General features: G+C 48.5%; 52 protein-coding genes and 2 tRNA genes (2 of these 54 running past the window's edge). 30 read left to right on the forward strand and 24 right to left on the reverse strand.

Annotation, left to right across the window (positions count from 1 at the left end; genetic code table 11):
- Window positions 1–1484: the 5' portion of a hypothetical protein gene (locus EP073_RS00810; RefSeq protein ID WP_128465278.1), read on the reverse strand. It extends 319 nt beyond the left edge of the window; the window shows 1484 of its 1803 coding nt (coding positions 1–1484); the start codon lies at window positions 1482–1484; its stop codon lies off the left edge, out of view.
- 106 nt (window positions 1485–1590) lie between these two features.
- Here EP073_RS00810 and EP073_RS00815 point away from each other — a divergent pair, with 106 nt between their 5' ends.
- Both EP073_RS00815 and EP073_RS00820 read left to right on the forward strand, forming a co-directional pair.
- Window positions 1591–2133: a flavodoxin family protein gene (locus EP073_RS00815; RefSeq protein WP_164885229.1), complete on the forward strand. Its 543-nt coding sequence runs from the start codon at window positions 1591–1593 to the stop codon at window positions 2131–2133.
- A gap of 86 nt (window positions 2134–2219) precedes the next feature.
- Complete coding sequence (locus EP073_RS00820) at window positions 2220–3194, forward strand: class II fructose-bisphosphate aldolase (RefSeq protein WP_128465280.1); 975 nt, start codon at window positions 2220–2222, stop codon at window positions 3192–3194.
- A 44-nt stretch (window positions 3195–3238) separates the two neighbouring features.
- Here the strand turns inward: EP073_RS00820 and EP073_RS00825 are convergent, their stop codons facing one another.
- From EP073_RS00825 to lgt, 4 genes are all read right to left on the reverse strand, one after another.
- Window positions 3239–3826, reverse strand: coding sequence for a hypothetical protein (locus EP073_RS00825; RefSeq protein ID WP_128465281.1), 588 nt, complete (start codon window positions 3824–3826; stop codon window positions 3239–3241).
- Between the two features lie 262 nt (window positions 3827–4088).
- Window positions 4089–4874, reverse strand: a complete 786-nt coding sequence (locus EP073_RS00830; protein ID WP_128465282.1) for a FecR family protein — start codon at window positions 4872–4874, stop codon at window positions 4089–4091.
- A gap of 10 nt (window positions 4875–4884) precedes the next feature.
- Complete coding sequence (locus tag EP073_RS00835; protein WP_128465283.1) at window positions 4885–6480, reverse strand: hypothetical protein; 1596 nt, start codon at window positions 6478–6480, stop codon at window positions 4885–4887.
- Between the two features lie 102 nt (window positions 6481–6582).
- Window positions 6583–7542, reverse strand: coding sequence for a prolipoprotein diacylglyceryl transferase (gene lgt, locus EP073_RS00840; protein WP_128465284.1), 960 nt, complete (start codon window positions 7540–7542; stop codon window positions 6583–6585).
- Between the two features lie 272 nt (window positions 7543–7814).
- On the opposite strand from lgt, the gene rpsB reads away from it, so the two are divergent.
- Entirely contained in the window at window positions 7815–8627 is an 813-nt protein-coding gene (gene rpsB / locus EP073_RS00845; protein WP_128465285.1) for a 30S ribosomal protein S2, read from the forward strand.
- A gap of 5 nt (window positions 8628–8632) precedes the next feature.
- Window positions 8633–9502, forward strand: a complete 870-nt coding sequence (gene tsf / locus EP073_RS00850; protein WP_128465286.1) for a translation elongation factor Ts — start codon at window positions 8633–8635, stop codon at window positions 9500–9502.
- A gap of 226 nt (window positions 9503–9728) precedes the next feature.
- On the opposite strand, the gene EP073_RS00855 is transcribed toward tsf, so the two are convergent.
- The 7 genes from EP073_RS00855 to EP073_RS00885 all read right to left on the reverse strand — a co-directional run bounded on the left by EP073_RS00855 (window position 9729) and on the right by EP073_RS00885 (window position 18186).
- Complete coding sequence (locus EP073_RS00855; protein ID WP_164885230.1) at window positions 9729–10787, reverse strand: AI-2E family transporter; 1059 nt, start codon at window positions 10785–10787, stop codon at window positions 9729–9731.
- 61 nt (window positions 10788–10848) lie between these two features.
- On the reverse strand, window positions 10849–11676 hold the full coding sequence (locus tag EP073_RS00860; RefSeq protein ID WP_128465288.1) for a bifunctional transcriptional activator/DNA repair enzyme AdaA: 828 nt from the start codon (window positions 11674–11676) through the stop codon (window positions 10849–10851).
- Between the two features lie 167 nt (window positions 11677–11843).
- Window positions 11844–12035: a YgaP family membrane protein gene (locus EP073_RS00865; RefSeq protein ID WP_128465289.1), complete on the reverse strand. Its 192-nt coding sequence runs from the start codon at window positions 12033–12035 to the stop codon at window positions 11844–11846.
- A 138-nt stretch (window positions 12036–12173) separates the two neighbouring features.
- Window positions 12174–15386: an efflux RND transporter permease subunit gene (locus tag EP073_RS00870; RefSeq protein ID WP_128465290.1), complete on the reverse strand. Its 3213-nt coding sequence runs from the start codon at window positions 15384–15386 to the stop codon at window positions 12174–12176.
- Window positions 15386–16477 (reverse strand): efflux RND transporter periplasmic adaptor subunit, encoded by a 1092-nt coding sequence (locus EP073_RS00875; protein WP_128465291.1) that lies wholly within the window; start codon window positions 16475–16477, stop codon window positions 15386–15388. Before EP073_RS00875 ends, EP073_RS00870 begins: the two co-directional genes overlap by 1 nt.
- A gap of 105 nt (window positions 16478–16582) precedes the next feature.
- Entirely contained in the window at window positions 16583–17911 is a 1329-nt protein-coding gene (locus EP073_RS00880; RefSeq protein WP_128465292.1) for a TolC family protein, read from the reverse strand.
- Window positions 17878–18186 carry an ArsR/SmtB family transcription factor gene (locus EP073_RS00885; protein ID WP_128465293.1) on the reverse strand — a complete coding sequence of 103 codons (309 nt, stop codon included), beginning with the start codon at window positions 18184–18186 and terminating at the stop codon, window positions 17878–17880. Before EP073_RS00885 ends, EP073_RS00880 begins: the two co-directional genes overlap by 34 nt.
- A 200-nt stretch (window positions 18187–18386) precedes the next feature.
- Here EP073_RS00885 and EP073_RS00890 point away from each other — a divergent pair, with 200 nt between their 5' ends.
- From EP073_RS00890 to EP073_RS00925, 8 genes are all read left to right on the forward strand, one after another.
- Window positions 18387–18680 (forward strand): hypothetical protein, encoded by a 294-nt coding sequence (locus EP073_RS00890; protein ID WP_128465294.1) that lies wholly within the window; start codon window positions 18387–18389, stop codon window positions 18678–18680.
- Window positions 18680–20047 carry a TIGR01777 family oxidoreductase gene (locus EP073_RS00895; RefSeq protein ID WP_128465295.1) on the forward strand — a complete coding sequence of 456 codons (1368 nt, stop codon included), beginning with the start codon at window positions 18680–18682 and terminating at the stop codon, window positions 20045–20047. Before EP073_RS00890 ends, EP073_RS00895 begins: the two co-directional genes overlap by 1 nt.
- On the forward strand, window positions 20044–21156 hold the full coding sequence (locus EP073_RS00900) for a hypothetical protein (protein WP_128465296.1): 1113 nt from the start codon (window positions 20044–20046) through the stop codon (window positions 21154–21156). Before EP073_RS00895 ends, EP073_RS00900 begins: the two co-directional genes overlap by 4 nt.
- Window positions 21153–22025: a DMT family transporter gene (locus EP073_RS00905; protein WP_128465297.1), complete on the forward strand. Its 873-nt coding sequence runs from the start codon at window positions 21153–21155 to the stop codon at window positions 22023–22025. Before EP073_RS00900 ends, EP073_RS00905 begins: the two co-directional genes overlap by 4 nt.
- A 77-nt stretch (window positions 22026–22102) precedes the next feature.
- Window positions 22103–23482 (forward strand): response regulator, encoded by a 1380-nt coding sequence (locus tag EP073_RS00910; RefSeq protein ID WP_128465298.1) that lies wholly within the window; start codon window positions 22103–22105, stop codon window positions 23480–23482.
- Window positions 23479–23973 (forward strand): Hpt domain-containing protein, encoded by a 495-nt coding sequence (locus EP073_RS00915; RefSeq protein ID WP_128465299.1) that lies wholly within the window; start codon window positions 23479–23481, stop codon window positions 23971–23973. Before EP073_RS00910 ends, EP073_RS00915 begins: the two co-directional genes overlap by 4 nt.
- A gap of 39 nt (window positions 23974–24012) precedes the next feature.
- A complete protein-coding gene (locus tag EP073_RS00920; protein WP_128465300.1) occupies window positions 24013–25047 on the forward strand; it encodes an efflux RND transporter periplasmic adaptor subunit in 1035 nt (344 codons plus the stop codon).
- 6 nt (window positions 25048–25053) lie between these two features.
- The gene (locus EP073_RS00925) at window positions 25054–28143 is read left to right on the forward strand and encodes an efflux RND transporter permease subunit (protein WP_128465301.1); all 3090 of its coding nucleotides are present in this window, start codon (window positions 25054–25056) and stop codon (window positions 28141–28143) included.
- Window position 28144: 1 nt separating this feature from the next.
- On the opposite strand, the gene EP073_RS00930 is transcribed toward EP073_RS00925, so the two are convergent.
- A complete protein-coding gene (locus EP073_RS00930) occupies window positions 28145–29578 on the reverse strand; it encodes an aminotransferase-like domain-containing protein (protein WP_128465302.1) in 1434 nt (477 codons plus the stop codon).
- 130 nt (window positions 29579–29708) lie between these two features.
- On the opposite strand from EP073_RS00930, the gene EP073_RS00935 reads away from it, so the two are divergent.
- Window positions 29709–29927: a DUF2917 domain-containing protein gene (locus EP073_RS00935; RefSeq protein ID WP_164885231.1), complete on the forward strand. Its 219-nt coding sequence runs from the start codon at window positions 29709–29711 to the stop codon at window positions 29925–29927.
- 3 nt (window positions 29928–29930) lie between these two features.
- Here the strand turns inward: EP073_RS00935 and EP073_RS00940 are convergent, their stop codons facing one another.
- Both EP073_RS00940 and EP073_RS00945 read right to left on the reverse strand, forming a co-directional pair.
- On the reverse strand, window positions 29931–30101 hold the full coding sequence (locus EP073_RS00940; protein ID WP_128465304.1) for a FeoB-associated Cys-rich membrane protein: 171 nt from the start codon (window positions 30099–30101) through the stop codon (window positions 29931–29933).
- A 10-nt stretch (window positions 30102–30111) separates the two neighbouring features.
- Complete coding sequence (locus EP073_RS00945) at window positions 30112–30396, reverse strand: FeoA family protein (protein ID WP_128465305.1); 285 nt, start codon at window positions 30394–30396, stop codon at window positions 30112–30114.
- A gap of 227 nt (window positions 30397–30623) precedes the next feature.
- Between EP073_RS00945 and EP073_RS00950 the strand changes: the two genes are divergently transcribed.
- The 8 genes from EP073_RS00950 (at window position 30624) to EP073_RS00985 (ending at window position 40586) form a co-directional block, all read left to right on the forward strand.
- On the forward strand, window positions 30624–31067 hold the full coding sequence (locus EP073_RS00950) for a Fur family transcriptional regulator (protein ID WP_241654022.1): 444 nt from the start codon (window positions 30624–30626) through the stop codon (window positions 31065–31067).
- A gap of 133 nt (window positions 31068–31200) precedes the next feature.
- A complete protein-coding gene (locus EP073_RS00955; protein WP_128465307.1) occupies window positions 31201–31767 on the forward strand; it encodes a manganese efflux pump MntP in 567 nt (188 codons plus the stop codon).
- Between the two features lie 124 nt (window positions 31768–31891).
- Window positions 31892–33904 (forward strand): TonB-dependent receptor plug domain-containing protein, encoded by a 2013-nt coding sequence (locus EP073_RS00960; protein ID WP_128465308.1) that lies wholly within the window; start codon window positions 31892–31894, stop codon window positions 33902–33904.
- Between the two features lies 1 nt (window position 33905).
- Window positions 33906–34766, forward strand: coding sequence for an energy transducer TonB (locus EP073_RS00965; protein ID WP_128465309.1), 861 nt, complete (start codon window positions 33906–33908; stop codon window positions 34764–34766).
- Window positions 34767–34831: 65 nt separating this feature from the next.
- The gene (locus EP073_RS00970; RefSeq protein WP_128465310.1) at window positions 34832–36661 is read left to right on the forward strand and encodes a sensor histidine kinase; all 1830 of its coding nucleotides are present in this window, start codon (window positions 34832–34834) and stop codon (window positions 36659–36661) included.
- Window positions 36642–37925, forward strand: a complete 1284-nt coding sequence (locus EP073_RS00975) for a sigma-54-dependent transcriptional regulator (protein ID WP_128465311.1) — start codon at window positions 36642–36644, stop codon at window positions 37923–37925. Before EP073_RS00970 ends, EP073_RS00975 begins: the two co-directional genes overlap by 20 nt.
- A 32-nt stretch (window positions 37926–37957) precedes the next feature.
- Complete coding sequence (locus EP073_RS00980) at window positions 37958–38491, forward strand: hypothetical protein (RefSeq protein ID WP_128465312.1); 534 nt, start codon at window positions 37958–37960, stop codon at window positions 38489–38491.
- 187 nt (window positions 38492–38678) lie between these two features.
- Window positions 38679–40586 (forward strand): cytochrome c3 family protein, encoded by a 1908-nt coding sequence (locus EP073_RS00985; protein WP_128465313.1) that lies wholly within the window; start codon window positions 38679–38681, stop codon window positions 40584–40586.
- A gap of 117 nt (window positions 40587–40703) precedes the next feature.
- On the opposite strand, the gene EP073_RS00990 is transcribed toward EP073_RS00985, so the two are convergent.
- Together EP073_RS00990 and EP073_RS00995 are read right to left on the reverse strand one after the other, a co-directional pair.
- Window positions 40704–40776: transfer RNA gene (locus tag EP073_RS00990), tRNA-Asn, on the reverse strand.
- A 97-nt stretch (window positions 40777–40873) separates the two neighbouring features.
- Window positions 40874–41383 carry a ferritin family protein gene (locus EP073_RS00995; protein ID WP_128465314.1) on the reverse strand — a complete coding sequence of 170 codons (510 nt, stop codon included), beginning with the start codon at window positions 41381–41383 and terminating at the stop codon, window positions 40874–40876.
- Window positions 41384–41513: 130 nt separating this feature from the next.
- Here EP073_RS00995 and EP073_RS01000 point away from each other — a divergent pair, with 130 nt between their 5' ends.
- Together EP073_RS01000 and EP073_RS01005 are read left to right on the forward strand one after the other, a co-directional pair.
- Entirely contained in the window at window positions 41514–42824 is a 1311-nt protein-coding gene (locus tag EP073_RS01000; protein WP_128465315.1) for an aminotransferase class I/II-fold pyridoxal phosphate-dependent enzyme, read from the forward strand.
- Between the two features lie 217 nt (window positions 42825–43041).
- A tRNA-Leu gene (locus EP073_RS01005) sits at window positions 43042–43126 on the forward strand.
- A gap of 84 nt (window positions 43127–43210) precedes the next feature.
- Here EP073_RS01005 and EP073_RS01010 read toward each other — a convergent pair.
- From EP073_RS01010 to EP073_RS01040, 7 genes are all read right to left on the reverse strand, one after another.
- Window positions 43211–43438: a hypothetical protein gene (locus EP073_RS01010; RefSeq protein ID WP_128465316.1), complete on the reverse strand. Its 228-nt coding sequence runs from the start codon at window positions 43436–43438 to the stop codon at window positions 43211–43213.
- Complete coding sequence (locus EP073_RS01015; protein ID WP_128465317.1) at window positions 43435–43677, reverse strand: hypothetical protein; 243 nt, start codon at window positions 43675–43677, stop codon at window positions 43435–43437. The genes EP073_RS01010 and EP073_RS01015 overlap by 4 nt, the downstream gene beginning before the upstream one ends.
- A complete protein-coding gene (locus tag EP073_RS01020; RefSeq protein WP_128465318.1) occupies window positions 43664–44893 on the reverse strand; it encodes a hypothetical protein in 1230 nt (409 codons plus the stop codon). The genes EP073_RS01015 and EP073_RS01020 overlap by 14 nt, the downstream gene beginning before the upstream one ends.
- The gene (locus EP073_RS01025; RefSeq protein ID WP_128465319.1) at window positions 44890–45096 is read right to left on the reverse strand and encodes a helix-turn-helix domain-containing protein; all 207 of its coding nucleotides are present in this window, start codon (window positions 45094–45096) and stop codon (window positions 44890–44892) included. The genes EP073_RS01020 and EP073_RS01025 overlap by 4 nt, the downstream gene beginning before the upstream one ends.
- A gap of 204 nt (window positions 45097–45300) precedes the next feature.
- Window positions 45301–46092 carry a hypothetical protein gene (locus EP073_RS01030; RefSeq protein ID WP_128465320.1) on the reverse strand — a complete coding sequence of 264 codons (792 nt, stop codon included), beginning with the start codon at window positions 46090–46092 and terminating at the stop codon, window positions 45301–45303.
- Window positions 46076–47155: a tyrosine-type recombinase/integrase gene (locus EP073_RS01035; RefSeq protein WP_128465321.1), complete on the reverse strand. Its 1080-nt coding sequence runs from the start codon at window positions 47153–47155 to the stop codon at window positions 46076–46078. The genes EP073_RS01030 and EP073_RS01035 overlap by 17 nt, the downstream gene beginning before the upstream one ends.
- 254 nt (window positions 47156–47409) lie before the next feature.
- A complete protein-coding gene (locus EP073_RS01040; RefSeq protein WP_128465322.1) occupies window positions 47410–47829 on the reverse strand; it encodes a hypothetical protein in 420 nt (139 codons plus the stop codon).
- A gap of 117 nt (window positions 47830–47946) precedes the next feature.
- Here EP073_RS01040 and EP073_RS01045 point away from each other — a divergent pair, with 117 nt between their 5' ends.
- The 7 genes from EP073_RS01045 to EP073_RS01075 all read left to right on the forward strand — a co-directional run.
- Window positions 47947–48231 carry a type II toxin-antitoxin system Phd/YefM family antitoxin gene (locus tag EP073_RS01045; RefSeq protein WP_164885232.1) on the forward strand — a complete coding sequence of 95 codons (285 nt, stop codon included), beginning with the start codon at window positions 47947–47949 and terminating at the stop codon, window positions 48229–48231.
- The gene (locus tag EP073_RS01050; RefSeq protein WP_128465324.1) at window positions 48224–48541 is read left to right on the forward strand and encodes a type II toxin-antitoxin system RelE family toxin; all 318 of its coding nucleotides are present in this window, start codon (window positions 48224–48226) and stop codon (window positions 48539–48541) included. The genes EP073_RS01045 and EP073_RS01050 overlap by 8 nt, the downstream gene beginning before the upstream one ends.
- 158 nt (window positions 48542–48699) lie before the next feature.
- Complete coding sequence (locus EP073_RS01055) at window positions 48700–50070, forward strand: diguanylate cyclase (RefSeq protein ID WP_206617481.1); 1371 nt, start codon at window positions 48700–48702, stop codon at window positions 50068–50070.
- A gap of 64 nt (window positions 50071–50134) precedes the next feature.
- On the forward strand, window positions 50135–51676 hold the full coding sequence (locus EP073_RS01060) for an ATP-binding protein (protein WP_128465325.1): 1542 nt from the start codon (window positions 50135–50137) through the stop codon (window positions 51674–51676).
- On the forward strand, window positions 51624–55115 hold the full coding sequence (locus EP073_RS01065; RefSeq protein ID WP_128465326.1) for a PAS domain-containing protein: 3492 nt from the start codon (window positions 51624–51626) through the stop codon (window positions 55113–55115). The genes EP073_RS01060 and EP073_RS01065 overlap by 53 nt, the downstream gene beginning before the upstream one ends.
- A gap of 240 nt (window positions 55116–55355) precedes the next feature.
- Window positions 55356–55709, forward strand: a complete 354-nt coding sequence (locus tag EP073_RS01070) for a cytochrome c3 family protein (RefSeq protein WP_128465327.1) — start codon at window positions 55356–55358, stop codon at window positions 55707–55709.
- Window positions 55710–55721: 12 nt separating this feature from the next.
- Window positions 55722–57671: the 5' portion of a molybdopterin oxidoreductase family protein gene (locus EP073_RS01075; protein ID WP_128465328.1), read on the forward strand. The gene runs 432 nt beyond the window's last position; only the first 1950 of its 2382 coding nucleotides appear in the window; its start codon is at window positions 55722–55724; its stop codon lies beyond the right edge, outside the window.

The raw sequence follows: 57671 nt of genomic DNA on the forward strand, positions 1-57671 counted from the left end.
TTTTTGACTATTGAGGCAGTGTCCGCTATGTCCTTTTCGTAAATATCGTAAGGCACAAACTGAGCCGCCGTGCGTTCCCCCTGCCATTTCTTGAACCAAAGGGTGACGGGTATGTTGCCGTAGTACTCGTCATTATAGAAATTTTTGAGATCAGTGAGGTCAAATGCGAATGCGTCCATTGGGCTTTTTATCAGCCTGCCCTCAACCATTTCACTGCCGAAGGAGAGCACAAGACCGCTGAGAGCAGCCGAAACGCCGAAGAGAGCTTCCGCCGCCCGATCTCTGAGGTCAAGGCAGGCGTGGAGGCTTTTCACTGCTCTGCGGAGCTTATCCTTACCGATAAGGAACCTTTTTGCGGCGGGCAGTGCAGCGAACAGAGAATCAAAGTCCGCGGTCTTAAAGCTCCGGTGTATCACCGATTTTACAGGCGGGTAGAACGGATCAAGAAACGGCGGCATATCGAGAGATGAGTCTATCAGCGATTTTTCTCTTGTGAGATAGACAAACCTCAGCAGGGTTTCAAAATCCTTCAGCATGGAGTAGGCTTCGGTGAACGCTTCCCACGTTTTAAGCTGGATAAGCTGCATTGTCATTGCGCAGAGGGCTAAAAGCTCGCTGAAATCATCTGAGAAGAGGAGTTCTTTAGTGATCTCCTTTGACTTTATGTCCTCTATGCCTTCGGTGATCTCTTCATCGTTTATGGCGAAGATCTTAAGGTTCGGATGCTTAAAGGATGACTTGGTGTTCTTCACATATATCCACGGAGCGTAGTTCAGCAGGTAGTAGTCCTGAGTTGTTCCGGCGGTGGTGCAGATGTGCTCGGCGTTTGAGGTGTTGATAAACGGCTTGCCGCATATGCAGGCGAGGGACGGGCTGGATGTTTTCACGTTAACGCTTATCATCAGCGGGTTAAACAAATCAGGCACAGTCTTTGCGAGGGACAGGGCAAAGGGCGAAAGGGTTTCGGGGAGGTATCCGCTCAGCATACCCCTTCCGTACAGGGTTTTTTCCGGTGCTCCTTCGTTCTGGGAGAGTGTGTATTCCACTGAGGAAAGAGCTGCGGGAACCGACGGAATCCGCCTGTCGTACAGGTATTTGTCGGCTGGCGTTATCTCCTCCGCCCTGAAAACGAAGCGCTGGTCCTCCCCTGAGAGGAAAACACCGAGGCGCACGGAAATATCAAGCCCCTTTTCAATATTGACCGCTGTTTCCGCAAGCTTTACCATTTTGGCGGGTTCAATATTGGGCTCACCCTCTATGAGGCGCACGAAGTCCTTATAAACGCCTTTAAGCAGAACTGCCCTGAACTCCCCGCTGGTAAGCCCGACAAGACCTGCGTTGTCGGCAAACACTGTTTCCAGCCAAACCGTCACGGTGCCCGCAGGCATGTCATAGCTTGCTCCGTCAAAGGAAAAGGCGCCGTTTTCGGACGGACGGATCACTTTTATTCCGAGATTTTCGATTTTATTAAGCATATCTTCCATAGCTGAATTATCCTTTTCCCGCCTTCGTTCGTCAAGGTGATTATTTATTATGAAAAGATGTTGCAGAGTTAAGCTTAATACGGATAATATGAACTTGGAGAACGTTATGAAGGTTTTGATAATTAACGGGAGCCCCCGTGCAAAAGGCAACTGCGCATGGCTTTCAGAACAGCTTGCTGAAAAATACAGCGGCGAGGACTGCGAGGTTATCGCACTGAAGGATCTTAAATTTTCAAACTGCGGCGGATGCGAAAACTGCCGCACAGGTGAAGGAATCTGTGAAACGGACGACGACCTTAAAGCCGTGCTGCCCAAGCTCCTTGAGGCGGATCTGATTATTCTCTCCTCCCCCAACTATTACGCGGCGGTTTCAGGCATCTGCAAAACCTTTATGGACAGATGGGTCTGCCTCAAGAAAAGAGCCGGAATCCCCCAGTTCAGACCGGAGCAGAAGCTGTTCTTTGTCTTTGTTCAGGGCGCGGGGAACAGAGGTCACGGCGAACCGGCAGTGGAATGGGCGAAGAAGGTTTGCACCCACTACGGGCTTAAGTTTTACGGAATGGTTATACCCAACTGCGCCGCTGACAGCAGAGACGGCATAAGGCTCAAAATGGATGAAATCCGCATGAACCTGAGCATGTTTCTTTAATAACCCGAGCATAAAGAAGCCCGCCCTGAAGGGGATTATTGATTGGCGGTTTTCTTGACAGATATAATGTAACGGAGGTTTTATAAATGGCTGTTTCCTACAGAGAATTAGGTCTTGTGAACACAAGGGAAATGTTCAAAAAAGCTATGGAAGGCAAGTACGCCGTACCCGCTTACAACTTCAACAACCTTGAGCAGCTTCAGGCGATAGTAACCGCCTGCGTGCAGACCAAGTCACCCCTGATCCTTCAGGTTTCCAAAGGGGCAAGGGAATACGCGAACGCCACCATGCTCCGCTATATGGCAATGGGCGCCACGGCGCTTGCCAAGGAAATGGGCTGCGAAATACCCATAGCGCTGCATCTTGACCACGGGGATACCTTTGAGACATGCAAGGACTGCGTTGACTTCGGTTTCTCATCAGTAATGATAGACGGCAGCCACCACTCCTTTGAAGACAACATAGCAGTCACCAAAAAAGTCGTTGAGTACGCCCACCAGTTTGATGTAACGGTTGAGGGCGAACTCGGTGTTCTCGCAGGGATAGAGGACGATGTTTCCGCCGAGAAATCTCACTACACCAACCCTGACGAGGTTGAGGAATTTGTCAAGAGAACAGGCGTTGATTCCCTTGCGATCTCCATCGGCACCTCACACGGGGCTTACAAATTTAAGGTTAAACCCGGCGAATCAGTGCCCCCTCTCCGTTTTGACATACTTGAGGAGTGCGAAAAACGTCTTCCCGGTTTTCCCATAGTTCTCCACGGCGCGTCTTCTGTTGTCCCGAAATATGTGGAAATCATTAATAATTACGGCGGCAAGCTTGACGGCGCGGTGGGAATCCCCGAGGAGCAGCTGAGAAAAGCCGCCGAAAGCGCCGTGTGCAAAATCAACATAGACAGCGACGGCAGGCTGGCATTCACGGCGATGATAAGGGAAACTCTGGCAAAACACCCCGATGAGTTTGACCCCAGAAAATATCTTAAACCCGCAAGAACAGAGCTTATAGAGCTTTACAAGCATAAAAACCTTAACGTTCTCGGCTCCGCCGGCAAAGCGTAAAAAGACGATTCCCAAGCCCTTCTGAATAAAACGGGAGGGCTTTTCTATTTCCTGAGTATTTCCGATTTCGGTTCGAGGATAAGGCTGAACCTGTTGTTTTTCCCTGTGGGCGGTCTTCTGCTTATTATGCGGTATTCGCTCCTGACAGCCTCTTCCACGAAACGGTAAAGCTCTTTGGCGTCATATTTTCCGTTGCTCTCAAGGTTAATTGCTCTTTCCGTCCGGTCGTAATCTATGCGGCAGTAGGGAATATTCAGATCCAAATGCTTTTTCTTGGGGATGAACGGTGAGGCGAGGTCGTTAATATAAGTTTCTATGAGGGTTTTCTCTTTTTCCGCCGCGGTTTCTATCAGCAGCGGGATCCTTACTCCGAAATAGTGGGTGTAGACGAAGCATGCAAGGCTGACGGACAGTACGAACGCAAGGGAGTTGAAATCAGGCTCAAAAGGCATGAGACCGCTTACCGCAATAAATCCGGAGAAGCCGCACAAAACGTATGATGATGCCTTAAATCTTATTATTCTGTAGGATATTATCTCGGAAAACATTGCGAGTATTCCGTAAAGTCCGGCAATCAGAAATAATGTCCTTACCGCTATCAGGGCCAGCGTTCCGCCGTAATCATAAAACATAAATACCTTTTCGGAATCAGTGATAATACATATATCGGTATTAATTATTATAATATTAATCTTAATTCATGAAAGTTCCAGTGAATTTTACCTTAAATGAAAAAAGGAGGCTGTGAAGCCTCCTCAGACTGGTGATAAATTGCGGGATTTGATATAGAAGATAGATGAGATTGCTTCGCTAAGATCTGCAATGACAGTCGGTTACGTCACTATGAGGAGCAAAGAGGCGCGGCAGTCTCAAACTTTTCAGTTTGCTATAAGACTAATGCTCAAAGTCAATGCGGATTCTTGCCCTTCCTGTGAGCGCCTCCACAAGGTTTTCCCTGTCCTGCGGTTTTTCGTATATCTGGTCTATATCTCTCGTGCCGTCCTGAAGACTGGTCAGTAGGAGGTTCGGCTGCTGAATAACAGGAGCCCTGTTTTCAGAGAGAGCGCTTCTGTCGGCTAAGCCGTCCGTTTCGTCCTCATAGTCAATGTCGGTCTCCGGCTGGCTGCGTGTGACGTTCATCTCATCGCTGTCCTGCCTGATCAGCAGCGACTGCCCCGGGTTGAGAAGCACACTCTGCTCCGGCACATCAAGCCTGCTGACCTCCACCACACCTTCGTTAACGGTTACCCTCGTGAGCTCGGGCAGAACATCTATGCGGAAGGAAGTGCCCTTGACGCCTATGATCGATGTGGTGGTCTTGACCTTGAAGTCTCCGCTGACGTCCTCAGACTTGGCAATGTCAAAGAGAACACGTCCTTTCTGAATATCGGCGTTGTAGTCCTTTCCGCGCTCTATGCCGTTTATTTTCAGCCTGCTTCTTTCATAGATCTTAACGCTGGAGCCGTCCACAAAAGTGACCTCAGCGTAGCTCTTTCTTTTTGTGCGTATGAGGTCGTCGGTGAGGAACTCTGTCCCGGGCTTGGCTGCCCTGCCCACCACCTGCTGCTCTTTCAGGACTTCGACTTTTCCGTTAACCAGTTTTATATCTCCCGCTTTTTCCGCAGCAAAAGCAGGGAGTGCGAGGAGAAAAGCGGTCAGTAATATTGCTGTTGATCTCATCTTTTGCTCCTTAATAGAAATAGCTCACGCCCATATCGAAGACGTGCTTTTTATAGTCGTTAATATCTTCATTGGAGTCGTTGAGGCTGAATCTGTAGCCGAAGTTAATGTAATGCCTCTCAAGGAATTTGTAGAGGACTGTCGCTGCCGCGCTGTGGTATCTGTCCTCACGTCCGCCGTTTTTGTAGTCATAGAGAATCGTATTGTAGTCAAGCTGGAGGGTGGTGTCCTTCATGACCTGTCCGGCATAGGTGAGTTTAAGCTCGCCGGTAGTGACTTCTCTGAATTTTCCGTCAGTGTCTTCCGTGCCGAGGTGTCCTTCAAGGCTTGCCATGTGGATTTTGCTGAAAATTCTGGAAACGCCTAAGCCGCCCTTGTATTCGGTTCCGTCTCTGCTGTAGTCAGCGGGAGTTGCCGTGTCGTAATCCCTGAAGGTGACGGACACGGGGGCATAAAAACGCCATTTGTCCATGAGGTATGCTCCCTTCGCCTCAAGGGTAATTGTGTCGGAGTATTTTTCACCGTCCATGTAAGTGAGAGCATAGCTTACATAAGGGAGAGTCAGCTCGAAATCATCATACTTTTTGATAAAGCCGGCATAAAGCTTATGAGACTGGGCGTCGTATTCCGAAACGCTGTGGTTCCATGATTTGTAGTTGAGCAGTCCGGTATCTATCCTGTCGTAGAGAACGTCATAGAAGCTCAGTCTGAGATCTGCGAATATGTATGTTCTGAAGCTGTCCTCTTCGGAGAAGCTCTCCACCTTGTCCTCATCCACTGAGGTAACGTTGGTGTCGTACTGCTCGCCTATGGCGATAACAGCGCCGAAAAGTTTTTTCTGTTTTTCAAGCTCCTGCTTCTTCTGTCTTACGAAGTTGGGCGAGGAGGAAGCCATAGCCTCATAGGCTTTTTCACTGCATCCGAAGCGTTTCTGTGAGGCGCACATTTCGGCTATCATGTAGCTGCTGTTTGCGTATGCTTCGGTGTTTTCGCCGCTTACGCCGCGGAAATTCCTGAAAGCCGTCTGCACGTTACCTTTTTTCAGGTCAAGTATGCCCCTGCGGTAGGTGTAGCGGTCGTCCTTAACACGGACTGCCTCAAGCTCTGCTTCGGCTTTTTCAAGGTCGCCTGAGTTTATGTATATGTCTGTTATGCGGTAGTCCACTTCCGGATCGGATTCCTTAGTTGTTTTGTATTTAAGGAAATATTTGAGAGCTGATTCAAGGTCGCCTGTGCCGTAGTAGGAGAACCCTTTATTTTTGTAGACATCAGGCCAGTAGAGATCCTTCTTTTCCTCCCTGTCCATGAGATATATCGCCTCATCGAAGTCTTCGGCGGCAACCAGCCTGCCCGCTGCGGCGTAGCCTTTAGCAAGCTGCCCGCTGTCAAAGAGGCAGAGGGCGAGATAAAAGTCCTGTGAAACGCCTTCCTTTTCAGCAAGCTCCGTGAGCTCTGCGGTCATGTTATCACACTGACCGCTGCTTATTTTTTCAAAAACTGGCGTGTAGTTTTCCGGACTGCCGCCGGATATGGGATAATCATAAGCTGACGCGGCGGAAGCGCAAAACAGTATTGCAGCCGCGAAAACAGTTGTCCTTATACTCATGAAGTGTTCCTCCGGAGGAATTAAATTTGTTTATGGCTTTATGGGCAAAACAGTAAGAAAGCTGATTAATTTTAAAGCCGCTCCGCCCTTTTGTAAAGCCGATCAGAGCTTTTTTGCCCTGTAGTGCCCGTTAATTATGAAGCCGATACCCGCAATCACCATGATAATGCTGACGATATGAGGGGCGCGGAGGAGACCGAGCATGAGATCATCGGCACGGAAGAATGTAACCAGCGCACGGATTACTCCGTAGGCAATGAGGTAGCCGCCGACAATTCTGCCCGTGCCTATATTGGAGTCTTTTCTCCACATAATGAACAGAATCGCGAAGCCGATGAAGTTGAGGAACATTTCATAGAAAAATGTGGGGTGAACGGGCAGAGTGCCGAAATCACGCCATGCGGCGGCGCCGAACTTATTGGTGAAGCTTATTCCCCAAGGGAAGTACTCCCTGATGTAATAGACTTTGTCCATAAAGGTCACAGCCAGTCCGTCCGGGGTCTGCGCTGCTATATCCTTAAGGCGGGAGACGCTTTCGGGGTTATTGTTGAGTCCCGCTGTTTTCAGCGTCTGCGCCCAGAACTGAGGGAAGACGTTTTCAGCGCGGAAGATGATTGAAGGGGGCGTAAGAGTGGGCACACCGTGCGCCTCGCCGTTGGCGAAGTTGCCGAATCTGCCCAGTCCCTGACTGAGCAGAAGCCAAGGGATAATAATGTCGCCCATTTTGAAAGGGCTTATTTTTTTATGGAGGCAGAAGCCTATGGCTGCGATGAATCCCGCTATGAGTCCGCCGTGTATGGCGAGTCCGCCGTGCCAGATGGCAATCATTTCAAAGAAGCTGCCGCCGTAATAGTCCCACCGGAAGAGTACGTAATAGATCCGCGCGCCGATGAGGGCGAAAAGAAATGTGAAGAGAATGAAGTTCTCCGTCTCTTCCGATTTGATGCCGAGCTTAGCCGCTTTTCTGCGGGAAAAGTATATGGTGAGCAGCAGCCCTGTGATGTACATCAGGCTGTATATTCTCAGTTCAAAGAATCCGATTTTGAAAAGATAGGGGAACATTCAGCGGGTCTCCTTGTTTTTATAACTTTTGAGTTACTTTAAAGCCTGTTTTAGGTTTTTTTAATTGCTTAGTAAAGAAGTATGGGGGCAGTTAAAAAAAATTGTACAAAAATACCGCTGAAAAGCCCATTAATCCTTGATCTTTTCCTATGCAAATGTTAAAAGTCAAGTCCATTTCACACGCCTGATCACCATTTCCGGCGGCATGTGCCTGTTAAACAAGGTGCTTTCCGGAATACGGGCGGAGGAAAAACAAAAAGGAGGGACTTGTAATGTCCTATATTTCAATGAAAAACCTGCTTGAGGCAGGCGTTCACTTCGGTCACCAGACAAAACGCTGGAACCCCAAAATGTCCAAATATGTTTTCGGCGCGAGAAACGGTATCTACATTCTCGACCTTCAGAAAACCGTGCAGTGCTTCAATCAGGCTTACGAATTCACAAGAGACGCTTCCAAGGCAGGCAGCAAATTTCTCTTCGTGGGCACTAAAAAACAGGCTCAGGAAGCTATCAAGGAAGCTGCTGAGAAATGCGGCGCATTCTACGTAAACCAGAGATGGCTCGGCGGTATGCTCACTAACTTTGAAACAATCAAAGGACGTATCGCAAGGCTTAAAGAGCTTGAGGATATGTTTGAAAGCGGCTACATCAACAGATTCACCAAAAAAGAGCAGGCCGTTCTTCGCAGAGAGTTTGAAAAACTCACTAAAAACCTCAGCGGTATCAAAGAAATGACAGACATCCCCGATGTTATGTTCGTAATAGACATCAAACTTGAGCAGAACGCCATCAGCGAAGCTCACAAACTCGGCATACCCGTTGTTGCCATAGTTGACACCAACTGCGACCCCGACCTTGTAGACTTCCCCATCCCCGGTAACGATGATGCTATCCGTGCCTGCCAGCTTATCGCTGTGAGAATAGCCGACGCTGTTCTTGAAGGCAAACAGCTCAGAGAGGACAACCTTATTGAAGAGATCAGAAGCGCAGGCTCTGACGATGTTCCCGTTGAGGAAATAGTTGACGAAGCCGAACTCGCGAAAGAGCTCGCCTCTGTTAAACCCGAAATAAAGGATGAGGACTAATCACCATGGCAGAAATATCAGCAGCACTTGTAAAAGAACTCCGTGAGAAAACCGGCGCAGGCATGATGGACTGCAAAAAGGCTCTTTCTGAAACAAACGGCGACATGGAAGCGGCTATAGACTTTCTCAGGAAGAAAGGGCTTTCCGCCGCTGCTAAAAAAGAAGGCAGAATCGCAGCCGAAGGCGTTGTGGCGGACTGCCTTAAAGGAAACGTGGGCGTTATAGTTGAAATCAACTCCGAGACGGACTTCGTTGCCAAAAACGCGGATTTCCTCGCTTTCACAAAACAGATTGCGGAAATCATCACAGACAAAAATCCCGCTGATGTTGAGGCTCTTCTTCAGGTTCAGGCGGAAGGCAAGACAGTTGCCGAAGTCCTTAACGAGAAAATAGCCACAATTGGCGAAAAAATAAGCATACGCCGTTTCAAAAGATGTGAGGGCGGCAACATCGGCACTTACATCCACATGGGCGGTAAAATCGGCGTTGTTGTTGAGCTTGAGGGCGGAAACGCAGAGCTTGCGAAAGACATCTGCCTCCATGTTGCGGCTGCCAACCCCAAGTTCCTTGACTCCAGCTCAGTTGATCCCGCTTATATAGCGAAGGAAGAGGAAATCTTCGCCGCTAAACTTGCTGAGCAGGGCAAGCCCGCGAACATGATCCCCAACATAGTCAAGGGTCAGGTTGCCAAGCTCCTTAAGGAAGTGTGCCTTGTTCACCAGCCTTTCGTTAAGGATCCCGATACCACAATAGAAAAGCTTGCCGCCGATAAGGGCGCAAAAATCGTTTCCTTTACCCGCTTCCAGATGGGCGAGGGCATCGAAAAAAAGCAGGAAAACTTTGTGGAAGAGGTAATGAAACAGATCAAGCAGTAGGCTCCTGTTTCGTAACAGCTTTCTCAATAATGAAAAAAATTCAGGGTCTGCTTCCTTAGGGTGCAGACCCGATAATAAAGAATTTGAGACTGCCGCGTCGATTTGCTTCTCGCAGTGACGTAAGCTACTGTCATTGCGAACGAAGTGAAGCAATTTCATATACGCATTTCAAAAGGATAAGTCTGAAAAAATCTCCGGTCTGCTACCTTATGGGGCAGACCTTTTTTTATGCCTTGCGGTGCCTGTCCGCCTTTTCCGTTTTGATTCTGCTGAGATATTCATCCCCCACGACCTTAACAAAGGACGCCACAGGCAGGGCGATGATCATTCCTCCTATCCCCATCAGTGAGCCCCCCGCCATAAGAGCGAATATAACCGCGGTGGGGTGAAGCCCCAGAGACTCACCGACTATTTTCGGGGTGACATAATTGCTTTCCAGCGCCTGAACTATGGAGAAGCCTATTACCACCATGGCGGGATGGAGCAAATCCCCGTACTGAACAACGGAGAGCATAAGCGAGGCGGAGAAGCCGATCATGAAGCCGAGATAAGGCACAATGCTCAGCACTCCGGAGATAAGCCCCAGAAGTATGGCGGGCTTAACCCCCGCAATGAGCAGGACTATGGTGTAAGACACCCCGAGGAAGATCGCCACGAGCACCTGCCCCCTGAAATATCTGCTGAGGAGCGAGTTGAAGTGCATGAAGTGCTTAGGGTAGTCTATGCTTGAGGTTCCGGAGAACTTATCGAACATCTTGTCCTTTATGCTGCTGAAATCCTTGAGGAAATAGAATGTGAGGATAGGTATCAGCGCTATGTTGAGAAGAAGGCTCACTATGGTATTGACTGATCTCATCACTCCCTCAGCGGAGGAAAGAACCGTGCTGCCCACTCCTGCCAGCTTGGGAAGAAGCTGCTTTTGTATGTCTTCAAAGGAGATGTCTATTCCGAAGCGGTCTGTGAGCTTGTCCACAAGGCTGAAAAGCTTTTCGGAGTACGCGGGCAGAGCATCTGCCAGATGCACGCTCTCCTGATAGACAACGGGAACAATTGAGCCGAAAAACAGCACACTGACAAAAACAATTACAGCGTACAGCAGCAGGATTGACAGATAACGGGGAACCTTTTTGCTCTCAAACCAGTTTATCAGCGGATCGAAGAGATATGCGAGAAAAAAGGAGATAGCGAATATGGTCACAAGGGTCTGGAGCTTGATCACAAGGAGGATCACAACAGCCAGAGCGACAACTACAGCAATATTTTTAATTGTGAAATCGAATTTCATGATATTCATAAACGGATATTACGGCAGGTTTGCGGCGCTGTAAACAGGAATCGGCGGACTGTCAGTCCTTCACGCATGCCTCCATGGCGATCATTGCTTTTTTACGTGCGGAGCCCCAGCGGTAGCCCGTGACTGCCCCCGTATCCCGCAGTACCCTGTGGCAGGGGATCACGTAGCCTATGCGGTTCTGCCCCAGTGCCGTGCCGACGGCACGTGATGCGGAAGGAGCGCCTATCATCGCCGCCAGCTCCCCGTAGCTTGTGAAGACACCGTAAGGCAGGCTGAGAACTGCAGTCCAGACCTTGATCTGGAAGTTTGTCCCCTTCATGAAAACCCTTATCCCCTCCCCTTTTTCAGGTTTGAAAATCCTTCGTACTGTTTCCTCAACAGCTCCATCATCACGTATCAGTCTTGCGTTCTGCCAGCGGATTTTCAGATCTTCCGTTTCCGCTTCGGCACTGCTTTCATCGTGAAATGACAGAGCACAGAGCCCCCGCTCCGTGAGAGCTGCCATGCAGATGCCGAAGGGTGTAGGCTGAAATCCGTATTTTATTACGAGACCGCCGCCCATGCTCTTGTATTCCCCGGGAGTGACGGCATCGACACTGACAAAGAGATCATGCAGACGGGAAGGACCGCTTAAACCGGATTCGATAGCCGCCTCCAGCACTGAGCGGGATTCGTCAAGGAGCCTTTTCGCCGTTTCGATGGTGAGGCACTGCAAAAAACGCTTGGGGCTGATCCCTGCCCATTCGGTGAACATCCGCTGGACGTGAAACGGACTCAGACCCAGATGCGCAGCTATCTCATCCAGCGAGGGCTGCTCTCCGGCGTTCTGCTCTATGAAGCGTATGGCTTTTTCTATGCGGTAATAATCTGCATGGTTCATGCGCTGCCTTCCGTTTTTATGATAACAATAAAATAAACCGAAAAACGAACCGTATCCACCCGATTCTTGCGGAAAAAAAAGCCTCCATTTGGAAGGAGTCTGAGAAAACCTTCCTTTTCCATTAAAGAAAGGTTTTTTCAGTGCTGAAACCGTTAAAAAGCTGCGGTTTATTCCTTCGGTATACCCATCTTGATCAGGATGTCCTCAAGGAGGCACCACTTGGTGAACGCCGACTGGAGCAGGTTCAGTCCGACAAAGGCGGCAAGAAGAAGCCACCACTGGCTTACCCATACGCCGAGGGCAAGGCTCACAAGTATCATTATTCCCGGTACAAGTCTTAAAATATCTTTAACTGACATCTTCATACCTCCTTCTTTTTATTGGTTTACTCAGGCATTTGCCCAAGAAACAGCAGTTTTTTGACTAAAGCTAAGAATCTGGGACTGCCGCGTCGCTTTGCTCCTCGCAGTGACGCAATCCTGTCAAAGCCTGCGTTCTTATTTCAAAAATCTCTCCGCAAATCTGTGGTACCTGTAATATGCCAGCGGTATTACAAGAAGCGTGAGTATGGTGGACACAAACGCCCCTGTTATCAATGATACGCCGAGACCGGAGAATATCGGGTCGGGCAGCATGAACAGAGCGCCCACCATAACCGTAACAGTGGTGAGAACAACAGGGCGTGTCCTGATCGCTCCGGATTCTATGACTGCGTCCTCCATGCTTTTTCCGTTTGCCGTTCCGTGGTTTATGAAGTCTATCAGCAGTACTGCGTTACGCACCATTATCCCCGCCAGAGCCATGAAGCCTATCATGCTTGTTGCGGTGAAAAACTCGCCGAAAAGCCAGTGCCCGGGAATAATTCCCAGAAGGCTTAAGGGGATCGGTATCATCATTATGATCGGTGTTACGAAAGAGCGGAACCAGCCCACAAGCACGAAATACATGATCACAAGCACTGCGGCGAAGGCGAGCCCGAGGTCACGGAAAACTTCGTAGGTTATCTGCCATTCACCGTCCCATTTAATGGAGGGAGTATCAGTAAATTCCGGCGAGTTTGTCCAGTACTGCTTTATTGGAGTGCCGTTGCTGGTTATCTCCGCCACACGCTCCTTCATTTTCAGGATGGCGTAGACGGGGCTTTCCTCAACGCCTGCCACATCTGCGGTGATGTAGGTGACCGGCTGCATATTCTTGTGGTATATAGCCTTATCTTTCAGCGTTTCCCGCATGTTAACAAGCTCGCTCAATGCCACAGGCACGCCCGCCGTGGAGATGAGGTGAATATCCTGAAGGCTGTTCAGGGCATTTTTCTCCGCTTCGGGGAGCTGAACCATGATGCTCACGTCCTCCCTGTCCGTTCCTGTGTGGAGAACGCCCGCCTTCATCCCTTTCAGCGCCATGTACAGCGTCTGAGAGACCATTTCGGAGGAAACTCCGACAAGAGCCGCCTTCTCCTTGTCCACAGTGAAACCGAGCTGGCGCATGTCCGCCTCTTCGTAAGTGTCTATATCCACAACGCCTTCAGTGTCATGGAAGACCTTTAGAACCTTAGAGGCAATATCAGCTCTTGTTTCTGCATCGGGACCGTAGATCTCCGCAACAAGTGTGGAAAGAACCGGAGGACCGGGCGGAACCTCAGTCATTTTAACATTGGCGCCGAAACGGTTTGCTATCTCCTGAACAGGGGTACGGAGCTTCTTGGCGAGGTCGTGGCTCTTAAGCTTTCTCATGTCTTTGTCCACGAAGTTCACCTGAATGTCCGCCATGTTCGGGGCGTTTCTGTGGAAGTAGTGGCGCACAAGTCCGTTAAAATTTATGGGAGCATGGGTGCCGGAATATATCTGATAATTGTCCACCTCAGCAACTGTTGAGAGGTAGGCGCCGATCTCAGCGGCAACAAGAGTCGTCTGCTCAAGGGGCGTGCCTTCGGGCATGTCTATTATTATCTGCATCTCGTTCTTGTTGTCGAACGGGAGCATCTTCATGACAACAAGCTTGGCGGGCACAAACATGAACGCTCCTGCAAAAAGGACTAAAACCGCAAGACCGAGAATAAGCCTTTTGCTCAGGCTGTGCATAAACGGAGTGAGTATGCGGTTGTAGAACTTATAGAGCTTAGTGCTTTTCACATACTCTTCCTCATCAATTTCCTGTTCGCTGTGCTTCTGCCTGCCGAGAAGCTTGTAGGCAAGCCAAGGAGTTATGATCAGCGCCACAAAGAGCGAGAAGATCATAGCCAGCGAAGCGCCTATGGGCATAGGCTTCATGTAGGGTCCCATCAACCCCCGCACGAACGCCATGGGGTAAAGGGCTACAATAACCGTGACTGTGGCGAGAATAGTAGGGTTGCCCACTTCTCCCACTGCGTAGACAGCACGTTTCAGCAGGTTTTTCCGGGACATCTTGAAGTGCCGCTCCATGTTCTCCACAACGATTATAGCGTCGTCCACCACAAGCCCCGTGACGAAGATAAGGGCGAAAAGCGTTACCCTGTTCAGCGTGTAGTCCAGCATGAAGTACACGAACAGCGTCAGGGCGAAGGTGACGGGCAGAGCCACGAAAACCACGGTTCCGGCACGCCAGCCCATGGTGACTGTCATAACGATGATAACCGCCAGTATAGCGCCCAGAAGGTGCTCAAGGAGAGTCATAACCTTTTCGTATGCGGTTTCGCCGTAGTTTTTTGTAACGGTAACGTTCACGCCGTCCGGAATTATGTAGCCCTTGAGACCTTCAAGCTTATTCAGCACATTTTCGGCGACCACAACAGAGTCGCTCCCTTTGCGTTTGGAGAGAGATATTGTAACCGCCTGATACCTGTCGGCGGAGGTTTTTTCATTGAACCCCATCATGGTGTAAGCCGAGGGGATTTCGGCTCCGTCCGTTATTTTCGCAACATCCTTCAGCAGAACCGCTTTTCCGTTGTGTGCGCCGACAACCGCGCCGCGCACTTCGTCAGGATCTTTGAAGAATCCGCCGGCGGTGATGTACAGTACCTCATTGTTCTGCACAATCTCCCCTGTGTTCAGAGATTTGTTGGATGCCTCAAGGGCTTTGAAAAGGCTGAACAGATCAAGATTATACGCCCTGAGTTTCTCCATTTCAGGCTCTATCCTCAATACACGTTTGTAGCCGCCGAGGATCGATGTTCTGGAAACGTCCGGCACTTCCTTGAGATATTTCTGAGCCTCAGCCGCCACACGGCGGAGCTCGAAGGCATCCAGAGTGTCAGACCAGAGAGTGATCGCCACCTGCGGAACATCGTCTATGGATTCCTTCTTGATCAGCGGAGGGAGAACGCCGTGGGGCATTCTGTCCATATTGCTGTCTATCTTCATTTTCAGATTGGTTATGCTCTCCTCTTCGTTCATGCCGACATTGAAGCGCACAATCACCACGCCCATATCATTCGCCGCGGTGCTGTAGACGTATTCCACGCCCGGAATCTCCCAGATTATCTCTTCAAGGGGTTCGGTCACGGTTTTCTCAACGTTTCTGGCATCAGCGCCCGGGTAAGGGACTATTATGTCGATCATCGGCACGGTGATCTGCGGCTCCTCCTCCTTCGGTGTCATTATCACAGCGGCAAGCCCTATTATGAGAGTGGCAATGATGAGAAGGGGCGTAAGCTTATTCGTGATGAATGCCGAAGCCATGCGTGAGGCGAAGTTCGGCTTCTCTTCGGTTATGTCATGCTCGGGTTTCATTACATAGCCTCTATTATGTCGCCTGTTCTGAGGGATGAGGCATTATCCGCCACATATGTTTCCCCTTCGTTCAGTCCGCTGATTATCTCGATGCCTTCGGCGAAGGTCTGTCCGGTTTTGACTATCCGCATATCGGCGCGGCTGTCCTTCACCACGAATACCACAGAGAGCTGCCCGCGCTGAACAACGGCTGCGGAGGGCAGTATAATTTTTTTCCCTGTTCCTGTGGGGAGGATTACTTTAACGTACATCCCTGTCACAAATCTGTCGTTTCCGTTGAGCTTTATGCGGAAGTTGCGTGTCGCAGGGTCTATGTCGGGGCTTATTTCCGTTATTTCGCTTTCGCAGGAAAAATTTATGGATTCCGCCTCCACGCCCGCCCTCATCCCTGTTTTGAGCGAGTTGAAGAGACTTTCGTTTATGAATGCGTAAACCACCGTGTCCTTGGAGCCTATCTTAAGTATAGGGCTGCCCGGCGCAGCAAGGTTGCCCGCATCCACCAGCTTTTCAAGCACGATGCCGTCAAATGGCGCACGGACGCCCGTGTAGGAGAGATAGGTTTTTACTTCGGCGTACATAGCCTCCGCCTGACGTTTTTTTGTCGCCGCCTGACGCACCTGCTCCTGAGCCAGATTAAACTGAGCCTCAATCTGGTCGTATTCCTGTCTGCTCACGCTGTTGTTTTTTATAAGGTTGGAGTAGCGCTGGAAAGTCTTCTCCGCCAGAGCAAGGCTCACTTCCGCCTGTCTCAGTCCCGTTTCGGCTTCCGCCACGGAGCTTTCGGCGAAGCGCTTTTTCTCTTCAAGCTCGCCGCTTTTTATACTGACCAGCAGGTCGCCCTGCCTGAATGAATCCCCGGGGGCAAAATGCACCGATTCGATGTAGCCGACGATCTTAGGAATGATCAGCGCGGTCTTGTTGCTTGAAACCGTAGCGGAAAACGTTCTGGATGAGGGAACCTCAGCCTTTTCGGCAACCGCTGTGTGTGCCTTCACACTGCGGGTTTCGGGTTTTGCCGCCTCATCCTTTTGCCTGTCGGAGCAGGAAACGGCAGCTAACAGCAGCACGAAAAGAAAGACTATTCTGCGCATTTTATATTCTCCTTAAATCTTAAATTCCGTTTATATAAATTTTACGATATTTTAAGCGCACCTTAAAACAGATAGTGTCCGCTCATATTTAATTTTACACCATTTTTATTTCAGAATGCCTGCGGCGAAGTGGAGTCCGGCTTTGGCAACTATCAGGCTGTATTCGGACATATAGAGGGAAAGTTCCGCCTGTCTCAGTTCCACTTCCCTGTCAAGAAGTTCGGTGACTTTCGAGAGACCTTCCTTAAATCTGTTTTCTGTGATCTCAAGGGCGGAGTATGCGCTCTGCACCTGTTTTTTCGCCGCCTCAAGCTGTTTTTCCGCAGCGAGTACGGAGTGGTAAGCTCCTTTCACTTCGGATTTTATCTCAAGTTTTTTGTCGGCAATGCGGTGGAGTGCGGCGAGCTGATTTGCCTTCTCTTCCTTGACTTTGTTATAATCCGAGCCGCCTCTGAAGAGGTTCAGGCTCATCTGAGCGCCGAAGGTGTACCCTTCGCCGTTGTTTCCGAGGAGCTCATCGTCATTGCGCTGGTAGTCCGCAAAGAGAGCAACCTGCGGAAGGAACGCCGATTTGGATTTTTTAAGCTCAAAGTCCGCTGTTTCGGCGTACTGCTCCATGGCTTTCAAGTCCTGCCTGCCGCTTTCGGCTAGGGAGATATACTTGTCCAAGTTCTCTTCAAAGCTGAACCCCGGGTCTTCCCATATGACGGCTATTTCGTTATCCGTGTCCAGAAGCCGCTGAAGCTGACTTGAGGCGACTGCGAGGTTCTTCTCAGCCTCTTTTACCGCCTGATCGTTCATGAGCAGGTAGGTCTCCGCTACAAGAAGATCGCTCATCACTATAAGTCCGTTGTCGTAGAAGTCCTTTGTCATGGAGTAGTATTTCGATGTTCTGCCGTAGGAAACCTTCACTGTGGAAAGTGCCTTGTCCGCCAGAGCGAGACCGAAGAAGGCTCTGTTGAAATTGTATACTGTGCTCTGGCGCACTCTCTCCGCTGTTTCGAGGGATGCTCTGTGCATGGCGTCCGCCTGTTTTACGCCGTAGTGAATCTGACCGCCCGCGAGGATCGGCTGAACAATCTCAAGCTTCGTCCTGTAGTTTGTTATTCTGTCCGAAGGATCTGCCAGCTCATCCATGAAGTACTGCATGTCAAACCTGCCCTGTGCCATTTTGGCGAAGGCAGCGCTTGAGGGTTCATCCGTATTCATCCATGTTTCGCTCAGCGTAACCTGCGGCATGTACCCGCCGATTGCCTGCTGTCTGCGGTACTGAGCGCTTTCCGCGTCCGCCTCATATGCCTTAATCAGCCTGCTGCCTGAGAGGGCTTTTGCCTTGCCCTCTTCATAGCCGAGGCGTTCGGCCCCCTGAGCGGAAGCTGAAAAAAGCAGCAGAAGGGCTATCAGTCCTCCGGATGGCAGTCTCCCAAATCGCATCCCGTTTCCTCCATGAGTATTTTGAGCATTTTCTTGATCGCTTCGTCCTCTATGCTGTAGCAGATGCTTGTGCCGTCTCTGCGTCCTTTGATTATCCCTTTGTTTTTGAGAATAGCCAGATGCTGGCTTGTGGTTGCCTGAGGAATTTTCAGCCCCTTGCATATTTTGGTCACGTTGCACTCATTCCCCATGAGCCCCATCACAAGCTTAAGCCTCACGGGGTGTCCCAGCGCCTTAAGCTTTTCAGAATAGATGTCAAGCCATGATAAATCCATATTCTCCTCCGAATAAACATTAGTTTATATATGGATATTTATATATATAACATGAGACAAAAGTCAACCTGAATTATTAAAAATGTAAATCAGATGCGGTTTTTTGTATTTCACACATAAAGCTTTTCAGGCTAAGTAAAATTTTGCCGAATGTAATCTGTTTTTCAGCCGATTTGTTTCTGGTAAACTTAAGGCAGTATATGGAAACCGTATTTATAAAAGTCGACAAGGCACTCCTGCCCTATGCGCAGGGCTACATCGAACATGTGAGAAAAGTCTGCTCCGATATTGTCTTCCTCGCGTCAAACGGCGGTTTTGAGGATATAGCTCTGCTCGCCCACAGAATGAAGGGTGAAGGCGGAGCCTACGGACTGGATGAGGTGAGCGCGGCGGGACGTGAGATAATGAACCTGACAGAAGCCGGGGACACGGAAGGGCTGAAAAGCCGCGCCCTGTCCTTATCCCTGTATCTTGATAGAGTTAAGGTGATCTGATGGCTGTTTTCAGAAAAAGAAAGTCCTTCGACTGCCCCAGAGAGCAGCTTTTCGACTGGCACGGGCGCTATGGCGCAATCGGCAGACTTGTACCCCCGTGGGAGGAGGTGCATGTTCTGGAGCGAATGGGCGGAATAGCCGATGGTTCAACCGTTAAAATGAAAGTTAAAGCGGGACCGGTCAGCACAGAGTGGCATGCGCTTCATAAGAATTACAATTATCCCGAAGAATTTACGGATGTGATGGAGAAGGGTCCCTTCAAGGAGTGGGAGCACCGCCATGTCTTTTTTGAATGCGGCGGGGGCAGCGCCCTTGAGGACTGCATAACCTATAAGCTGCCCTTCTCTCCATTGTCAGATATTATAGCGGGCAGATACGTTACGGATAAGCTGGAGCGTATGTTCTCCTACCGCCACAGGGTGACGGAGGGGGACATTAACTTCATTAATAAATACAAGCCGCGCAGGCTGAATATAGTCGTCTCCGGTGCCGGAGGTCAGGTTGGGCGGTACCTTGTGCCTTTCCTCACAACGCAGGGGCACAGTGTGAAAAGACTCGTGCGCCGCAGGAGCGATTCCGAGTTTGAGTTTTCATGGAACCCCGATACCTGCGAGATAGACAACTGCTTCGGCGGCTGCGACGCAGTGATACACCTCGCCGGAGAGCCCATAGGCGACGGGCGCTGGTCAAAATCAAAAAAGAAGAAAATCACCGGCAGCCGTGTGGAGGGCACAAGGCTGATAGCTGAATATATATCAAAAATGGACAGTCCGCCCCCCGTGCTGATATGCGCATCCGCCATAGGCTATTACGGCGACTGCGGCACAGAGATTCTGGATGAGCACTCCCCCGCGGGGGAAGGCTTCATCGCCGATGTGTGCAGGCAGTGGGAGGAAGCGGCAAAGCCCGCCGCTGACCGCGGAGTAAGGGTGGTTTTAATTCGCATAGGCGTTGCTCTCACCCCTTCCGGCGGCGCATTGCAGAGGTTTCTGCCGTTTTTCAGAATGGGTCTGGGCTGTTATCCGGGCAGAGGGGATCAGGTGCTGAGTTGGGTTGCCATGGACGATGTCGTGCGGGGCATAGCTCACTGCATACACAGCGAAGAGACTGAGGGTGCTGTAAACCTCACAGCGCCTGAGCAGGTGACAATGAAAGAGTTCGCCCGCACTCTCGGCAAGGTGTTGGGGAGAAAGGCGCGGTTCAGGATTCCCGCATGGCTGATAAAGCTTATCTACGGGCAGATGGGCAGGGAAGTCCTGCTCTCCGGAGCAAGGGTTGAGCCGAAGAAAATGATGGATACGGGATATGAATTCGGCTACCCTAAGCTTGAGAGCGCCTTAAGGCACCTCCTCGGAAGGATATTATGACACATAACATAAAGCTTCTCTTCTCGGTAATGATGACTGTCGCCCTGCTTTTCGGATATATGTTTCACTTTTTTCCGGAATACCACTTTGAGAGGCTCCATATATTTCTGTTTAATCTCTGCACAGGGGGAACAATAGTCCTCTATTTTACTGAGGGTCTGGGAGCGCCCAGCGTGAGGGTGAAGGCGTTTTTCGTGCTTTCGTTCATATACGCCGTGCTCTCCTCAATGGAGCTTTACGCCCCTGCCATAGCGGTTTCTCTGTGCATGATCCCCATTGTGGAATACATAAGAGTCAAGAAATTTTCGCTGTTCCCCAAAGATTTTTTTACAACCAAGACACCCACTGCTGTGAAATTTCATCAGGCGTCTCTTTTATGCCTGTCCATGGGTCTTCTTATATCCGCGTTCGCCATAGTGAATGAGGAATACTGCCGTGTGCTCGATTTTGAGAAGCTCACGCTGAATACATTCTTCCTCGGGTTTTCCTTTCCTTTGTCACTGATTACTTTCAGTCTGATATTCACGCTGATGCACAAGGGGCGCACTCCGTTCAAAAGGTTTCTCAAGCTCATGAGCTTCTGGGTGATAAACATGGGGGTTATCATATTCTTCGTGTTCATACTCATGGAATCCGTCGTGCTTGAGCTTGTCGTCTCCTCCGTGCTGTTTATAGCCGTCTGCAATGTGCTGATCATGTATGTCACCCTCGGGATGAAAGAGCAGCAGAAGTCGTTCCTCACCTCGGGGATATTCTTCCTGATGGTTACAGCGGTAACGGGCATAGTCTATATTCTGCTTTACACCTTCAGCCTCAACAGTCCCGAGAACAAGGCGCTGGTGCTGAACTACCACCGCATAGCTGCTCTTTACGGCTGGAACCTCAGCGGGCTTGCGGTAATATGCAGGTTCAATGACTTTCCGATCAGGCTTCACTCCGGAAAAACGATACTGCTTCACTGGGTGATAGTTATGCTGCTGGCGCCGCTGGGGTATTATTCCGTTCTCGCCGGAATCGCCGCCGTGATAGGCTATGCCTTCTTTCTTCGCAGTCTGTTTTTCAGCACCGGAACGGAGAAAATACCCGCTTTTGAAAGGAATGAAGCTTGAGCGGCACAATAAAATCTCCCCTTGCCGCTCTGACGGCAGGGGCTTTCATAATCAGCTTTTCGTCAATCTTTGCCCGCCTTTCCACGGAAACTCCGGTGGTAAACGGCTTTTACCGGATGATGTTCGGCGCTGTGTTCCTTACCGCTCTGGCTTTTCTCAGCGGGAGCCGCTTCAGGCTCGGGCGTTCAGCGCTTTATTCGGCTTTCGCCGGTGTGCTTCTCGGAACCGATATGGTGTTCTGGCATACGGGCATAGATTATGTCGGTCCCGGGCTTGCAACTCTGCTGGCGAATTTTCAGGTGTTTTTTCTGGCGGTGTATGATGTAACTGTTGAGAAGAAGCCCATATCAAGGCGGCTGTTTTTTGCCATGCTTCTTGCCGTGTCGGGGCTTTATCTTCTTGTAAGCCCGGGGTGGAGCATGGAAGGCGGCAGCTTCCGCACGGGTGTGGCGGCAAGCCTTATAGCCGGAGTGTTCTATACCGGATTCACCATCTTCATCAAAAAATCCTCTCAGACGGTGAACCCGCTGGACAAGACAGCATCAATAGCCTCCGCCTGTGTTGCGAGTGCTGTTTTCCTCTGTATGGCGGTTTTTGCCGCGGGCGAGAACCTTGTCGTGGAGAGTCCTAAGGATCTGGGCATACTGATTGTTTACGGCGTGATCTGTCAGGGTGTGGGCTGGGTGCTTATCACCGGAGCAATAAGGGCGGTGCGCCTCAGCGTTGTCGGGCTTGTACTCCTGCTTCAGCCTACTCTTTCGTGGGTGTGGGAAGTGCTGATATTCTCAAAACCGGTGATCTTTACAGATTTGGCGGGAGCCGCCCTCGCTATGGCAGCCATATATCTCGGGAGTGTTTCAAAAAATTAGCAGCTGCGGTTATTTTTCCCTACAGCTCGCGAAAATAGTTATTTAATGCTAAACTTATAGAATAAGAGAGCCGCTTCGTGAAAAGAAATTTTTTTATTCTCAATTTTATCACAGCTTTTATTCTCGTCTCCGCCGCCAGTGCTTTCATACTTCATAAAGCGGACATATCAGTCCGCCGGATTATCAATGAACAGAGAAAGACTGTCCGCGCTCAGATAGGGGATAAGCTGAAAAGCTTCGATCTTTTTATGCTTGTTATGGCAGACAGAATGGAGGAGCGTGCCGGACAAGCCCTGCGTGAGATAGATGCCGTTCTGGGCGAATCCGCCGCAAAGGGCATTCCCGCTGATCCTGAAACTCTGCGCAGGCTGGCGGATGAAAAGGGTGTGGGGGAGATTTATCTCATCAACTCAAACGGAGTGGTTTTCAGCACCTCAAACCGCAGAGAGCAGGGGGTCAGCCTGACAAAAGCCGGAAAGAGTCTGGCTGATTTCATAAACTCCCTTTACGGAACCGGAACATTCTCGCACGGAAGACTCAGTGTCGGAATGGTCACGGGCAGACCGGCTATGTTTTCCTACTACAGTCCGAAGGGCAGCTCATACATTACGGAAACCGCCGTCTATCTTGAAGACTTTATATCCGAAAGCCACGGCAGAAATGTTTACGAGTATTACTTCAGAGACTATTTCAGTGAACTGGTAAATTCCTGTGCTTATACCCGTAATATAGATGTCTTCACCAAATTCAGCGTTTCCGGCTACTCTCTTTTCAATTTCCGGCGGGAGTTTCCCCTTGAGCCCTCATCCGCTGACCGCCTGAAAAACGGAGAAATGATAGAGAAAAGGGATGGCGGAAGGCTTTATGAATATTCGGCTTTCAGGCTGAAAAATTCCGAAGGAGACTTTGCCGAGACATACTATCTGGAGGTTGTTTATGATTTCTCCGGTGTCGGTGATTCGGTAATGAGGTCCGCGTATGCGGCTATTTTTTCGGTTTTTCTCAGCGGCGTTCTCCTGTTTTTCATGCTGAACTGTCTGACCTCAAAGAAAAAGTGCGCTGAGAGCGGAAACGCTGATTCCGGTTTGAGCCCGATTCCGGGTTCCGAGCCGCAGACAGCAGACGGCGGGTCCGGACTTTTCCAGCCGCAGGCGGGTCATAAAGGCTACAGGATACTTCTGGCGGACGATTCGGAGTACAACAGGTTCGTAACAGAGTCCTATATAGAGGGCTCCGGCTGCGTACTAGACTATGCCGACAGCGGCTTTGCGGCTCTGGAGCTTTTTTCCAAAAACAGATACGACATGGTGCTTACGGACATTCAGATGCCGAAGATGAACGGGTACGAGCTTACGAAAGAGATACGCGCCTTGGAGGAGAGCACGGGAATGAAGCGCACTCCGGTTATCGCCATAACCGCCTATGACCTTGAGCGCGAGAGGAGAGCACGGGAATGAAGCGCACTCCGGTTATCGCCATAACCGCCTATGACCTTGAGCGCGAGGCGAAGCGATGCCTTGAGGCAGGCTGCGACGCTTACGTTGCCAAGCCGCTGAACAGGGACATGCTGCTGAAAACCATGTCTATCTTCCGTGACGGGCAGATAGAAAAGCCCTCAATGCCCGAGGAGGGGGAGGACGGCTTCATCTCTCTGAGTGTGCGCCCTGAATTCGCCGAGGTGACGCCTCTGTTTCTTAAGGATCTGAAGCAGGCGCCGCAGAAGATACGGGAATTTCTGGAAAAGGATGATTTTGAGTCGATCCAATTCATAGGTCACAGACTCAAGGGCGAGGCAAAAACATTCGGCTTTGAACCTGTCAGCGATTATGGGCTCTATATTCAGGGAGCCGCCATACGCAGAAACCGTCAGAAGATAGAGGAAACGGCGGAAGCTCTGAACGAATACGCATCAAAAATAAGGCTTATTTTTGACAAAAAAAGTGTATGATTCTGTTCGGAAACAAAGTTGCACTGATACGGAGAATCCATGAGACTATTAACAGCAGTTTTTTTAAGCTTAATTATTGCCGGCTGCGGCGGACAGAATCCCGAGCAGACCGAAACCCGCAGAAACGAAGAGAAGCCCGTCGATGTGCGGACTGCCGTTCTTGAGAAAAGAAGCATACCCGATTATTTTACCCTGCCCGGAACAGTTGAGGCTTGGGAATCTGCCACAGTTTCCGTGGACCTTGCGGGGACAGTGATAAAAACCTACGCAGAGGAAGGGGAAAAGTTAACCAAGGGCTCCTCCGTCATCAGTCTTGACACATCCACTTATAAAGCCGCCGCGGACAACAGCAGGGCGACTCTCGCGCTTGCCGAGAAGGAATATGCCCGCGCTAAGCTTCTCTACGAAAGCGACGCTGTGAGCAAGCAGACCTATGATCAGGCGCTTGCAGCTCTGGAGCAGGCGGACGCTGATCTCCGCTACAGCGAGGCGCAGCTGGGGAAGGCGGTGCTGAAAAGCCCCATAACCGGCTGGCTGGACAGACGCTATATTGACACAGGTGAATATGTCGCCCCGGGTGATCCGGTCGCGGTCATAGTTAACACTGACAGGATGCGGCTCATTGTCGATGTGCCTGAGAAGGATGTGCGTTTCCTTAAAGAGGGAACGGAGGTTGAGCTCTTCGAGGCACAGGTGAATAAGGACGGAGCGGAATACAAAGGGAAAGTGCTTCACGTTGCAAAGCAGGCGGAAGCCGCCACCAAGACCTACAGAGTGAAGCTTGAGATAACCGGCGGCAAAGAAAAGCTCCGCCCGGGGATGATAATCCGCGCAAGGTTTCTCCGCAGGGAGTTTGCGGATGTGTTTGTCATTCCTGTTTTCAGCGTTGTGGATAAACAGGAAGGCAAGGTGGTCTTTGTGGAAAAAGACGGCAGAGCCGTACAGATTCCCGTTGCTGTTTCCGCCGTAGTCGGGGAAAACGCCGTGATAGAAAACGGGCTCAACGCAGGAGACAGGCTGATTATAAAGGGTCAGCAGTTTGTGGCTGACGGTTCAAAGGTTCAGGCGGAGTAATATTTTATGCTTATCACTGACGCCGCCTTAAAAAGAAAAAGCACGGTCTTTGTGCTGATGATTCTGTTTATAATCGTCGGCTTGTATTCATACATCACCCTCCCCCGTGAATCGGATCCGGACATTACCATACCTTACGTGCTCGTGGTTACGGAGTATGAGGGAGTTGCTCCGGAGGATATTGAGAGTCTTATCACTCTTCCCATTGAGCGCAAGCTTAAGGGGATCAAGAATGTTAAAGAGATAAGAGCCACAAGCTCCGAAGGGGCTTCGATAATCGTTGTGGAGTTCATAGCCGATACCGATATAGACAACGCCATGCAGTGGGTTCGGGACAAGGTTGATCAGGCGAAGGGAGACCTGCCGACGGATCTTGAGAATGATCCAATGATCATGGAGATCAATCTTTCCGAGTTTCCCATAATGAAGGTCGCCATCCACGGAGATGTGCCCGAATACATCCTTAAGGAGGTCGCGGAAGATCTCAAGGATGAACTTGAAAGCGTTCAGGGAGTGCTTGAGGTCGTCATTAACGGCGGGCGTGAGCGGGAGATCCGTGTTGTTTTCGATCAGGAGCGCCTCACCGCCTACGGGCTTTCCTTCAGCGAGATAGCCTCTGCTGTCCAGAGGGAGAATGTCAACATCCCCGGCGGAACAATGGATATGGGCGGCGGAAAATATCTGCTGCGCATCCCGGGCGAGTTCAAGGATCCGGCGATAATCGACAATCTCGTGCTTCTTTCCAGAAACGGCAAGCCGATCTATCTAAAGGATGTCGCTCATGTGGAGGACACATTTGAGGATCGTGAGAGCTACTCCCGTCTCAACGGCGATTTGGCAGTTTCAATTGAGATAAAGAAGCGTGCCGGCGAAAATATAATAGAAGTTTCAGACCATGTTAAGGCTATTCTTGAGATAGCCCGCACCCTTGTTCCCGCCGGCGTGAGCCTTACCGTGACCGAAGACCAGTCGGACGACATAAGGCTTATGGTTGAGGAGCTTGAGAACAACATAATGTCCGGTCTTGTGCTTGTGGTGCTTGTGCTGTTCATGTTTCTGGGCAAAAGAAGCTCGTTTTTCGTCGCCGCGGCAATACCGTTTTCCATGCTGCTGTCATTTGCGGTGCTTCAGATAATGGGAATCACGCTGAACATGGTTGTTCTTTTCAGCCTCATCCTTGCTCTGGGCATGCTTGTGGATAACGCCATAGTTATTGTGGAAAACATCTACCGCCACATACAGGAGGGCAGGGAGAAGAATGAGGCTGTGTCAATAGCGGCCTCCGAGGTTGGCTGGCCTATCATAAGCTCAACCGTGACAACGCTCTGCGCATTTGCGCCCATGCTCTTCTGGCCGGATATAATGGGAGAGTTCATGAAGTTTCTCCCCCTTACGCTGATAATAACCCTTACCTCTTCGCTGTTTGTGGCGCTGGTGTTCAATCCCGTGATATGCGCTGTTTTCATGTCCGGTAAAAAGGACAAAGCGTACGAAGACGATGGAAAGGACTCACTTTTTATGCGGATGTATCTGAAAAGTCTGGACTTCTCTCTGCGACGCAGATGGGTTGCGGTCTTAGGAGCATTCGGCGGAATGCTTGTGATACTTATGCTGTTCGGCGCCTTTAACAGCGGTGTGGAGCTCTTCCCCGACGCTCAGCCGAAAAGGGCTTACGTGGGCGTAAAGGCTCCCGAAGGAACAAGGCTTGAAGTGACAGACAGTTACGTGAACATAGTCGAGCAGATGGTGATGGCTGAGCCGGACGTGAAATACATCATAGCTGACAGCGGCATAACCCCCAGCGGAGAGGAGGGCTCCAGCAGACTCTCAAACCACGGGCGGGTGAGCATCCGCTTCCATGAAAAGGATGACCGTGAAGGGAACAGCAGTGATGTTCTGGACAGGCTGAGGGAAAAATTACAGTTTTTTCCCGGAGCCGAGATAAAGGTTGAGAAAGAAGAGAACGGACCGCCTGTGGGCGATCCTGTGAGCATAGAGATAGGCGGAGAGGACGTGAATATCCTTGAGCGTCTGACGAATCAGGTAAAGGCTGAGGTGAAGGAAGTCTACGGCATAGTGGATCTCAAGGACAATCTAGTGAAGTCCAAGCCTGAGATAAGGGTGCGTGTGGACAGGGAAAAGGCGGCTCTTCTGGGGCTTTCCACCTCTGATATATCGTACACCCTCAAGGCTGCCATAGGCGGGTACAAGCTCGGAGTATACCGTGAGGGGGACGATGAGTACGATATTATCGCCCGTCTGCCGGAGGATAGAAGAAGGAGCGTGGCGGATATAGCGAACCTTCTTGTGCCCAACTCAAACGGAGATCCCGTGCCCCTGTCGGAGATCGCAAAGGTCGAGACAGGCACAGGCTACGGCTCCATCAAGCGCAAGGACGGTAAAAGAGTCGTGACGGTCAGCGCCGGAGTTGAGGGACGCAACAGCAACGATGCTCTGCATGAGATTATGCAGAAGGTTGCCAAAGTGGAGCTGCCGAACGGTTACAGCATAAAATATTCCGGCGAACAGGAGGAGCAGCAGAAGGCTACGGCTTTTCTCGGAAAGGCTTTCATTGTGGCGCTGTTTCTGATCGCTCTGGTGCTTGTGACTCAGTTCAACTCCATACGCCAGTCGGGAATAGTGCTTACCTCTGTGGTGCTTTCGCTCTCTGGCGTGCTTATGGGGCTTTTGATAATGCGGATGCCCTTCGGGATAATAATGACCGGTGTCGGCGTTATCTCCCTTGCCGGAGTGGTGGTTAACAACGCAATAGTGCTGATAGACTACGCCAACCAGCTCCGCGCGTCGGGTATGGAACCTGATGAGGCAATACGCACAGCGGGCAGGACACGTCTGCGTCCGGTGCTTCTCACCGCTGTGACGACAATCCTCGGCATGCTTCCTATGGCGACAGGCATAAGCTTCAGCTTCAGAAGGCTTGCGTGGGAAATAGGTTCGGAAACGGCTGAATGGTGGAGCTCAATGGCGGTTGCGATAATCTTCGGTCTCGGCTTTGCGACGGTGCTCACGCTGATCGTTGTTCCGGTTCTGTATTCGTACGCGTCAGCAGGACTTTTCAGAAGGAAGAAAGCCTGATTCAGGCTCCGCCGCCTGACAGTCCTGCCGCCATGGCGCCCAGCTTTCTAAGGGCGTCAATGTGTTTTTTATCCAGAGGACTGCCGCAGTTCAGGCGGATGAAGTTTCTGTATCTGTCCTGAGCCGTGAAGAGGAAGCCCGGAACTATGCCTATCCCCTCCTTCATCGCAGCTTCATAGAGCCGGAACGAATCAACGGTCTCAGGCAGCTCCATCCAGAGGATATATCCGCCCTTGGGGTTTGAGGCTCTTGTCCCCTCGGGGAAAAACTCCATAACATATGAGCGGTAAGCCGCGACCTGATTGCGGTACATTCTTCTGACCCTGTTAAGGTACCTGCTGTATTTGCCCGAAAGGAGATAGTCAGACAGGGCGAGCTGAAGCAGACGGGAGGTGTCTAGAACTGTGGAGATTTTCTTATCCATTACCTCCTTGTAATATCTGCCGGGGCAGATCCATCCGACCCTGAATGACGGCGATATTGTTTTTGTGAATGAGGACAGGTAGATCACGTTTCCGTCCTTATCAAAAGAGGAGAGGCATTTCGGTCTGTGCCCTTCGTGGCAGAGCTCGCCGTATACGTCATCCTCTATTACGGGAACATTTTTCGCGGCGCAGATTTCCACTATTCTTTTCTTATCCTCATTCGGGAGTATGCCGCCCAGCGGGTTGCTGAAATTCGGCTGAATGAGCAGCGCCTTCACATCGTATTTATCCAGAGCGTCCTTCAGCCTGTCCGGATCCATGCCGCAATCAGGGCGTGAGGGCACTTCTATAACGTACATTCCCATTGATTCCAGAGCGTGGAGATGTCCGAAATGAAGGGGTGACTCAACAGCTATACAGTCGCCGGGCTTCGCCACCACACGCAGTATGTGGCTGAGGCTTTCAGTGGCTCCGGTAGTTATTATTATTTCGTTCGGAGAAATCTCAAGTCCGGCGGAAAGCATCTGCATGGAGATACAGCTTCTCAGCTGGGCATTGCCTCTGAAAATTTCAAATGAGTTAAAGTCCGGGTTGTGGTTGAGTATATGCTTCATGGTTTTGGCTAGCTCTGCGGAAGGGAGCATGGACAGGCATGGGGAAGCACCGCCGAACTGAATGAGGCTTCTGTCCGCCATGGCGTTGCAGACATTGTATATCATGCTGAATTTATCCACACGGGCGACGGTGATTTTTTTCTCCGCTGAGATTTCAAGGCTCGGTATAGAGTTGTCCGCGGAAACATAAAACCCTGACTGCGGGCGTGATTCCAAAACACCCTGACGCTCAAGCTCAACATACGCCTTCATTATTGTGGAGACGCTTAAGCCCGCGTCCGTGCTCATTTTCCTGATTGAGGGAACCTTGTCCCCTGTTTTCAGCCCGTTTTCAGAGATGATCTTTTTTATGAGGCTCTGCACCTCTTCGTATTTATAAACATTCTGCTGTTCCATAAATTGCCTCGCGCTGAAAACTGTTATGTGTTCATTTCTAAAAAACTGTAACTGTTATTGTGTACAGTTTTATTATATTTATTCTCAAGGGTAAAGATAAAAATAACGCAGGGAGGGCGCGGAGATGAGCGTGAAAAGTTTTAAGATGACTCTGGGGAAAGATAAAATGATGTCAGTCAACGGCGCAAAAAGCGCAAGTCTTTCCTGCGAAAAGGGGAAGCTGTGGATAACCGGAACCAGAGAAGGCGATCTTATGGTCGACTGCGGACAGAAGATCAGGCTCCGTCCGGTGGATGCTCTGGTGATTCAGAGCATGGATGATTCGCTGTTTACTATGGATGTGAAATAATTATCAGCCGCCGGAGCTGATGCGATCTGCTGTTTCTGCGGCGCTGCATCCTTTTTTCATGGCGGAGCAGCCTCCGCAGGAGCCGCCGCACCCGTCTGCCGGTTTTGTGTAGTGTCTGTAAAGGTAAACTGCGGCTGCGGTTATTATCGCCGCGGTTATTATCATATCTGCCATTTTTCCCTTCTTATCTGTGTCTGCCGTGCCTGTGTCTGCACGGTGTAATGTTTATTTTACTGGATAGGTTCCCGCATATGCAGAGCCTGTTCCCTTCGAGATCCACCGTGAGGTTTCCGTCGCCGGCATCCTCAACAATTTCAAGAGTGCGCCCTTTTATGAAGCCGAAGTCAATGAGCCTGCGCACGGACTGTCTGTCACAGCATTTGCAGAAGCCGGCTATTTCGCACTTCTCCCCTTTTTTCGCGTCGGCAAGGCATATAGTGCCTTCTGCCGTAATAAAGTTGCTGCACATTTAACACCCCGGACGGGCTTAGAACCCAGTTGTATAGTATTATATTGTAATCCATTAACATAGTTTGTCAATGTGAACATCATAAGCGCTGAAGAACCTGTCATTGAAATGTTTTTTCTAAAAAGGTCAGACCGTAAAAAAATATTGATTATTTTTACTAAAACTAATAAGTTTTTTATAGAGGCTGTTGATATGCGGTCTTAATACACAAGAAGACGGTTGTTATTATGAAAAAAGAGACAAAGAACATCGCCCTGAAAAGGCTCTCTGAGCATTTATCCGAAAAGAAACTCCGTGCCACAAGCCAGAGGGAAATCATCCTCGGCACCTTCATCGATCTTGGCAGGCACACCACAGCGGAAGAGCTTTATGAGGCTCTCAAAAAGTTCGATTCCAGCATAGGACACGCCACTGTTTACCGTGCGCTCAGGCTTTTTGTCGATGCGGGAATAGCCCGTGAGCTGAACTTCAACGACGGTTCTGTGCGCTATGAAAGCGTAATCGGCAAGGAACCCCATGACCACATTATCTGTAAAAAATGCGGGGCTATGGTGGAGTTTCTGGATGAAAAAATCCGTGAGGCTCAGGACGAAATAGCAAAAAAATACGGCTACTCCATTAAAAACAGAAGCCATATTCTCTTCGGCATATGCCCTAAGTGCCGCAGGTAAGCGTTTCCCTGTAATATTTTCCAGAAAACAGTCAGGCGGATTTTTTTACCCTGTTTCGTATTTTACGGCTTAAGGGCTTGAAAGATTCCGCCTGATAGCCTATTCTAAGCCGCAAAATTCCACAGAGGTAAATATGAATTTCCTTGAGGTTTTCTGGATTGCGGTCGGGCTTTCCATGGACGCTTTCGCTGTGTCCATAGCATGCAGCGTGCTTCTTTGTCATGTTTCCTTCAGACATATATTCCGCCTCGGATTCCATTTCGGTCTCTTTCAGGCGGTCATGCCTGTCATAGGATGGATAGCCGGAAGAAGCGTCAGTGAATACATCAGCGCGTGGGATCACTGGGTGGCGTTCGGACTTCTTTCTGTGATAGGGCTTAAGGCACTTAAGGAATCTTTCAGCGATGATGACGGGGAGAACAGCGTAAAAGGCGATCCCACCAAGGGCTTAAGCCTTATCCTGCTCTCCGTTGCCACCAGCATAGACGCACTCGCCGTTGGCGTGAGCCTTGCCGCGGTTAATGTAAGCATTTTTCAGCCGGCGCTGCTCATCGGCATAATAACCGCCTGTTTTTCAGTGGTGGGAACCGTATACGGCTGCCGCATAGGAGCCCGTTTCGGCAAAAAGGTTGAAGCCGCAGGCGGGATAATACTGATAATAATAGGTTTTAAGATCCTTCTGGAACACCTCCTCTCTTGAGACCCCCTTTTTTTTAAAATCTTTGATAATTTCCGACAGTTTACTCTTGACTGGCGCTATATAGTGATCTATATAGCGTATGAGCGTTATGTACCAAAGGGAATAACGATATGGAGAAACTGAAATGTTCAATCAAAGAAGAATTCTGACTGCCGCGTGTCTGGGCGCGGCTCTGGTATTCAGCTCCGCCGCAAAGGCAGAGGAGCATATCTATAAACTCGGGGAAATAGAGATAACCGATTCCTCTTCATGGCTTAATGCAAAGCCGATGCAGGAAGTGACTTCCGAAGAAATTGAGGCTGGGTCGGTCTCAAGTGTTGCGGAAGCGCTCAAGCAGCTTCCTTCCGCATCCTTCGCTCCCAACTCAAAAGGGGAGAAGCGTCTTAATATCAGGGGTTTTTCAGACAGATACATTCAGGTGTATTTTGACGGTATTCCCGTTGCCCTGCCCTACGAAGCGTATATTGATCTGGGCAATTACAACACATTCGGGATTGATAAGATCGAAGTTGAAACAGCAGGCGGCTCAGTTCTCTTCGGACCGAACGCCGCGGGAGGCGCGGTCAATATTGTCACCGCGAAACCTGAAAAGGCTTTTGAATCCGCCGTTGAGCTTATGTACAGAACCAACAACACATATCAGACAAGAATCGGCGTGGGAAGCAAGATAGGCAAAGCTTACGGAATGATTTCTCTTGCTTATGAGGATTCAGAAGGCTTTATGCTTCCGGACGGATACAGCGAGCTCAATGAAAACGGCGGTCTGCGTGACAACACAGGCTACCGGAGAGCAACTGTAACCGGTAAAATCGGCTACGAGTTCGCGAAGGGAAGTGAGGTTGCCTTCGGTATAAATCATATAGAGAGCAGCCTTGAGCTTCCTCCTAACACAAAGGAAACGGACAACGGCAGAAACAACAGCCCCGTTCGTTACTGGAACTACGAAGACTGGGACAAAGATACATACTATCTCCTCGGAAGCCTGAGAAAAGACAGCTACACGGTCACTGCAAGGCTTTACAGGGATGAATACTACAATGTGATGAACCGTTACACTGACGCTTCATACAGCGAGTGCTTCAGCGCCTCATGGTGCGACAGCGCTTATGATGATTACTCCAACGGCGTTATCCTCAATACTGAGCTGAAAACCGGAGCAATCAATACCGTTATCCTCAGCGGACAATACAAAAAGGATGTTCACCGCACCAAGAACGCCTCCATGACAGAATGGGAAAAGGATGTGGCGGAAACCTACTTCGCCGGTGTTGAAGACAGGATTACTCTGGGCAGGTTCATTGTCAGCCTCGGCGGCAGCTATGAGGTCAACAACGCGATCTCTTCGGACAGCAAGGATGAACTTAACGACGATATAAAGGTTTTCAATCCGCAGGCTACGGTAATATACAATTTGTCTCCTGAAACTGTGTTTCATGTGAAGGCAGCGCGTAAAACACGCTTCCCCTCAATGAAGGAGCTGTACTCCAGTTATTCATATAATAACGGCGGACAGACAACTTATTTCGCCAACCCCGGGCTTAAGGAAGAAACCGCTATGAACTATGAGGCAGGTATTAAGCAGTCCCTGTTTGACACCGTTCTTCTTCAGGCGAATATCTTCTATTCAAAGATTGATGACAAAATCAACACTAAAGCGCCTTACACCGGCAGTGATCCGGATGCCTCATCAGACGCGCAGACTTCAGACAACATAGATGACGTGACAATGAAGGGCTTCGAGGTGATGTTGGGCGGCGATTTCACCGAGAACACCACCACTGTAGCGTCTTATGCCTACATCGACGCGGAAAAAAGCATAGAAGGCGATGATTCCGATACTGTTGCTGATGTGCCTGAGCACAAGCTCTATCTGGATCACTCATACAGAATAGGAAAAATGTTTGTTCTCGGCGGCAGGCTGAATATGGAAAAAGGACGCTGCTCGCAGAAGTCCGATTACAGCTACACCGAGCTGGACACTTACTGGACGGCAGATCTCAGAGCCGAGATTATCCCGGTTAAGTACACCACCATTGAGGTCGGCGTGGAAAATGTGGCGGATGAGGAATACGAGCTTTCATACGGTCTGCCGCAGGCGGGAAGAACATACTACGCCAAGCTTAAAATGAAAATTTGATATGTCACTGGCCGACAGCAGCGACGATAAATGGAGAAAAGGAGCCATAGCGGGGGGCGTCTGGGGGACCTCCGAGATGACCCTCGGCTCTTTTCTTCATAATCTGCGATTCCTTTTCTTGGAAAGACAGGCAGACAGGCGCGATGACGGAAACTTCCGCCTGATTATTTTCACCGGTGTTTCCGTTCTGGTTCATATTCTGGTTCTGCATCTTGCGGATCCGATTCAGATACAAAGTACAGCGGAATCTGGGGGTTCCGTTGCCGTAACACTCATAAGCAGATACAGGGCGGCGGAGCCTAAGCATGAGTTCCTCGTCTCAGAAGCAAAAGCTCCGTCCTCCTCTGCCTCTGTATCCCGAAAACCGAAACCTCCCGCAGAGCATCCCGCTGTTTCAGCGAAAGTCGTTGAGCAGGTGTTCCACGAAGAGCCTGATGAATCCGGTGCGGAAATTACTTCAGGAACAGAGGAAAAAACAGAAGGAGAGTCTGAGCCCGCTGAAAAACCGGCGGCACTGCATTCCCCCTCCGCTCCGTTCGCGGAATCAGCGCCTGAGCCTGCCGCTCCCGCTCTTACCGAACAGGAAATGAGCTTTCTCACCGAACACATGCGGCAGAAGGTACGCTCGCAGCTTGCTTATCCGAAATTGGCAAGGAGAATGGGCTGGAACGGAACAGTTATGCTGAGGGTTTACCTCACGGAAAACGGCGGAGTTGAAAAAACAGAGATCATACGAAGCTCAGGCTTTAAGGCTTTGGATAAAGAGGCGTTTGAGAGCGTGTACCGTGCTGCGCCATACGAAAACCGCACCGGAGAAGAAGTCACTGTTGAGCTTCCCGTGCGCTTCAGCCTCAGCGGCTGATAAACAGAAGTGTTTGTTTTTTTATCGGTTTGACTTAATTCCTCATCTGGTATTATCATTCATTCATGAGCAAAAAACTTGCGGTATGGATCAGCATTCTTGTCACAGTGGTTCTTGTTTTTTCCACAGGTGTTTATTATTCTCAGTCGCAGAAGGCTGTCCTTTTTGAAATACAGAAACGCGCCGCCGAGCTTCTCCGGGCGGACAAACGGACGGTTTCCGATTTCCTCGGGCATATCCGCTCCGTAACCTACGGTCTTTATACCAACCCCGTTAACAGCCGCTTTATTTTCCACGGTGAAGGAAAGGAGCGTGCCGAAGCCCTTTTCATGGACTACTGCAATAATGTCCGTGAGGTTCAGGCTATACGTCTGGTTGACAGGGAAGGGATGATTCAGGTCTTTATGCGGGAGTGCGTGAATCTTTCCGGCGAGCCGGATTACGAGCCCATTGACATAGCATCCAAGGACTTCATAGAGGACGCCGCGGCTCTTGATAAACCGGAGATCCTTTTCAGCAAGTTTGAGCGGGGGTTTCTCCCCGATGCGGTGAGCTTCTGCCCGTCAATGATACGCACTGTCGTCCCTTATTTCGCGGGCGGCGGACATGCGGGCTATCTGGTGGTGAACTACTGGGGCGAGCGACTCGGCGAGGTGGTGAACAGGCTGAACCGTGATGAGGGGCATTCCTTCATAGTGGAGAAAAATAAAATTAACCCTGAGCGCCACGGAATTTTCCTTTTTCATAAAAACAAAAGCTACGAATTCGCAAACCAGATGCAGCATGAGCACCGCTTTCAGACTGTCTACGGTGCCGAAGTTTTTGATGAGGTGGTCAAGGGGCTGGACGGCATAATCCGCCTGAAAAACGGCGATTTCCTCGGCTACACCACTGTCTACCCCTATGAAGGCACTGATATTTCATGGAAAGTTTGTACTGTTATAGACGCCAAGTACGCCTTCCGCAATCTCCGCGCTCTTAAAACGGGATTCATGCTTGTCCTTTCCCTGTCAGTCTTTCTGGCTGTGCTCACTGCCTTTATATTTGCCGAAAGATTCCTGAAACCGCTTGGAGGACTGAAAGCGGCACTGGAAAACTACGGCAGGGGAAATCTGGATTACGAGATAAAAGAGGACTATACAGACGAACTGGGGGACATAGCCGCCAAGGTTCAGGAAATGGCGGTTTCCCTGCGGAATCATATAAAAGAGCGGGAAACGGCACAGAAAAGGATGGAGCTTGCAGACAGGCTTTCATCATTAAGCATACTCAGCGCCGGAGTTTCTCATGAGCTTTCAACACCGCTGAACTCAATCCTCCTCGCGGCGGGGCTGATAGAGAAGGAATGCGGCTCCACCGAAGAGGTGCGTGCGGTTAAGACACAGGCGGAAAGGTGTGTCGGAATCATCGCTTCCATGAAGCGCCTCGTGGCGGACGGTTATGACAGCTGCGCAAAGGAGCGGCTGAACCTTAAGGAAATAGTCGGCGAAACAGTGCGGTTCATGCGGGCAGGCGGCGGAGTCGTCATAGAAACCGTGCTTGAGGACGCATACATAGACGGCTGCCGGACACTGATAAATCAGGCGTTTCTTAATATCGCAGTTAATGCGGTGGATGCTGTTTTCCCATCCGGCAAAGTTGTGTTCAGGCTTTTCAGGAGTGGCGGAAAGGTTATTCTTGAGGCTGAGGACAACGGCAGCGGCATTGAGCCAGAAAAGCTTGAGAAGATATTCGATCCGTTCTTCACAACAAAGTCACCGGATAAGGGAACAGGTCTGGGGCTTTCCATTACCCACAGAATAATAACCGAGCACGGCGGCAAAATCAGCGTTAGAAGCGAAAAAGGGAAAGGAACTGCGGTAAGGTGTGAATTTAATGAAAGTAGTTATAGTTGAGGACGACAGAACTCTCTGCGGTCTGCTGAAAAAAAGCCTTGAGAACGAGTTTAACGTTACGGCGTTCTACGAGCCCGCCGCAGCGCTGGCACATATAAAAAGCTCCGGCGCGGACGCTGTGGTGTCCGATGTGCGTATGCCGGGGATGACCGGTTTTGAGCTTCTGGAAGCTCTGCGTGAGGAGATGCCCGAGGTGCGCCTCATACTCATGACAGGCTACGGAACCGTCACAGAATCGGTAAATGCAATCAAAAGCGGTGCTTATGACTATATACTCAAGCCTGTTGATCCAGAGATTCTTATAAAAAAGCTGGAGCAGATACGTATACTGCTGGATTTCGGCAGGCAAATAGCCGGAAGTTTCGCTCCTGTCTATAAATCACGCAGGTTTGACGATATAATGCAGCTTGCTGCCCGAGCAGCCAAGGCGGACAGCGGTGTGCTCATCACGGGGGAGACGGGCAGCGGAAAGGAGGTCATAGCCCGCTTCATTCACGGCGTATCCTCACGGAGGACAGCGCCCTTCGTGGCTGTGAACTGCGGCAATATGCAGGAGCAGCTTTTTGAGAGCGAGCTTTTTGGCTACCGCAAAGGCGCGTTCACCGGAGCTGATTCCAACAAGCGGGGACTTGTATCCGCGGCGGAGCGGGGAACACTCTTTCTGGATGAGATAGGCGAGCTTCCCCTTCCTTCTCAGTCAAAGCTTCTGCGCTTCATAGAGACAAAAACCTACTATCCTCTGGGCTCCGTGGAGCAGAAAACGGCAAATATACGCTTCATCGCCGCCACAAACCGCAATCCGGCAGAAGAAGCAGAAAACGGCACATTCCGCAAGGATTTGTATTATCGGCTGAACGTGGTGGAGATTAAGGTTCCGCCGCTTAGGGATAGAAGAGAGGATATAATGCCGCTGGCGGAGTATTTTCTCGGCAGGTTCCGCCACATAAACCCGAAGATAGAGGGCTTCTCGGCAGATTCCGTGAGGTTTCTGGAAAATTATTCATATCCGGGCAATGCCCGCGAACTCTCTAACATCATAGAACGGGCGGTGATACTGGAAAACGGGCATATAATATCCCCTGCGTCACTTCATATGCAGGGTCCGGCAGGGAGTACAAACTCCAGAAGGCTTGATGACGTTATTCGGGAACATATCTTAGCCGCTCTGACCGAAGCCGGAGGCAGCAAGACAAAAGCCGCCGAAATTCTCGGCATAGACGCTTCCACCATATACCGCAGACTCAAGGAATACGGCATCGGATAGAGCGGTGATAATGTTAACATGAGGTTGGTTTTATGAGTATCACACCTGAATGGCTTTCTGCAATTGCGATTTATGTATATTTTACTATTCAACTTGCTAAAGAAACAAAAAAGCTAAGGGAAGTTGAAACAAGTCCTCTTATTACAGTATATTTGCAGAGTTTTAAACGAACACAATATATGGAACTGGTTATAAAAAACATTGGTAAGGCTCCCGCTTATGACATTGAAATATATTTTGACAAAACATTTACAGAAAAGCTAAAGGAGATAAAACAAAATATACCAATACACATTGATATAAACTATTTCTCACCGGAACAGTCAGTGGTCTACTTTGCCGGAGATTATGAAGCATTAAAACAAATTCCAGAACAATCATTTAAGGTTCACCTCAGCTACAAGGCAAAAGATAGAAAAGAATTTACTGAGACAATCCATTACAATTATTCCTTTTACGCAACGAGCGATGTTTCAAAAACATATGAAATAGAAGAGCTAAATAGAATGTTTGAAAAATTAGGTAACACAATAGATAAAAGTATATCTTGCATAGCGAAGAAATAAGTAATGAATATATTTTTTGCAAATTGCAAGAAACGGCATTCGCAAAATGCAAGATTCCTATAGAAAAACTAGCCTTTGCTGAAATCATAAACGTATATTAAATCAGATAAATTTCTCTCATAATCTTTTCTGTTTCCGTGGCATGGGTGTTGCTCAATAAATAACAGCATACACGGAGGTTTATTTTATGAAGAAACTTATAATTGTCTGTCTTATGATGCTTTTCTGTTTCGGCGCCGCGCAGGCCGCGGAAAAGTCATCCTGCATCGCCTGCCACGGAAGCAAGGCGGAGATGGAAAAACTCGGTTACCCTCAGCTTTATCTTGATCCGGCTGAGGTAGAGAAGGAAGTGAACATGGGCGAAGTCGCCTGTGAGGACTGCCACCTCGGTAACTCTGCGGAAATGACAGCTGAAAAGGCGCATGAAGGCATGCCACGCCCCTTTTACGCCGCTGTGGGCAAAAACCACAAGTATCAGGCGGTAGGCAGAGACATCACAAATTATGACCCCATTCAGCCGCAGGGGAAGGTTCCCTTCGCATACCTGATGAGAAAGCCTGACCCCGAAAAAGCGAAAGCTCAGGGGATTGCTGTTCTCGCACAGCTTTTTTATCATGATCACGATCCCGAAACCATGGCGTACAACCCTTCCGTTGCGGAACAAACCTGCGGAAAATGCCACGAGAACGAAGTTAAGCAGTACAATGTTTCCGGTATGGGGCAAAACAGATACCAGAGAGGATATAAAACATTCAGCGATCTGAAGCCCGGTCCTCAGAACTGCGGAGCATGGTTCGGCGACAACCACGGAGAAATAAGCGGCGAGCTTGCTGTGGAGTACCCCAAAGCGCACAGCGACGCATCCGCCAGAAACTGCAACCAGTGCCACGCAAGCTGTAACGACTGTCACTATCAGGGCTATAAGGCATCAAACGCCCGCCACACCTTCAAAAAAGATCCCGAACCCCTTTCATGCTACGGCAACGGCAAAGGCACAATCTGTCACGCCGGACCCATGGACAGGAGAAGAGGAGCAGGCTACATGAGAGGCGCCTTTGCGTTCCCCGTGAACGAGCTTCCCGATGATGTGCACATGGCAAACGGTGTAACCTGCAACGACTGCCACAAAATGGAAAACCACAGCTACGGTCATCTTAGTTCCGAGTCCGCCCGCGAATCCTGCAAAAGCTGCCATGAGGACATATATCTGGCTGCGCTTGAGAGTGAGGAACACGGCAACGTGGACTGCACATCCTGCCATATACAGGCTGTGGGGGCATATCAGTTCACCTTCTGGGGTCCCGGCAAGCAGGAGGGGCAGGTAAAGGCGCTCACCAAACATAAGGAATACTACGGCACAAGAAGCCAGCCCACGCTTGTGAAACACCCCGAAAGAGGCGTGTGGATACCTATGAAGCCTTATCCCATGGCGGTATTGAATATCAAAGAGGATGTGAAGAAGGTCAACAAGCTCATTCTCCGTGAGATAGAGCCTGCGACTGTCAAAGGCAATGCCAGACTCAGCGAAAAGGACTTTTCTGTCGAGAGGAAGCCGGATGAAGTGAACGATATGTACATCATGAACGGCACATCCAAGCTGAAAAAGAACGACAGGATGCTGGCGTGGATTCAGATGGACAAAATGAGCCACTCAATAGGCAAAGCGAGAGACTGCGACTCGTGCCATTCATCACATGACCAGATAGCCACCTCTTGGTGGACATACGACAACATGAATGATGTGAAGAAAACCTTTAACGGAAGCTACACCATTAAAGCCACCAAAAAAGGCATGTTTTTCACCGACTGGAAGAACGAAACACCTGTTACCGTTGATGACAGGGACGTTGAGGACTTTATGCCCTTCGTAAATTCGGGCAATGTGTGGGATGTCAAAGGGATAGACTTCTCTATTCCGTTCGATGAGAAAAAATACGCGGGAGCCAGAGGCGATTACAATCTTCTTTACGCCAAGCTCCACAGGCTTGAGCTTGCTAATAAGAACGACAGGGAGAAGCTGGAGAAGGTTAAGCTTGCCAGAAAGATCCTTCCGCACAACCCTAAGAAAGCCGCGGAGATGATCAGCGGGCTTTAGTACCATAAATCTGATAACTTATATAGAAATGCCCCCTGAAAAGGGGGCGTTTCTGCGTTTCAGGCAGTATAAACGAAAAAAGCCCGACTCCGTGAGGAATCGGGCTTTTCTTTTAAGCTCCCTGAGCAAGACTCGAACTTGCAACCTAATGATTAACAGTCATTTGCTCTGCCGGTTGAGCTATCAGGGAATATAACCGTAACGAGAGACGAATATAACAACAGCGGATTTGTTTGTCAATATGATTTGTCAAAAAAATATCTGCGATTATATCTTATTGTCACGGCTTATTTTTCCAGAGAAAACTCCATCATGTCAAACCAGAATCCGTCCTGCTGAATGAACTGAATTTCTGCCTGAAGAATGTCATAATGCTTCTGCTCAACAGCGGCGAGATCACTGAACAGCTTTTTCGCCTGAAGGTTGTCCGTTTTCTGAGCCTGTTCAATATAAAAGAGACGCGCCTTTTCCTCATGTGCAAGGGCAATTTTCAATGCGTCCAGATCGCCCACACAGGCTTTGTCCAGCTTCTGGAGGCTTGCGTCCGCAACCTTGGGCATAAACTTGTCCAGCCTTGCCTTCGGCACATCCACCGTCTGGTAGACTTCGCCTTTCAGCATGCGTTCCATAAACCTGTTGATGAGCTCCATATGGTCAATTTCGTCCATGGCAAGCTGAATAAGGATGTTTTTGCCGCCTGCAACCTGTGTTTGTTTGGCGAAGTTGAGGTAGGACCTCATCCCCTCCACCTCTGCGTCGTGTGCCGTCTTTAGTGCCTGAAGTAGTTCAAGATTCATCCGGTTCCTCCGTGGGTGATAGTGTTATGCTCATACACAGTATAATATTCTTCTTTTAAATTGTGTATAATTTTTGTATATTCGCAACTGTTAAAACCACCCGTAGCATGCGTTAATTGGAGGCAATATAATGAACGCTCTCGCAAAAGAACTTAACGAGATTATAGCCGGAGTAAACCCAGCCGTTTACGAAATGCTTTCCGACCTCGGAAAGAATATTTACATGCCCAAAGGCATCATCACACAGTCGGCTGAGGCTAAGGAAAAGGCTCATAAGTTTAACGCTACCATAGGCATAGCAATGGAGAAGGGCGAGCCCATGTATCTCCAGTGCATCTATGACCATCTCAAAGGGCTGCCCGCTAAGGATGTTTTCACCTATGCGCCCTCTTCCGGCAAGCCTGAACTGAGAACGAGATGGAGAAAAAAAATATACGATGAAAACCCCGCTCTCGCAGGGAAAAATATAGGTTCGCCCGTTGTAACAAACGCGCTCACCCACGGTCTTAACATTGTTGCGGATATGTTTCTTGATAAAGGTGATTATGTCGTTCTCCCCTCCATGTTCTGGGGCAACTACAGGCTGACATTCTCCGTTATCAACGGGGCAGAGATCGCCACTTACGAAACCTTTACCGAGAAAGGCGGCTTCAATGTTCAGGCTCTGCTTTCCAAGGTTGAGGAATGCGGAAAAATAAAAGGAAAGGCTGTTGTTATCCTCAACTTCCCCAACAACCCCTCCGGCTACACTCCCTTGCCTGCTGAGGCGAAGGCAATTGCCGACGGTCTCACAGCCATAGCCGAGAAAGGCATTAAGCTTGTTGTGGTTACTGACGATGCTTACTTCACACTTTTCTATGAAGACAGCATAACCGAATCGCTTTACGGTCAGCTTGTGAGCAGGAGCAAAAACCTTCTTCCCATCAAACTTGATGGAGCGACTAAAGAGGAGTTCGTGTGGGGCTTCCGTGTTGGCTTCATAACCTTCGGTGCCACAAGCAGCGCAGACGAATCCAAAATGTTTGCCGCTATAGAGAAAAAAGTGACAGGACTTATAAGGGGAACAATCTCCAACTGCCCCCACCCCTCACAGACTCTTGTTCTCAAATCTCTGGAACATCCCGACTTCGAGAAACAGAGAAAACAGAAATTTGAAGTGCTCAAGGAAAGAGCGCTTAAATTTAAAGAAATACTGGGCAGAGGCGAATTCACAGACCAGTTCACTTACTACCCCTTCAACTCAGGCTACTTTATGTGCCTTAAGCTGAATACTGTGGACGCTGAGGAACTCCGCATACACCTGCTGGATAAATACGGTATAGGCACTATCTCCTCCAGCAAAACAGACCTGCGCATCGCCTTCTCATGCGTTGAGGTCGGCGACAGCGAAGAGCTCTTCAAATGCATCTATCAGGCATGCAAAGAACTCGCCGCCAAGTAAGCGGACTTGTTTAAGAAAACTTCCAGAGGGGAGCCGGAAATCCGGTTCCCCTTTTTTTGTGGATGATCAGGGGACGGGGCTGCGCCGTGCGTAGCGAAGGCAGGATTCTCCCTGCAGCGAGCGTGCATCCGAAATTTTCATGGATGATAAATTTCCGTTGGTAATTGACACACAATACAATTCAGCATATAAAACTAAACCGATTCTATAAGGTTTAGCCCGAATGGCGGAATAGGTAGACGCAAGGGACTTAAAATCCCTCGGAATTTAATTCTGTGCCGGTTCGATTCCGGCTTCGGGCACTTATATATATCAATAACTTACAAAGGGCAGTCCTTGTTATGGGGCTGCCCTTCTTTGTTTCTGTGTTGTAAAAATGTTGTATTTTATTTTGAAGAAAAAACTTCTGATAGCCTGTCGGGAAGGTCAGGATATTTCTTAAAGACTCGCCACCATCTTTTGAGATCAGCATGAAAGAGCTTAAAGTTTTCATCTCCCAAACGCCATGAGCCCATAATAATATCAATTTCATTATTATCATACTCTTCAAATCTAATTTCTTTCTTAGGGCTAAGCTCTAGTGTCAAATGTCTAATTACTTCTCTTTCTCTCATAAGTCATCACCAAAGACTGATATTACTGATGAAGCAGTCGGCAGTTCATCAATAATACTTTTAATTGTTTTATTTTCTGATAATCCCGGATGTTCAAATTGAAATTCAAGGTCAGAAAAATCAAAAGTTCCAAGCAATTCATTTGCCCTGAAAATATCAACTGTTTCGTTTTCATAGAGAACAAATTTGTAATCAATGTCTTTTTCTGTTTTTAAAACACATATGCTATTTACTTTCATGGCTCATTTCTCCTTGTTCTATGACAGAATACTTTCCACTACTCCATTCAAAACAATCATCATCTACAATCAAAGTTAGATTAAGCGGGCTTTTATCATCTTTGCGGTAAACTTCATAGTCTGCCCTGCCAGATTCAATCATTTTTGTTAATTCATACAGAGTGATATTGCGTTCCTTCAATTCTTTATAAAAGCGGCTAAAAACGAAGAAAGGAGCGAGAGTTTTTGAATAGGTTATCATTCTAAGATTATTAAATTTTATGAGCCTTTCTTCGGTGCGCTCACGCTCGTTACCTGAACCATCTGATTTTATGCCCGCACCTTTCATTACATACTTGCTGATGTACCTCATGACTTGCATATAATAATCATTTTGATATTTTGTCTCATCATGTATGAATTTGATATAAAGGAAATCTCCAGAAGAAATGTTGAAGTTTTCAAGAGCATAGCAATCAGGCTTTCTATTATCGAATGGTTTGAAAGGAAATTGCTTTAAATAGGGCTCATAGTATTTTTTAGGAATAACTACTTCTGTCCGCCCTATTTCAGAAAAATGAGCTTTTTTTCTTTCAATGACCTCAAAAAAATTAAGAAAAGCCAACTTTTCATCTGGTACATAATAAGCACAATGAGAATGAAGCGTATAATCTTTCTGAAACTCAAGTGTATAGATATACTGAAAGAAGTCAGATGAAATATAATACCAATCTTGAGAAATTCTTAAAGCCTTCTTGCGTGTCTCGGTTGGCTCCCTGAATAAATTATCGTCCCTTAATGCGCGGTGAAAATTTCTAAGCAATGCAGATTGTTTTTTTACGATAGAAACATCTTCTTGATTAAAACGAGAAGATTTCAATGTGGCAGTAACAAAAATCATTGCTAGGTTCTTTTCCTGAGCAAGGCTATTAAATGAGTCAATAAGATTTAAGTATTGAGCATATCTTCTGAACCTCAGATGCTCAACAAGCTCGTATAGAGATATAAAAGTTTCATTAATTTGGATGCCATGCGTTAATAAATACGAAAGATTTTTTTTATCTTTGCTGTCATAAATCAAGTTCAGTAATTTTAATGAAACTCCTACTCCCATCATTGCTACCGCACTTGGTGTATAACTAAACAAGGGGCGGTTTTTTTCGCTTGCGCTCATGCCTTCGCTTACGCTTCGGCAGTCATCACCGCAAGGCGCACCGCTAGCAAAAGAAGAGGTCATATTATACCTCTTGCTTTAACTGTATTTGATGTGATGAGATTCTCTAGAGTGTCTCTTGAAATAAAGACACGCCGAGAGATTTTGACGTGTTCAATCTTCCGCTTATAAATCCAGTCATAAAGAGTATGTTCGGAAAAACCAGTATAGGCGGCGGCTTCCTGAATAGAAAAAAGTCGTTTCTCAATGCCTGTTCCAACTGACATAATGCCCTCCGTATGCGTTTGATACGGAGAACTTAGGCTATTTCAGTTGGTCAAAGCAAAGCTACATGACCAAGAAAATTAAAGGTCGCTAAATAAAATTACGCCAATTTTATAAATTGTCATAATTTTATTTATAAGCTCCATGGAAAGGCGAACAGATACCTTTCTTTCCTCCTGTTTTTTGTGAAGGAGGGAAAGAAAGGGTTAAGGTTTGATTACTTTCCTGACAGTATCCAAAGAGCGCTTTAAGTCAAGATTTTTAATAACAATTCTTGCAACAGCAGAATCATTATCAGGTTCAAAAATAGTTTTTCGTACACTTTCAGCTTCTTGTCTCCAGCGTTCATGTTCTTCATTTACAGGAGAGCCGTCACGTTGACCACCGTTTGACTTACATTGTCTTTGTGTTTTTACATATTGGAATATCGTATCTTCATAATTAAGTTCTTTTGCCCCAAATGCCCCTGACAGGATTTCCATTTTATAGAAGGCATCAAGCATTGCAATTATGCTCAGTTCGACATTAGAAGATATATTACGTTCAATTTGTGTAAGATGAATCAATGCCTCATATGCGAATTGTACGTTTAAGGGGTGTTCAGGGTGTATGTATTCTTCTCCGTATATGATTTCTTGGTTCTCGGCAGCCATTAATTCATCAATAGAAACTCCTTCTGTTCTTTTATAATAAATATTTTCAAGGTCAGCATTTGAAGTTCTATCAAATAAATCTATCTCTTCTTCACCGAGAACTAAACTAATCTTACGTTTGAAGTAATTAAGGGCTTCTGTAAGATTATGAAAATTATGAGTTCCAAGTTTGAAAAGTTCAAAATTATCTATCTCAAGTTCTTCCGCCTCGTTACTTCGTCTGAGAACCATTCTATCAAAATATTCAGGAGGGCGGGTGCAGAATCTTCTATGGTGCCAGTATCGTAATGATCCAATAATTTTAATCCACCATATGAAACAGAAGTATTTAATTCTCTTCAACACTTAAATAGCTCCCCAGACGCTCTATGGTACGCTTAGATTCTTTCAGACCTACATGGGTATAGCGTTCAATCATCTTGGCGGTTTTATGCCCTGAAATCTGCTGAATTTCGATGATACTTGCTCCTGATGCCGCAAGTCTGGTTATCATTGTATGTCTTAGTTCGTGAAATACGATGTTCAGTTGCGCACGTTCGACAGCCTTTTCAAAACCACCGCTTAAATCCTTTAATCTTTGTCCGTCAGTGGGGCGGGAGAAAATATATTCATACTTGCCAGTAAGGGAATGAAGTTCGATTAAAACGGGTTTTAAAGAGTTTATGATGGGTATTTCTCTAGGTTGGTTATTCTTGGTTTTGTAAATTCTGATGCTGTTTTCTTCAAAACTGATGTTGCTCCATTTAAGGTTAATAACCTCGCTGTATCTCATGCCAGTATAAAGAGCCACCATAACGAAATGATAAAGAATAGGACTTCTGGAATTGCGACATTCTGCAAGGAGTTTTTTTTCATCTGCACTGCTCAAGACATTTCTTTCTTTTGGCTGTTCCTGAAGCATTGGAAGTTTTCTTACTGGATTACGGTCTATCAGCTCCAATGATTCAGCATAGTTGAAAGCGAATTTAACTACTTGAAGGTATCTATTGACCGTGGCAGGCGAGCGCTTCCCGTTATTGATAAAGTTTCTATAGTTTTCAATATCGGTTCTGCTGATGTTATTCATGGATTTGTCAAAATCTTTGAAATCTCTTGCCGACTCAAAGCGTCCACGGTGAAAATCTGTAAGATGGTTTTTGTAATAATCCTTGTAGTAAGTATTAAAAAAGGTTTTCCATAGAATAGTTTTTGTGATTCCAAAAAAACGATTTTCACGTACATCTGTTTTACGTTTTGCCAGAGCTTCACGAGCATACCCGATGCTATCGCCGATTTTCTCGGTTTTCCGTTTTCCATCAATAGAATATTGTATATAGTAATTCTTGCTTAGTTTCTCGCCGCATGATTTGCAGTTTTTTGACTGTGTACTGTTGAAGGTTCGACATTCGCATCTGTTGAATATTGCCATTGAAGCCTCTGTGATGTGTGGTGTTGTAAAAATGTTGTAAAATAATAGAAACACCACCGTGAATTCTCCGTAATTCAACGATACCACAAAAGATAAAAAATGCAATATAACATGCACTTAAATAAGTCATCCTGAATTGTCGTGAATGCTTAAAAAAGGACTTAAAATCCCTCGGAATTTAATTCTGTGCCGGTTCGATTCCGGCTTCGGGCACTTTTTAAAAGACTTGATTTTTTATAATTGAATTATTGGCATTAGTCTTGATTTCTTTTATTAACATCATTGTCATTAAAGCGAACCCATGTGACATTGCCTTGAATGTGTTTTAAGTTGAGTGATTTTCTAAGGCTGTCTCTTAAAGAGTTGATCAAGGGGTCAAGCTCAAAAATACCGCCTTCGGCTATATCATATGCAAGCTTTTTAGCTAACTCAATTTGTTCTTCATTTCCAAATAATTGAATTGCTCCAATGAGACTTTCAAGTTTCTTATTACGTTCTTCAGTTGATTTTCTGTGTGCGACTTCATTGTTTAATATTCTATAAGCATCAATTAAATGGCTTGTAATTATTTTTCTTTTATCATCCTGAACAGCTCTTTTAGATGACCACCAACCGTTGAATATCCAGCCTGCTATAACTATCAGGCTGCTGATTATGAGTTCGATTTCTTTCATGCGATATTATAAATTGAGTTTGTGATTTTCTCCAACAGAATAAACATAAATTGTTAAATTGATATTTACATTGAATTACGTATAATTATGCGTAATATTGTCTGTAAGAGGTGCAGCATGTATGGTGTAAAGTATGAGCTTAATGAAATGATGAGTGCCAGCAGCTTTTCAAGAAATATGAATAAAGTCGCAGATCTCCTCAGAGATAAAAACCGCGTTGTGGTGCTGAGAAACAATAATCCCGAGATGATTGTACTCCCTGTACAGGAATACGAACTTATGAAGTCTGTCATGGATTTGGCAGAACATGTTGAAATAGCTCAGCTTATTGAGGAAAGAAAAAATTCGGAAAAGGTTCCTTTGGACGAAGCACTGAAAAGACTGGGCTTAGAAGATGAGTAGCACCTACAATGTTTCTCTTTCTGAAAAAGCTGTTGAGGATATAGGGAGGCTTGACGGCAGCATAAAGAAACTGGTGGCTAAACAGCTTCAGGCTCTTCGGAGCAATCCTTTCAAAGGCGAATCACTGGGAAGCAAGGCAGGAATTGATCTGAACGGCTGTTATAAGCTCTATGTCCATAAAAAGCAGGTCAGAATCGTCTATCAGGTAATAGATGATGAGCTTCTGGTGTTTGTTGTCGGCATCGGGAAGAGAGAAAATTTAGAAGTATATAAAGAAATATTCAAAAGACTGCAAAGCGGACAGAGTTAGAACTGTCTGTCGGCTCTGTGTCTCAATAAATTTAATCTTTGCCCCCCCAATCCCGCAGTCTGATTGACAATTATTCATAAACGGTGTATTTTTTAACCATATACAAGACTTACGCCGTCCGAATTTTTCTGTCGGCGCAGTTCATTGCAGAGGCCGCTGTGTTAAAAAGATTCCTGCTGTTGATCCTCCTTCTGTCCGTCTGCTCCCCTGCTTTTGCTCTGGAATTTACCTCTGCGGAAGAGGAATACATAAAAAACAATCCCGAAGTGCGTCTTTGTGTTGATCCTGACTGGGTTCCTTTCGAGCGGATAAACGAAGACGGGAAACATGAGGGCATAGCGGCGGATCTCCTTGCGCTTATAAGCAGCCGCACAGGCATAACGTTTACCCTTGTCCCGACGAAAGACTGGGATGAGAGCCTTGCTCTGTCAAAAAGCGGCGGATGCGATGCGCTCAGCTTTCTGAACAGCACTCCTCAGCGGGAGGAGTGGCTTATCTTCACAGAACCTCACTTCACAGATTCCAATGTGTTTGTAACCCGTGAGGAGCATTCCTTCATAGCAGACCCTGCCGATTTGCCTGATGAAACCATAGTCTTCCCGAAAGGAACGGCAATGGAGGAGCTTATCCGCAGGGATTACCCCAATCTGAAAATAATCCTCACCGATTCTGAGATAGGCGCATTCAACATGGTCTCCGACCGCAAGGCGGATATGACAATGCGCTCTCTCATTATGGCGGCATACACCATAAAAAAACAGGGGCTCTTCAATCTGAAGATCTCCGGCAGGCTGCCCGGATACAAAAACTATCTCCGCATGGGAGTGGTTAAGGAGAAATCGATGCTCCGCGGAATTCTCAATAAAGGCATAGCCACAATAACCAATGCCGAGCGTGAGGAGATTATCAACCGCCATGTGTCTATAAACGTGCAGACTCCGGCAAACTACAGGCTTCTGATGCAGATTTTTGCCGTTGCCGCCGTCCTGCTGATTATTTTTATAAGATGGAACATGAAGCTCAGAGAGCTGAACAAAAGGCTTGAAAAAGCATCTCAGACCGATGTACTCACCGGACTTTACAACAGGACAATGATAGATTCAAGGTACTATGGGGAATTTGAGCGTTCCAGAAGGTACGTCCGTCCTTTTTCTGTTATAATGTTTGATGTTGACCATTTCAAAGAGGTCAATGACAAATTCGGGCATCTGGAAGGTGACAAGGTTCTGGTGAAGATTGCTGCGGCACTTAAGGAAACAGTGCGCAATTCCGACATAGCCGGACGCTGGGGCGGCGAAGAGTTCCTTATTCTCTGCCCTGAGACAGCCGCAGATGACGCGGTAATACTCGCCGAAAGAATCAGAGCCGCGGTAAGGAGCCTCGGAAACAGAGACCCTCAGCAGGTCACAGTTAGCCTCGGCATAGCTCAGTCCGAAGAATCGGACACGCCGGACACCCTTCTTCTCCGTGCCGATAAAGCTCTTTATCAGGCGAAAAATTCAGGCAGAGACAGAGTCTGCCGCATCTGAAAATTTATTTCTGAAAGCCTTTTTCCGGCAAAAACATAAAATCCGGTATGATAGGGAGCAGAATATGAAACTCAAATACCTTATCCCCGTTTTGCTTATTGCTTTTTTTGCTGTTTCCGCATGTCTCTTTGAGCTTTACAGGGCAAGAACCGTTTTCAGAAACTCAGCACTGGCGCAGACAAAGCAGATATACGATATACTTCTCGCCACAAGGCAGTGGAATGCCATGCTCGGCTGGATATACGCTCCGGTGAGCGACGACTGCCCGCCGAACCCTTATCTTCAAGTTGACAACAGGGATGTGCGTACGGAAAGCGGTGAGCTTCTGACCATGGTAAACCCCGCCTATATGACGAGGCAGATAGGTGAAATAATCAGCCGCAGAATCAATATCCGGATCAAACTCACAGGAAATAACCCTCTTCGTCCGGAAAACGCTCCGGCTCCTTGGGAAGCGGAGGCTCTGAAAAGGTTTGAGCAGGGGCAGAAGGAATACTACCTCTGGGAAGAGGACAACGGATCCCACTACATCAGATACGCCGCTCCGCTCTTTGTTCAGGCGGAGTGCCTGCACTGCCACGACGGCTACAGTCCCGGGGAGGTTCTGGGCGGTCTGAGCATAGTACGGAACCTTGATATGCTGCGCAGTTCGCATATGGCGAAAAATCAGTGGACAGTTTCTCTGATGTTTATTTTCGGCAGTCTGGCGGTCGCGGTAATCTATCTCCTCCAGAAAAAGCTTGAAAAGGCTGATTCCACGCTGGCTCAGAAGGTTGAGGAGCTTAATGTTGAAATCAAGAGAAGAGAGGAGAGCGAAGCCGCGGTAACGAAGCAGACGAGGCTGAACAACATGACGGAGATTCTTCGTTCCATAGCGCACCACTGGCGCCAGCCGATGAACTCGTTCTGCGCCACGGTTCAGCATCTTCAGGATTCATACCCGCTGAACAGGGAAGACAATGAACTGGTTGAGGAAACTCTGGCTTCGGTTGTGGCTCTTTCCGGAACGATAGACAACTTCACTAAGGTTTTCGCGCGGACAGAGCAGTCCGCAGTATTTGACCTCTGCGAGGCACTGGTGGACATCGCGAGGATTTATGAGCCTTATTTCAAGGAGAATAATATCCGTATGACGATAAAACGTGGGCTGGATACTGTGCCTGCCGAGAGCCTGAGCCTTGCGGGACCCGTGTACGAGTGCGGAATCTTTGCGGAGTGCAGTTTCGGCTGTCTGGACGGAAAGGCAATGCGCATAAAAGGAGATCTCGGGGAGTTCCGTCATCTGATTTCGTTTTTCATTACCAACGCCATCGAGTCGGTTCAGGAGAGAAAGCTTCGTGAAAAGAAGATTTTATCTCATGTGGATATTGAATATTTCCGCTCGGAGGGGTATTACTGTATAAGAATTGCCGACAACGGAACAGGCATAAGTAATGAAAACTTCGGCAGGCTTTTTGAACCCTATTTTTCAACCAAAGGGTGCGGATCCGGCAGAGGTTTGGGGCTGTACATGGCTTCCGATATAGCGGACAAATGCTTCGGCGGCTCGGTGCATGCCGAAAAGGTTTCCGACGGGGCTTCATTTATTATACAACTTCGGGGCTGAGAAGAGCTTGCACTCCGCCCCGCAGACGGGCGGTTTTATGGTTAAGTCCATCAGAAGTATAAGGAAAAACACAGCTATACTCCTTGCGTCGGTTCTGGCATTCTTTGCGCTTGTTTTTTCCTCTCTGCTTTATTTTGAACAGAGAAGTGTTCTTGAAACGAAGGTAACCGAAGCCGATAAAAAGATGGTAATGCTTTTCGAGAACCACCTGAAAAGGCTGGCAAGGGTTTATCTTACCCGTTTGTCCGAAATTTCCGATTCCGAAGAGTTCACTGCCGCCCTTGCCGCTGAGGACAGGGAAAAGGTCATCAGAATACTCACTCCCAAATACGAAGCGCTGAAAAGAAATAATCCCTATCTCAATATTATGCACGTTCATACGCAGGATTCCCGTTCATTCGTGAGAATGCACATGCCGGATAAATATGGTGACAGCCTGAGCGCCTACCGTGATTCAGTGAGCGAGGTGAACTCCGGTCTCCATCCGGTTTACGGTTTTGAAGTCGGTGCGGGGGGGCTGTATTACCGTGTGATACGTCCGGTGATAGACAGCAAAGGCAGGCATCTGGGCAGTATAGAGGTGGGCATAGAGCCTCAGTATTTTTATGAAACAGTCAGAGAGTTCATGCCGGAGCTCATTCCGTATATAAGTGTCGCCAAAAGCAGCCTCAGCCCCACTGACGCAGGAGCCGAAGGAAGGATATACCATTCCGGCGGGGAAAATGCCCTTCTTATCGAGGAATATGCCGATACTGACAAAGAAATGATAGAGTCAGGCTCTAAAATCTATGCAGTCTGCCGCGGCGCTGTTTTCAATAACTTCAGGGGACATGAGGCGGCTGTGCTCAGGGCGTTTTATGATGTCACTGATGCCCGTCTGGTTATAGCGGAGAAGACATTCCTCTTTTTTTCCCTTTCAGTTCTGCTTTTCATTCTCCTCTACCTGATAATGCGAAAAGGCTTTGAAAGCTTCCTGAGCTACTACAGCAGCAGAAATACGGAGCTGGACAGCCTCTACGCCCTTTTTGATGAGGGATCCACTGTAATATTCCGCTGGAACAATACCCTGAACTGGGATGTGACCTTCTGCACAGGCAATGTCCGCCGGATTTTTGGCTACGAACCGGAAGATTTCTGCTCCGGTTATGTGAAGTATGTCTCTGTTATACATAAAGAGGATCTGGGCAGAGTGATAGGAGAGGTCAAAAGCTCGGTTGAAAGCGGAGTCGAAAGCTTTATCCATGAACCTTACCGCATAGTTTCCAAAAACAAAGGAGCGAGATGGGTTTTTGACTCTACAAAAATTATAAGGGACGAAAGCGGCAAGGCTCTTCATTTTCAAGGCTATATATGTGACATAACAGATCTTTACACTGAAACAGACGAACTGAAGGCAAACCTGAGCAGGTACAAGCTCGCGGTCGATGCCTCAGGCATTGGTCTCTGGGACTGGAACCTTCTGACGGACGAGGTCAGCTTCTCTCCCGAGTGGAAAGCCATGCTCGGCTACGATGAGAAGGAGATCAAGGGCAGCTCGCAGTCATGGCGGGATCTGCTCCATGCGGCAGACAGGGATAAGGTGGCGGTGGAAGTGGGGAAAATGCTCTCCGGAGAATCAGAGCGTCTTGCCTATGAATTCCGGATGAAATGTAGGGACGGTTCATACAGGTGGGTGAGCTCTTTTGCGAAAACGATTTTCAGTGAAGACGGGAGACCCTTGCGGGCTGTGGGTCTGCATATAGATATAACAGACAGAAAGCTGCTTGAAATAAGACTGGACGACAACGGCAGATTCCTTGAGGTTTTGCTGGAAAATCTCCCTGTCCCCGTATTCTATAAGGATCGCAGCCTGAAATACATCGGCTGCAATCAGCGTTTCCTTGAATTTATGGGCGCGCAGTCCAAGGATGAGATAATAGGTCACAGGGATTTCAATTTCCTTGACGCCAAGCAGTCGGACATACAGAGCAGCTACGACAAACTTGCGCTGGAAGACACGGGCAGAATGCACGAATACGAAGTTGATCTCACCACACTGCGTGGAAACAGAAGAAAGGTAATCATCTATAAACGCGCCTTCAAAAACTCCGCGGGCGAACCGGCAGGCGTAATAGGCGCCTTCGCGGATGTCACGGAGATGAAATCGCTCCAGCGGATGCTGATGAACAACGCCGAAGAGGTTCACAGGGCAAAGAAAGATCTGGATGACGCTCAGGCGCTGGCGAAGATAGGAAGCTGGCGCTATGAGATCGGCACGGGGCGTATGGTCTGGTCAGATGAGCATTACAGGATTCTGGGGCTTGAGAGCGGAAGCGTAATCCCCTCTTTCGAGCTTTTCCTTGAGTTTGTGGGCAAAAGAGACAGAGACAGGATCAAGGAAGTAATAGACGGCGCCCTGAAAGAAAGAAAAGCGTTCAGTGAGGAGCATGTTCTCAATATTCCCGGACAGGAGCACAGGCATGTGCATATGCGGGGCAGCGTAATAACCGGAGAAAACGGATCTCCTGTTGCGCTCATAGGCACTCTTCAGGATGTCACGGATATAAAGAACGCTCAGCTCGCGCTGGACAGAATGAACCGGATGCTCTCTGAATACACTGAGATAGTTGATAAAAATGTCATAGTTTCAAGAACTGACTTAAACGGCAGGATACTTTACGTGAGCGAGGCTTTCTGCCGTGCCGCCGAGCTCCCACGTGAGGAGCTGATCGGCAGAACGCACAGCGTACTCTCTCACCCTGACATGGACAGGGAAGTCTACAAAGATCTCTGGGAGACCATAACATGGGGCAATGTATGGAAGGGTGAGCTTAAAAACCGCAGCGGAAAAGGGAACGATTACTGGATCTACGCTACCATATCGCCGACATACGGCAAAAGCGGCAGAATAAACGGGTACACTGCGGTAAGCACTGACATAACCGTGAAGAAACAGATGGAGAGGCTCTCCGTCACAGACCCTCTCACCGGACTTTACAACAGGCTGAGGCTGGACACTGTTTTCAGAAAAGAGCTTGAAAGATGTGAGCGCTACGGCTGCGCTCTTTCTGTGATTCTTATAGATGTTGACGGCTTCAAGTCTATAAACGACAGCTACGGTCACCAGACAGGTGACATAGTTCTTCGTGAGGCGGCAGAGGTTCTCAGGAATAACATCAGGAAAACAGACACGATCGGGCGCTGGGGCGGTGAGGAGTTTCTTATTATCTGCCCCGAGACCGATCTTGAGGGTTCCGTAAGGCTGGCTGAAAAGCTCCGCACCGCTGTGGCAGGCTATGAATTTATGATAGTGGGCAGCGTTACATGCAGCATAGGCGTTACAGAATACGAAGAGAACGCAGGGGAAAGCGTTATGATGAAGGCTGCGGATCAGGCTCTCTATCAGGCAAAAAGAGAGGGGCGCAACCGTGTTGTATCCCGCAGTGTTGTGGCGGGCTGAAAAACGTCCGCTCCTCATGTAATTTTTTTAAATACAGTTTTACCAAACCCCGCCATACAAACAGCGTTCAATAAATCATGACGAAAATTGTCTTTTTTCAACAGAAACATACTGATTTGCTAGGGCATAAAGAATGTAAAGAAACAGCTTTGCAATCTTAACCGCCGATATACAAGATTAAAACCCCCTTAACATTCTTGGATCTATAGTAACACTAGAGTAAACATCAGGAGGTCCAGAATGTTTAATTTTATTAAGGTCGGCTTCATCGCGCTGACGTTATTCCTCACGGCTTTCGCCGTTTATGCGGATAAGCATCCTGAGGAGATAGGGAACAAGGACTGTATGGAGTGCCATGCTGAGGTGACTCCCGAGACGGTTCAGCAATGGGAAGAGAGCGCACACGGCTTCACAGGCGTTAAGTGCGGAGTATGTCACGGTGACGAGTTTAATTTCAAAAAAATTCCCGCAAACGAAACCTGTCGGGGCTGCCACGCAGAACAGGTGGAAAACAACTTCATGGCGGACAAGCCATGCGCCATGTGTCATCCGGCTCACACTTTCACCGTACATAAACAGAAAGACTACAAATAACGGAGATTTATTATGAATGTTTCAAGACGGGATTTTATAAAGCTTACAGCCGCAGCGAGCGCAGCGGCGGCAGCGGGCATCTCTTTCCCCGAAGCCGTGCAGGCGGAGGAAAAAGCGGATGTTGATAAATGGGTAAAAGGCGCATGCCGTTTCTGCGGAACAGGCTGCGGTGTTTATGTGGGCGTTAAAAACGGCAAGGCGGTCGCGATAAAAGGAAACACCGATGCCAAGACAAACTTCGGGTTTCTCTGCGTTAAGGGTTTTCTCGCTTTTAAATGTATGTACCACAAGGACAGGCTGAAAATGCCCCTTGTCCGCCAGAAGGACGGCAAATTCAAAGAGACTTCATGGAACGAGGCGCTTGATCTCGTGGCAAATAAATTCAAATACCTCCGTGACAAATACGGCAAGGACGCTGTGGCTTACTACGGCAGCGGTCAGTGCACCACGGAAGAAACATACACATTCAACAAACTCTGGAAAGGCGGCTTCCGCAGCAACATGGTGGAAGGAAACCCCAGACTCTGCATGGCGTCCGCTGTTGCGGGATATGTCTCAACCTTCGGTTCAGATGAGCCCATGGGCAGCTATTCAGACATAGAAAGCTCAAAATGTATCTTCATCACCGGTTCAAACATGAGCGAATGCCACCCTGTAATCTACAGAAGGGTAATGCGCCATAAAATGAAAAACCCCGATGTGAAGATAATCGTCTGCGAACCCAGAAGAACCAGCACATCAAAAATAGCCGATCTCTGGCTTCCGAATGACCCGGGCACAGACCTTGCTGTTTTCCACGCTATGGCGAATGTTATCATCACCAAAAACCTGCACGACAGGGACTTCATCGCCAAACACGCCCGCATCACTACAGGCAAGGATGTTGTGGATTTTGAGGAGTATAAAAAATTTCTCGCGCAGTTCACCCCCGAGGCGGTGGAAAAGCTCACCAGATGTCCGGCAGACCATATAGTGAAGGCTGCGGAATGGTTCGCCACAAGCGGCGCTACCATGTCCATGTGGTGTATGGGTCTTAACCAGCGTAAAAGAGGGATGTGGGCAAACAACCTTGTGCATAACCTTCACATCATCACGGGGAATATGGGCAAGCCCGGGGCGGATTCCTTCTCGCTTACAGGTCAGCCCAATGCCTGCGGCGGCGTGCGTGAAACAGGCGCCCTCTCCCACCTTCTGCCCGGTACTAAGCCGGTGGCAAATGATAAATGGCGTGCCCATGTGGAAAAAGCTTGGGACATTCCGGCAGGTACAATAGACCCCAAGCCCGGGTTCCACACCATGCTGATGTTTGAAAAACTCGGCGCTGAGAGCGATGCTGAGAAACCTGTAAAAGGCATGCTGGTCAGCACCACCAACCCAGCTCAGTCTCTGCCCAATCTCAATAAATATATCAGGGGTATGCAGGACAGCTTTTTGGTGGTTCTGGATATTTTCCCCACGAGAACAACCCAGCTCGCGGATGTGATACTTCCTGCCGCTTTCCTCTATGAAAAAGGCGGCGTATTCGGCTGCTCCGAACGCAGAAGCCAGCTTACGGAAAAAGCCGTGGAACCCATAGGGCAGGCTAAGCCCGACCTGTGGATAGTCGCGCAGATAGCCAAAAGAATGGGCTTTGAAAAGCTCATTCCATGGAACGGCAATGATTCCATGAAGGCAAACGAGCAGGCATGGACAGATTATATAACAGTGACAAAGGATACCGAACACACTCTCTGGGGCGCCACATACGACAGACTGAAAAAAGAGAAGGCGGGTCTCCAGTGGCCCTGCCCGTCCGTGGAGCACCCGGGAACGGAGAGACGCTATGTCAGAGGGCTTGACCCGATGTTTGAGCATCCGGCGGAAAAAGGCAATATTCCCGACAGCGCTCAGGTCTACTTTTATGCGGATGCGAAGAAGGAGGGCAAGCTGAATCTTTTCCTCCGCCCCTATGAAGGTCCCGGT

The organism is Geovibrio thiophilus (genome assembly GCF_004087915.1).
Lineage (GTDB): Bacteria > Chrysiogenota > Deferribacteres > Deferribacterales > Geovibrionaceae > Geovibrio > Geovibrio thiophilus.

Excerpts from the sequence above, each read along its gene's own strand:
- EP073_RS00815 (WP_164885229.1), top strand. The coding sequence starts at position 1,591 with ATGAAGGTTTTGATAATTAACGGGAGCCCCCGTGCAAAAGGCAACTGC.
- EP073_RS00820 (WP_128465280.1), top strand. The coding sequence starts at position 2,220 with ATGGCTGTTTCCTACAGAGAATTAGGTCTTGTGAACACAAGGGAAATG.
- EP073_RS00825 (WP_128465281.1), bottom strand. The coding sequence starts at position 3,826 with ATGTTTTATGATTACGGCGGAACGCTGGCCCTGATAGCGGTAAGGACA.
- EP073_RS00830 (WP_128465282.1), bottom strand. The coding sequence starts at position 4,874 with ATGAGATCAACAGCAATATTACTGACCGCTTTTCTCCTCGCACTCCCT.
- EP073_RS00835 (WP_128465283.1), bottom strand. The coding sequence starts at position 6,480 with ATGAGTATAAGGACAACTGTTTTCGCGGCTGCAATACTGTTTTGCGCT.
- lgt (WP_128465284.1), bottom strand. The coding sequence starts at position 7,542 with ATGTTCCCCTATCTTTTCAAAATCGGATTCTTTGAACTGAGAATATAC.
- rpsB (WP_128465285.1), top strand. The coding sequence starts at position 7,815 with ATGTCCTATATTTCAATGAAAAACCTGCTTGAGGCAGGCGTTCACTTC.
- tsf (WP_128465286.1), top strand. The coding sequence starts at position 8,633 with ATGGCAGAAATATCAGCAGCACTTGTAAAAGAACTCCGTGAGAAAACC.
- EP073_RS00855 (WP_164885230.1), bottom strand. The coding sequence starts at position 10,787 with ATGAAATTCGATTTCACAATTAAAAATATTGCTGTAGTTGTCGCTCTG.
- EP073_RS00860 (WP_128465288.1), bottom strand. The coding sequence starts at position 11,676 with ATGAACCATGCAGATTATTACCGCATAGAAAAAGCCATACGCTTCATA.
- EP073_RS00865 (WP_128465289.1), bottom strand. The coding sequence starts at position 12,035 with ATGTCAGTTAAAGATATTTTAAGACTTGTACCGGGAATAATGATACTT.
- EP073_RS00870 (WP_128465290.1), bottom strand. The coding sequence starts at position 15,386 with ATGAAACCCGAGCATGACATAACCGAAGAGAAGCCGAACTTCGCCTCA.
- EP073_RS00875 (WP_128465291.1), bottom strand. The coding sequence starts at position 16,477 with ATGCGCAGAATAGTCTTTCTTTTCGTGCTGCTGTTAGCTGCCGTTTCC.
- EP073_RS00880 (WP_128465292.1), bottom strand. The coding sequence starts at position 17,911 with ATGCGATTTGGGAGACTGCCATCCGGAGGACTGATAGCCCTTCTGCTG.
- EP073_RS00885 (WP_128465293.1), bottom strand. The coding sequence starts at position 18,186 with ATGGATTTATCATGGCTTGACATCTATTCTGAAAAGCTTAAGGCGCTG.
- EP073_RS00890 (WP_128465294.1), top strand. The coding sequence starts at position 18,387 with ATGGAAACCGTATTTATAAAAGTCGACAAGGCACTCCTGCCCTATGCG.
- EP073_RS00895 (WP_128465295.1), top strand. The coding sequence starts at position 18,680 with ATGGCTGTTTTCAGAAAAAGAAAGTCCTTCGACTGCCCCAGAGAGCAG.
- EP073_RS00900 (WP_128465296.1), top strand. The coding sequence starts at position 20,044 with ATGACACATAACATAAAGCTTCTCTTCTCGGTAATGATGACTGTCGCC.
- EP073_RS00915 (WP_128465299.1), top strand. The coding sequence starts at position 23,479 with ATGAAGCGCACTCCGGTTATCGCCATAACCGCCTATGACCTTGAGCGC.
- EP073_RS00920 (WP_128465300.1), top strand. The coding sequence starts at position 24,013 with ATGAGACTATTAACAGCAGTTTTTTTAAGCTTAATTATTGCCGGCTGC.
- EP073_RS00925 (WP_128465301.1), top strand. The coding sequence starts at position 25,054 with ATGCTTATCACTGACGCCGCCTTAAAAAGAAAAAGCACGGTCTTTGTG.
- EP073_RS00930 (WP_128465302.1), bottom strand. The coding sequence starts at position 29,578 with ATGGAACAGCAGAATGTTTATAAATACGAAGAGGTGCAGAGCCTCATA.
- EP073_RS00940 (WP_128465304.1), bottom strand. The coding sequence starts at position 30,101 with ATGGCAGATATGATAATAACCGCGGCGATAATAACCGCAGCCGCAGTT.
- EP073_RS00945 (WP_128465305.1), bottom strand. The coding sequence starts at position 30,396 with ATGTGCAGCAACTTTATTACGGCAGAAGGCACTATATGCCTTGCCGAC.
- EP073_RS00950 (WP_241654022.1), top strand. The coding sequence starts at position 30,624 with ATGAAAAAAGAGACAAAGAACATCGCCCTGAAAAGGCTCTCTGAGCAT.
- EP073_RS00955 (WP_128465307.1), top strand. The coding sequence starts at position 31,201 with ATGAATTTCCTTGAGGTTTTCTGGATTGCGGTCGGGCTTTCCATGGAC.
- EP073_RS00960 (WP_128465308.1), top strand. The coding sequence starts at position 31,892 with ATGTTCAATCAAAGAAGAATTCTGACTGCCGCGTGTCTGGGCGCGGCT.
- EP073_RS00965 (WP_128465309.1), top strand. The coding sequence starts at position 33,906 with ATGTCACTGGCCGACAGCAGCGACGATAAATGGAGAAAAGGAGCCATA.
- EP073_RS00970 (WP_128465310.1), top strand. The coding sequence starts at position 34,832 with ATGAGCAAAAAACTTGCGGTATGGATCAGCATTCTTGTCACAGTGGTT.
- EP073_RS00975 (WP_128465311.1), top strand. The coding sequence starts at position 36,642 with ATGAAAGTAGTTATAGTTGAGGACGACAGAACTCTCTGCGGTCTGCTG.
- EP073_RS00980 (WP_128465312.1), top strand. The coding sequence starts at position 37,958 with ATGAGTATCACACCTGAATGGCTTTCTGCAATTGCGATTTATGTATAT.
- EP073_RS00985 (WP_128465313.1), top strand. The coding sequence starts at position 38,679 with ATGAAGAAACTTATAATTGTCTGTCTTATGATGCTTTTCTGTTTCGGC.
- EP073_RS00995 (WP_128465314.1), bottom strand. The coding sequence starts at position 41,383 with ATGAATCTTGAACTACTTCAGGCACTAAAGACGGCACACGACGCAGAG.
- EP073_RS01000 (WP_128465315.1), top strand. The coding sequence starts at position 41,514 with ATGAACGCTCTCGCAAAAGAACTTAACGAGATTATAGCCGGAGTAAAC.
- EP073_RS01010 (WP_128465316.1), bottom strand. The coding sequence starts at position 43,438 with ATGAGAGAAAGAGAAGTAATTAGACATTTGACACTAGAGCTTAGCCCT.
- EP073_RS01015 (WP_128465317.1), bottom strand. The coding sequence starts at position 43,677 with ATGAAAGTAAATAGCATATGTGTTTTAAAAACAGAAAAAGACATTGAT.
- EP073_RS01020 (WP_128465318.1), bottom strand. The coding sequence starts at position 44,893 with ATGACCTCTTCTTTTGCTAGCGGTGCGCCTTGCGGTGATGACTGCCGA.
- EP073_RS01025 (WP_128465319.1), bottom strand. The coding sequence starts at position 45,096 with ATGTCAGTTGGAACAGGCATTGAGAAACGACTTTTTTCTATTCAGGAA.
- EP073_RS01035 (WP_128465321.1), bottom strand. The coding sequence starts at position 47,155 with ATGGCAATATTCAACAGATGCGAATGTCGAACCTTCAACAGTACACAG.
- EP073_RS01040 (WP_128465322.1), bottom strand. The coding sequence starts at position 47,829 with ATGAAAGAAATCGAACTCATAATCAGCAGCCTGATAGTTATAGCAGGC.
- EP073_RS01045 (WP_164885232.1), top strand. The coding sequence starts at position 47,947 with ATGTATGGTGTAAAGTATGAGCTTAATGAAATGATGAGTGCCAGCAGC.
- EP073_RS01050 (WP_128465324.1), top strand. The coding sequence starts at position 48,224 with ATGAGTAGCACCTACAATGTTTCTCTTTCTGAAAAAGCTGTTGAGGAT.
- EP073_RS01060 (WP_128465325.1), top strand. The coding sequence starts at position 50,135 with ATGAAACTCAAATACCTTATCCCCGTTTTGCTTATTGCTTTTTTTGCT.
- EP073_RS01065 (WP_128465326.1), top strand. The coding sequence starts at position 51,624 with ATGCCGAAAAGGTTTCCGACGGGGCTTCATTTATTATACAACTTCGGG.
- EP073_RS01070 (WP_128465327.1), top strand. The coding sequence starts at position 55,356 with ATGTTTAATTTTATTAAGGTCGGCTTCATCGCGCTGACGTTATTCCTC.